The organism is Hyphomicrobiales bacterium, assembly GCA_016125495.1.
Taxonomy (GTDB): domain Bacteria; phylum Pseudomonadota; class Alphaproteobacteria; order Rhizobiales; family RI-29; genus RI-29.
Genome location: WGLQ01000023.1, coordinates 1 through 57,671 on the forward strand (window position 1 = coordinate 1; position 57,671 = coordinate 57,671).

At 66.5% G+C, this 57,671-nt stretch carries 44 protein-coding genes and 1 tRNA gene (1 of these 45 running past the window's edge); 21 read left to right on the plus strand and 24 right to left on the minus strand.

The window, feature by feature from the left end; genetic code table 11:
- Positions 1 to 283: 283 nt before the first annotated feature.
- Together GC150_14885 and GC150_14890 are read left to right on the plus strand one after the other, a co-directional pair.
- Positions 284 to 1,204, plus strand: a complete 921-nt coding sequence (locus GC150_14885) for an EamA family transporter (protein ID MBI1386189.1) — start codon at positions 284 to 286, stop codon at positions 1,202 to 1,204.
- A gap of 321 nt (positions 1,205 to 1,525) precedes the next feature.
- Complete coding sequence (locus tag GC150_14890; GenBank protein MBI1386190.1) at positions 1,526 to 3,664, plus strand: molybdopterin-dependent oxidoreductase; 2,139 nt, start codon at positions 1,526 to 1,528, stop codon at positions 3,662 to 3,664.
- Between the two features lie 415 nt (positions 3,665 to 4,079).
- Here the strand turns inward: GC150_14890 and GC150_14895 are convergent, their stop codons facing one another.
- The 5 genes from GC150_14895 to GC150_14915 form a co-directional block, all read right to left on the minus strand.
- Complete coding sequence (locus GC150_14895; GenBank protein ID MBI1386191.1) at positions 4,080 to 5,018, minus strand: hypothetical protein; 939 nt, start codon at positions 5,016 to 5,018, stop codon at positions 4,080 to 4,082.
- Positions 5,019 to 5,122: 104 nt separating this feature from the next.
- Complete coding sequence (locus tag GC150_14900) at positions 5,123 to 6,238, minus strand: dimethylsulfoniopropionate demethylase (protein MBI1386192.1); 1,116 nt, start codon at positions 6,236 to 6,238, stop codon at positions 5,123 to 5,125.
- A 24-nt stretch (positions 6,239 to 6,262) separates the two neighbouring features.
- The gene (locus tag GC150_14905) at positions 6,263 to 6,613 is read right to left on the minus strand and encodes a 5-hydroxyisourate hydrolase (GenBank protein ID MBI1386193.1); all 351 of its coding nucleotides are present in this window, start codon (positions 6,611 to 6,613) and stop codon (positions 6,263 to 6,265) included.
- A 9-nt stretch (positions 6,614 to 6,622) separates the two neighbouring features.
- Entirely contained in the window at positions 6,623 to 8,368 is a 1,746-nt protein-coding gene (locus GC150_14910; GenBank protein ID MBI1386194.1) for a thiamine pyrophosphate-binding protein, read from the minus strand.
- Complete coding sequence (locus tag GC150_14915) at positions 8,365 to 9,477, minus strand: alpha-hydroxy-acid oxidizing protein (protein ID MBI1386195.1); 1,113 nt, start codon at positions 9,475 to 9,477, stop codon at positions 8,365 to 8,367. Before GC150_14915 ends, GC150_14910 begins: the two co-directional genes overlap by 4 nt.
- A gap of 125 nt (positions 9,478 to 9,602) precedes the next feature.
- Between GC150_14915 and GC150_14920 the strand changes: the two genes are divergently transcribed.
- On the plus strand, positions 9,603 to 10,700 hold the full coding sequence (locus GC150_14920; protein MBI1386196.1) for a hypothetical protein: 1,098 nt from the start codon (positions 9,603 to 9,605) through the stop codon (positions 10,698 to 10,700).
- Between the two features lie 30 nt (positions 10,701 to 10,730).
- Here the strand turns inward: GC150_14920 and GC150_14925 are convergent, their stop codons facing one another.
- Both GC150_14925 and GC150_14930 read right to left on the minus strand, forming a co-directional pair.
- On the minus strand, positions 10,731 to 12,329 hold the full coding sequence (locus tag GC150_14925) for a peptide ABC transporter substrate-binding protein (protein ID MBI1386197.1): 1,599 nt from the start codon (positions 12,327 to 12,329) through the stop codon (positions 10,731 to 10,733).
- Positions 12,330 to 12,419: 90 nt separating this feature from the next.
- Positions 12,420 to 13,349 (minus strand): LysR family transcriptional regulator, encoded by a 930-nt coding sequence (locus GC150_14930; protein ID MBI1386198.1) that lies wholly within the window; start codon positions 13,347 to 13,349, stop codon positions 12,420 to 12,422.
- Here GC150_14930 and GC150_14935 point away from each other — a divergent pair.
- Positions 13,228 to 14,640: a DUF971 domain-containing protein gene (locus GC150_14935; protein ID MBI1386199.1), complete on the plus strand. Its 1,413-nt coding sequence runs from the start codon at positions 13,228 to 13,230 to the stop codon at positions 14,638 to 14,640. The two genes, GC150_14930 and GC150_14935, sit on opposite strands and share 122 nt — an antisense overlap.
- Before the next feature lie 9 nt (positions 14,641 to 14,649).
- Positions 14,650 to 15,408 carry an SDR family oxidoreductase gene (locus GC150_14940; protein ID MBI1386200.1) on the plus strand — a complete coding sequence of 253 codons (759 nt, stop codon included), beginning with the start codon at positions 14,650 to 14,652 and terminating at the stop codon, positions 15,406 to 15,408.
- Positions 15,409 to 15,717: 309 nt separating this feature from the next.
- On the opposite strand, the gene GC150_14945 is transcribed toward GC150_14940, so the two are convergent.
- The 3 genes from GC150_14945 to GC150_14955 are packed head-to-tail and all read right to left on the minus strand — an operon-like array spanning position 15,718 to position 19,206.
- A complete protein-coding gene (locus GC150_14945) occupies positions 15,718 to 17,178 on the minus strand; it encodes an aldehyde dehydrogenase family protein (protein ID MBI1386201.1) in 1,461 nt (486 codons plus the stop codon).
- Positions 17,171 to 18,286, minus strand: coding sequence for a Rieske 2Fe-2S domain-containing protein (locus GC150_14950; protein ID MBI1386202.1), 1,116 nt, complete (start codon positions 18,284 to 18,286; stop codon positions 17,171 to 17,173). Before GC150_14950 ends, GC150_14945 begins: the two co-directional genes overlap by 8 nt.
- Positions 18,283 to 19,206, minus strand: coding sequence for an SIS domain-containing protein (locus GC150_14955; protein MBI1386203.1), 924 nt, complete (start codon positions 19,204 to 19,206; stop codon positions 18,283 to 18,285). The genes GC150_14950 and GC150_14955 overlap by 4 nt, the downstream gene beginning before the upstream one ends.
- Positions 19,207 to 19,271: 65 nt before the next feature.
- On the opposite strand from GC150_14955, the gene GC150_14960 reads away from it, so the two are divergent.
- The 6 genes from GC150_14960 to GC150_14985 all read left to right on the plus strand — a co-directional run bounded on the left by GC150_14960 (position 19,272) and on the right by GC150_14985 (position 27,361).
- A complete protein-coding gene (locus tag GC150_14960) occupies positions 19,272 to 21,710 on the plus strand; it encodes an FAD-dependent oxidoreductase (protein ID MBI1386204.1) in 2,439 nt (812 codons plus the stop codon).
- 37 nt (positions 21,711 to 21,747) lie between these two features.
- Positions 21,748 to 22,812 carry a zinc-binding dehydrogenase gene (locus GC150_14965; protein MBI1386205.1) on the plus strand — a complete coding sequence of 355 codons (1,065 nt, stop codon included), beginning with the start codon at positions 21,748 to 21,750 and terminating at the stop codon, positions 22,810 to 22,812.
- A 27-nt stretch (positions 22,813 to 22,839) separates the two neighbouring features.
- Complete coding sequence (locus GC150_14970; protein MBI1386206.1) at positions 22,840 to 23,952, plus strand: mandelate racemase; 1,113 nt, start codon at positions 22,840 to 22,842, stop codon at positions 23,950 to 23,952.
- The gene (locus GC150_14975) at positions 23,949 to 25,055 is read left to right on the plus strand and encodes a mandelate racemase (GenBank protein ID MBI1386207.1); all 1,107 of its coding nucleotides are present in this window, start codon (positions 23,949 to 23,951) and stop codon (positions 25,053 to 25,055) included. The genes GC150_14970 and GC150_14975 overlap by 4 nt, the downstream gene beginning before the upstream one ends.
- Positions 25,052 to 26,158, plus strand: coding sequence for a mandelate racemase (locus tag GC150_14980; protein MBI1386208.1), 1,107 nt, complete (start codon positions 25,052 to 25,054; stop codon positions 26,156 to 26,158). The genes GC150_14975 and GC150_14980 overlap by 4 nt, the downstream gene beginning before the upstream one ends.
- 105 nt (positions 26,159 to 26,263) lie before the next feature.
- Positions 26,264 to 27,361: a hypothetical protein gene (locus GC150_14985; GenBank protein ID MBI1386209.1), complete on the plus strand. Its 1,098-nt coding sequence runs from the start codon at positions 26,264 to 26,266 to the stop codon at positions 27,359 to 27,361.
- Between the two features lie 556 nt (positions 27,362 to 27,917).
- Here GC150_14985 and GC150_14990 read toward each other — a convergent pair.
- A tRNA-Lys gene (locus GC150_14990) sits at positions 27,918 to 27,993 on the minus strand.
- 373 nt (positions 27,994 to 28,366) lie between these two features.
- Here GC150_14990 and GC150_14995 point away from each other — a divergent pair.
- From GC150_14995 to GC150_15010, 4 genes are all read left to right on the plus strand, one after another.
- Positions 28,367 to 30,550 carry a transglycosylase SLT domain-containing protein gene (locus GC150_14995; GenBank protein ID MBI1386210.1) on the plus strand — a complete coding sequence of 728 codons (2,184 nt, stop codon included), beginning with the start codon at positions 28,367 to 28,369 and terminating at the stop codon, positions 30,548 to 30,550.
- 77 nt (positions 30,551 to 30,627) lie between these two features.
- Positions 30,628 to 31,545, plus strand: a complete 918-nt coding sequence (locus tag GC150_15000) for an alpha/beta fold hydrolase (GenBank protein MBI1386211.1) — start codon at positions 30,628 to 30,630, stop codon at positions 31,543 to 31,545.
- A 228-nt stretch (positions 31,546 to 31,773) separates the two neighbouring features.
- Positions 31,774 to 32,694 (plus strand): sodium-dependent bicarbonate transport family permease, encoded by a 921-nt coding sequence (locus GC150_15005; protein MBI1386212.1) that lies wholly within the window; start codon positions 31,774 to 31,776, stop codon positions 32,692 to 32,694.
- A 9-nt stretch (positions 32,695 to 32,703) separates the two neighbouring features.
- Positions 32,704 to 33,015, plus strand: coding sequence for a transcriptional regulator (locus tag GC150_15010; protein ID MBI1386213.1), 312 nt, complete (start codon positions 32,704 to 32,706; stop codon positions 33,013 to 33,015).
- Here GC150_15010 and GC150_15015 read toward each other — a convergent pair.
- On the minus strand, positions 32,972 to 33,628 hold the full coding sequence (locus GC150_15015) for a carbonic anhydrase (GenBank protein ID MBI1386214.1): 657 nt from the start codon (positions 33,626 to 33,628) through the stop codon (positions 32,972 to 32,974). The genes GC150_15010 and GC150_15015 overlap by 44 nt on opposite strands.
- Before the next feature lie 192 nt (positions 33,629 to 33,820).
- Here GC150_15015 and hisD point away from each other — a divergent pair, with 192 nt between their 5' ends.
- Positions 33,821 to 35,140, plus strand: a complete 1,320-nt coding sequence (gene hisD / locus GC150_15020; protein MBI1386215.1) for a histidinol dehydrogenase — start codon at positions 33,821 to 33,823, stop codon at positions 35,138 to 35,140.
- A gap of 77 nt (positions 35,141 to 35,217) precedes the next feature.
- Here hisD and GC150_15025 read toward each other — a convergent pair whose 3' ends face one another.
- From GC150_15025 to GC150_15070, 10 genes are all read right to left on the minus strand, one after another.
- Positions 35,218 to 37,863, minus strand: a complete 2,646-nt coding sequence (locus GC150_15025; protein MBI1386216.1) for an AAA family ATPase — start codon at positions 37,861 to 37,863, stop codon at positions 35,218 to 35,220.
- Complete coding sequence (locus GC150_15030) at positions 37,860 to 39,038, minus strand: DNA repair exonuclease (GenBank protein MBI1386217.1); 1,179 nt, start codon at positions 39,036 to 39,038, stop codon at positions 37,860 to 37,862. Before GC150_15030 ends, GC150_15025 begins: the two co-directional genes overlap by 4 nt.
- Before the next feature lie 292 nt (positions 39,039 to 39,330).
- Positions 39,331 to 40,095, minus strand: coding sequence for an ATP-binding cassette domain-containing protein (locus tag GC150_15035; GenBank protein ID MBI1386218.1), 765 nt, complete (start codon positions 40,093 to 40,095; stop codon positions 39,331 to 39,333).
- 10 nt (positions 40,096 to 40,105) lie between these two features.
- Positions 40,106 to 41,452 carry an ABC transporter permease subunit gene (locus tag GC150_15040; protein MBI1386219.1) on the minus strand — a complete coding sequence of 449 codons (1,347 nt, stop codon included), beginning with the start codon at positions 41,450 to 41,452 and terminating at the stop codon, positions 40,106 to 40,108.
- 19 nt (positions 41,453 to 41,471) lie between these two features.
- A complete protein-coding gene (locus GC150_15045; GenBank protein MBI1386220.1) occupies positions 41,472 to 42,701 on the minus strand; it encodes an ABC transporter permease subunit in 1,230 nt (409 codons plus the stop codon).
- A 245-nt stretch (positions 42,702 to 42,946) separates the two neighbouring features.
- Complete coding sequence (locus tag GC150_15050) at positions 42,947 to 43,963, minus strand: transporter substrate-binding domain-containing protein (GenBank protein MBI1386221.1); 1,017 nt, start codon at positions 43,961 to 43,963, stop codon at positions 42,947 to 42,949.
- A 210-nt stretch (positions 43,964 to 44,173) separates the two neighbouring features.
- On the minus strand, positions 44,174 to 44,761 hold the full coding sequence (locus GC150_15055; GenBank protein ID MBI1386222.1) for a GNAT family N-acetyltransferase: 588 nt from the start codon (positions 44,759 to 44,761) through the stop codon (positions 44,174 to 44,176).
- A gap of 542 nt (positions 44,762 to 45,303) precedes the next feature.
- Positions 45,304 to 46,044, minus strand: a complete 741-nt coding sequence (locus GC150_15060) for an SDR family NAD(P)-dependent oxidoreductase (protein MBI1386223.1) — start codon at positions 46,042 to 46,044, stop codon at positions 45,304 to 45,306.
- Positions 46,045 to 46,155: 111 nt separating this feature from the next.
- The gene (locus GC150_15065; protein ID MBI1386224.1) at positions 46,156 to 46,587 is read right to left on the minus strand and encodes a helix-turn-helix domain-containing protein; all 432 of its coding nucleotides are present in this window, start codon (positions 46,585 to 46,587) and stop codon (positions 46,156 to 46,158) included.
- 257 nt (positions 46,588 to 46,844) lie between these two features.
- Entirely contained in the window at positions 46,845 to 47,441 is a 597-nt protein-coding gene (locus tag GC150_15070) for a DUF1989 domain-containing protein (GenBank protein MBI1386225.1), read from the minus strand.
- 239 nt (positions 47,442 to 47,680) lie between these two features.
- Between GC150_15070 and GC150_15075 the strand changes: the two genes are divergently transcribed.
- Positions 47,681 to 48,337, plus strand: a complete 657-nt coding sequence (locus GC150_15075) for a methyltransferase domain-containing protein (GenBank protein ID MBI1386226.1) — start codon at positions 47,681 to 47,683, stop codon at positions 48,335 to 48,337.
- A 191-nt stretch (positions 48,338 to 48,528) separates the two neighbouring features.
- Positions 48,529 to 49,890, plus strand: a complete 1,362-nt coding sequence (locus tag GC150_15080; protein ID MBI1386227.1) for a hypothetical protein — start codon at positions 48,529 to 48,531, stop codon at positions 49,888 to 49,890.
- 88 nt (positions 49,891 to 49,978) lie between these two features.
- Here GC150_15080 and recA read toward each other — a convergent pair whose 3' ends face one another.
- Entirely contained in the window at positions 49,979 to 51,112 is a 1,134-nt protein-coding gene (gene recA, locus GC150_15085) for a recombinase RecA (GenBank protein ID MBI1386228.1), read from the minus strand.
- Between the two features lie 362 nt (positions 51,113 to 51,474).
- On the opposite strand from recA, the gene GC150_15090 reads away from it, so the two are divergent.
- Positions 51,475 to 51,663 carry a hypothetical protein gene (locus GC150_15090; protein ID MBI1386229.1) on the plus strand — a complete coding sequence of 63 codons (189 nt, stop codon included), beginning with the start codon at positions 51,475 to 51,477 and terminating at the stop codon, positions 51,661 to 51,663.
- A gap of 76 nt (positions 51,664 to 51,739) precedes the next feature.
- On the opposite strand, the gene GC150_15095 is transcribed toward GC150_15090, so the two are convergent.
- Positions 51,740 to 54,007: a response regulator gene (locus GC150_15095; protein MBI1386230.1), complete on the minus strand. Its 2,268-nt coding sequence runs from the start codon at positions 54,005 to 54,007 to the stop codon at positions 51,740 to 51,742.
- 956 nt (positions 54,008 to 54,963) lie between these two features.
- Here GC150_15095 and GC150_15100 point away from each other — a divergent pair.
- Positions 54,964 to 55,329, plus strand: a complete 366-nt coding sequence (locus GC150_15100) for a hypothetical protein (protein ID MBI1386231.1) — start codon at positions 54,964 to 54,966, stop codon at positions 55,327 to 55,329.
- Between the two features lie 83 nt (positions 55,330 to 55,412).
- On the plus strand, positions 55,413 to 57,671 hold the 5' portion of the coding sequence (locus tag GC150_15105; protein MBI1386232.1) for a DUF3772 domain-containing protein. It continues 207 nt past the right edge of the window; the window shows 2,259 of its 2,466 coding nt (coding positions 1-2,259); the start codon lies at positions 55,413 to 55,415; the stop codon falls past the right edge of the window.

The window sequence follows — 57,671 nt, forward strand, 5'->3', positions numbered from 1 at the left end:
GGCGGTGCGCCGGTGACCTCCGACTGGGCCGAGAAAATCGACGCCGACGGCTATGCCGCCGATGCCGCCCACGCGGTCTCGCTCGCCAAACAGCTCGTCGACGACCTCGCCGAGGAGATGGACGGCGCGCGAAGAAACTGAATACCCGTTCGGCGTCGCGCACGGCGCGACCGATAATGGAGCACCTCCGACTGGCCGGCATTGTTTCCTGGGCAATCCGGCCACTTTTTTTCTCTGATCGGGCTCATCGCCCGCCCGGGCCGGAGCGGAGTACGAGACCGCAATGTCGAGCCTCGGGCAGCGCAGCAGGGAATTCTGGGCGAGCATCGGCATCATCGTTGCCGGTGCCATGTGGGGGCTGTTCTGGATACCCCTGCGCGCGATCTCCGAAATCGGGTTGACGGACGCCTGGCCGGGCGCCGTCGTGGCGTTGGGCACCATGATCGTCCTGCTGCCCTATGTCATGCTGCGCCGGCACTCCATGCTGCGGCAATGGCGTCAGATCGCGCTTGCCGGAATGGTGACGGTTTCGGCCTTCAGCCTCTATGCCAGCGGCCTCCTGCTCACCGACGTCGTGCGGGGAATTCTTCTCTTCTACATCACGCCGGTCTGGGGCACGCTGCTCGGCATCCTCTTTCTGGGGGAGCGCCTGACGCTGAGCCGCATCGCCGCCCTCACCTGCGGCCTCGGAGGCCTCGCCGTCATACTCGGCGACACGGGTGGCTGGCCGTGGCCGCGCAACATCGGGGACTGGCTGGCTCTCGCCTCAGGCTTCACCTGGGCTTGTGGCTCGCTGCTGCTTTTCCGCCTCGGCACGATCGGCGTGGCGGGACAGATGCTCGCCTTCGTGACCGGCTCGCTGATCGTCTCGATCGCGACGATCCTGATCCTCGGCGAGACCTACGGGCCCCGACCGGCACCGGCCGCCCTCGGGTCCGGTCTCCTCTGGGGGATCGCCGCGGCGCTCTACTTCGTGCCGATGCTCTTTCTGACCATCTGGCCGACCACGGTCGTGCCGCCAGCCCGCATCGGTATCCTGATGATGAGCGACGTCGTCGTCGGCGTGGTGAGCGCCGCACTCCTTTCGGGCGAACCTTTCACCATGCGCGAAGCGATCGGCGCGGCGCTCATCATGCTGGCCTCGCTGATCGAAATCCGCTCGCGCCAGCAGATCACACCCCTTTCCCCTGCCGAAGCGAAATGAGCCCGCGCCTGTCATCGACCATTACAGACCAACCCTTTTGGGTGGGGTATGAATATATTGACTTTGGAAATCGTGCATGCACTCGCTTACCGGCATTCGGATCAGTCGTCCGATTGAACGCAATGGGATCGATGGAAGAAAGGGAAATGCGCAAGCTCGCGACGGGCCGTGCCATCCGCCGGGCCGTACTCGCAGCAACTCTTCTGGCCAGCCTCACATATATTGGTTCCGCCCTTGCCGCGCCACTCGCCGGCGCCGACGCCGGAGTGCAGGTCGACCACTGACAATCAACGGGAAAGACAAGCAACGGGAGAGAACGCAATGACCGCCCACGACAAGTCGCTCGCTGAACGGATCGCGGAAATCAAAGGCGCAACGGTCGTCAAGAGCTTCTGCTACACGTGCCCCTGGCAGTGCCCGACAGAGGTCTATGTCCGCGACGGGCGCATCGTCTATCACAAGGGCAACGAGGCCGCCCCGAACAACATCGGCACGCGCTGCGCCAAGGGCATGGCGAGCTGGTGGGTGACGCAGGACCCCGACCGCCTCAAGTTCCCGATGCTGCGCACCAGCCCCAAGGGCAGCGCGCCGCAGTTCAAGCGCATCTCGTGGGACGAAGCCTACAAATTCATCGCCGGCAAGCTGAAGGCGATCCGTGAGGCGCACGGTCCGGAGGCCGTCGCCTACATGACGCACCACGATCCGAATTCCGGCTTCATGACGGCGCTTCTGTGCGATCTCTACGGTACGCCGAACGTCTCCGTCGGGCATGCCATGGGCTGCGAGGGTGACCGCCGGCACGCCTGCCTCACGACCTTCGGACACATCTTCCCGATGCACGATTTCGGTCCCTCGAAATACGTGATGATCTGGGGCATGAACAACCTCGGCGCCAACCAGGGCCTATCGGAAAGCCGTGCACTGCTGCAGGCCAAGAAGAAGGGCGCCCGCCTCGTGGTGGTCGATCCCGCCTTCACGGAAACCGCGCAGAAGGCGGACGAATGGGTGCCCATCCGCCCGGGCACCGACGCCGCCCTCGCCCTTGCGATGGCCCACGTGATCGTCAGCGAAAATCTCCATGACAAGCCGTTCGTCGACAAATATTGCGAAGGCTTCGGAGGCTATCGCGACCATCTCCTCGCCAAGGGTTACACCCCCGCCTGGGCGGCCGAGATCACCGGCATTCCCGCCGAGACCATCGCGCGCCTCGCCCGCGAGTTCGCCGGCACCAAACCGGCGATCGCCTGCACCTTCAAGGGCGCCGGCTACTACACCAACGGCAACGACGGCTCGCGCGCGATATTCCTCCTCGACGCGATCACCGGACAGGTCGACAATCCCGGCAACATCCACCTCAAGGATTGGGCGCCGATCGGCCCCGCCGTCGCCATTCCCGAGGAGGCCAAGACGAAGCCGTCGAAGCCGCCGCTGGCGCACGCCATGGGATATCCGCTCGCGCCGCTCACCGGATATCCCGTCTATCCGGAAATCCCGAACACGCGCCTGCCCGAAGCCATCCTCGAGGGCAAGCCCTATCCGATCCGCGGCGTTTTCGTCCACGCTTCGAACCCGATCATGAGCGATCCGAACCGCGAGCGCATGCAAGCCGCTTTCCGTGGCCTCGATCTCGCCGTCGCCATGGAACTCTACATGTCCGAGACAGCCGAGGAGTGTGACATCGTGCTCCCGGAAACCTCCTTCTACGAGCACGCCGAAATTCGCCAGGGCATGTGGATGGGCGCCGAAGCGATCCTCTGCCAACCAGCCGTCGAGCGCGTCGGGGAAGCAAAGCCGACTTACGAGATCGTCCAGGGCATCGCACGGGAGATGGGCTGGGGCGAGCACTTCACATACGAGACCTGGGAGGACTGGGCGCGCCCGATGGTCGCCGGCCTTCCGATCACTCTGGAGGAGTTGAAGGAGCGCGGCTTCTGGGCCGGCGACATCCGCTACGGGCGCTACAAGGAAGGTTTGCCGACCCCCTCGGGCAAGATCGAGATCCGATCCGGCGCCTATGAGAGCTGCGGCCTCAATCCTTACCCCGAATGGCGCGAGCGCAGCGTGGTGCCGGACGAGGATTACCCTCTCCAGCTGACCCACTCCAAGCTCTCCATGCACTGCAACATCGTCACCCAGAACAACCCCTATCTCATGGAGATTTGCGGCGAGAACTGGGTGGAGATCAATTCGCAGGATGCCGCCCGCTTCGGCATCTCGGACGGCCAGTTGGTCTGGCTCGAGAGCCCGAAGGACAAGATCAGGATCACGGCCAAGGTCGTCGAAGGCGTCGTGCCGGGCTGCGTTTCCGTCCGCCACGGCCACGGGTTCGGTCATTGGGCCATGGGCGCGGTCGCGAAAGGCAAGGGCGCCCACTCGAACAATCTGATGGATTCTCACCAGAACCCGGTGACGGGAACGAACTCCTACAACGAGTGCAAGGTGCGCGTCAGGCGGGCCTGAAGACCAGAGGGATTGAACTCCCGGTCTGATCGCGCGACCTCGGCGTCCTTGTCCGAGATCGCGCGAGCCCAGCCCCCGCTCGGCGCGACAGGCTCCGTGCCCATTCGACAGACCACGTGCCGACGTGCCGGGGATGGACAGAACCGAAATGCGAATGGAGAGAGAGCCGGGGCGGAGAACCCCGTCCGGCATCACGCCATCATGCAGCCGACATCGGCGCCTTTCCCGACGGACAATCGGCGCTGAACCTGGCTGCGACCCGGATAGCCCACGTCGCCGGCAGCGAATGGTCGACCAGGAGGTATCTGTCGATGGACCTCTTGAAGGATCACCAATCCACCAACGCCACCGCCTGAGCCCGGGCCGGACGCCGATCAGCCAATTCCAAAGTGCGAAAAATTCTGAACACTACCTCTCAAGCACGTTCCTCGAGCGCTGCGATCGCAATACCCGCCTCGCCACGCACAGAGTAGAGGAGCCAGATCCGGCCGTCCTCCTCGAATATCGCAGGGTCACGGAGCTGGTTGGCGTCGTCCATCATGGCGCCGCGAAAGGATGGTGCGCGAGGCAGTCGCGCGCCTTCCCACTCCATCGCAGGTCTCAGTACCTCGTGCGGTCCCGTTGCCCGCCAGTCGTGCCAATCTCCGGCCAGATCAACCGTCGAGCAGAGAATGCGCTCCGGCGCGTCGCCGACCTTCGTCCAGAACACGTGCAACCGGTCGCCCCGATGCAGGAGAGCTGCATGTCGCTGCAAAGGCTCGTCGAAGAGGTCGGGCCCGCGTTCGAAACCACCGAGGCCGTCAGCGGAGCGAAAGATGATGCCGGGCATGACGAGGGCATAGTGGAAGCCGCCGTGCCGGAAGACGCGGAAATAAGAGGGACCGAGCACGTCCGGCCGCGCCTTGAAGGTCAGACCATCATGCGAGAGTGCAACTCGAGTGACCTGACGGCCGTAGCTTTCGAGCCCATGGTAATACATGCGGATGCAGCCTGCGGCGTGGTCCACGTGCACGTCGGGCGAGGCGATGTGAGGAAGCGTCGCATCGTCGATAGGATCAGGAACACCGGGCGTGCCTGGCGGCGCGATGCCTTCCCACTGCTGCACATCTGAGTGAACAGCGGGATCGGCAGGCGGGATTGCGGCGTCGGTCAGGAAGCCCGAATCCGAGAGTTCCAGGACCCCCGGCCGGTGGATGGACCACGGCCCTTCCAACGCATCGGCGAAGGCGAGGCGGATGTAGCTGCCCTTGTGATGGGCAAAGTAGAGGTAGTACCGGCCCAGCGGATCGCGCACCCAGTCGGGTACGCGGATCAGGGAGGGCCCCTGGATATTGCCGCCCATCCGCTCGTCCATACCCGGACGGATGATGGGGTTGCCGACGAGGCGGCTCGCGGTGAACAAGCTCCGTCCTCCTTGCAGCTTCGTGCACGCCTCCACCGATGGAGGACCATGATCGGTCATTCGAACGGTAAAGCGGATACGACCCCATCCCTGCGCACGCCGTCAATGCTCTCGATGGTCACGCGCGTGCCAGGAGCCCAGGCGCCTTTCTCGATCATCGAGAGCCCGACGTTGCGCTGCAGCCGCGGCGACCAGCCAGCCGATGTGATCCGGCCGACCTCGGTCGCACCCACGAGGACCGGCCAGGGCTTGCCGCAGGGCGGGCAGGGACCACCGTCGAACAGGACGCCTCGGATCTGCCTTTCGATGCCGCGCCTTGCGATCGCCTCGAGCGCCTCGCGCCCGATGTAGTCGATCGAGCCGTCGAGCGTGCAATACCGCGCCATGCCGCATTCGAGCGGGTTGTTCGCGCGCGTGAACTCGTTGCCGTAGGAGAGGAGGCCGGCCTCGATCCGGTCGGGCAGATTGGGGCAACCGGGCGTCATCTCGAAGCGCCGGCCGGCTTGCCAGATCGTATCCCAGAGCAGGGGGCCGAGGGCGCTGTCGTCGAGGAAGATCTCGAAACCGCCGGGCCGCGAGTAGCCCGTGCGCGCGACGAGTTGGCGCGTTCCGCGAAAGTCCACATGGCCGAAGCGGAAGTAGCGGATCTGGCGAACATGCTCGCCAAAGATGCTGGCCATGAGGTCCTCGGCCTTGGGTCCCTGCACGGCAAGCGGCGAGACATCCGGCTCGTCGACCGAGACGTCGAGGCGGGCGCCGATGGCAAGACCCTTTGCCCAGAGCAACACGTCGGAATCGGCGATCGAAAGCCAGAAGCGATCCTCGGCGAGCTTCAAGAGAACGGGGTCGTTGACCATCCCGGCCGTCTCATCGATGAGCGGCACATAGAGGCACTGCCCGATCCTGGCGCGCCGCAGATCACGCGGTGTCATCCACTGCACGAGGCGGGCGGCATCCGGCCCGGTGATCTCGACCTGACGCTGGCAGGAGACGTCCCAGATCTGCACGTGCTCGCGCAGGTGCAGGAAATCCTCCTCGACCGTCGGCCCGAAAGCCTTGGGCAGCAGCATGTGGTTGACGACCGAGAAGCCGCGCACGCCGTGCTGCTCGACCTTGTCGGTGTAGGGCGTGCGGCGGATGCGCCGCGACATGTTGAGGCCGGAGGTGGACATGGTGCCGCGTTGTCCTTCGAGGGCTCAGCTCGACCACCAGGCCGAGCAGCTGTTGGGGGAGAGAATGATCGGGAGGTGATAATGACAGGCGGGATCGGGCATGACGAAGCGGAGCACGATCTCGCGCATGATGCGGTGGCCGGGCACCTGGCGATGATCGAAGTAGCGGCCTGATGCAAAGACCAGTTCGTAGGTCGAGGACTCGTGCCCGGATGGAATCTCGACCTCGACCGAGAGCCGGCCACCGGCATCGGTTTCGCGCTCGAACAAAGCTGTCCGCGCTCCCGATGAATCGAGCCTGAAGAGCCGGACACCGACACCGCCGGCATGCGTGCCGTTGCTGCCGTCGAGGGTGTGAGTGGTGAGCGTCGCCATCGCCGCCTCCTATTCGATCGAAGCCTTGTCGCGCTTGCTGGTCGTCGCCAGTACGATCGGGCTGATGACGCCCTTGGCCTTCACATTGACGCAGGCCGTCTTGCCACTCGCCATGGCGCGCGCGAGCGCGGGTGCCAGTTCCTCGCGTCGCTCGACGAGTTCACCGTGGCCACCGAGGCCCTCGAACATCTTGTGGAACGGGATGTCGCGGAAGTCGGTCGCAAAGTGCTTACCGCTCGCGAACAGCCGCTCCTGCTGCTGCGAAATGCAATCGAGCCCGCCATTGTTGTCGATCACGACGGTGATCGGCAGGTCCTCCTGGAATGCCGCCTCGATCGAGAGGCCGCCCGAAAGGAAGGCACCGTCTCCGCTGATGAGCACGACATTCGCGTCTCGATGCGTGTTCTTTGCCGCGAGCGCGAGCGAGACGCCGACGCCGAGCAGGCTGAAACTGCCGGGATGCAGGATGCCGGCGAGCCGTTGGCCCCGCGCGCCCGCGAGGTTGACCGCGATCTCGGACCAGAAATGCGTGTTGCCGCCGTCGAAGACGAGCCAGTCGCTCGCGCCCATGGCGGCCTGCACGTCGAGGGAGAGCTGCAGGGGATGAATTTTTCCGCCGGTCCGCGCCGCTTCGTCGGTGTCGCGCTTCAAGTCGGCGAGCGTCTCATCCACCCACGTGTCGCGCCAGGCACGGTTCGTCTCGATCCAGGAGCGGGGCAGCGTCCAGGCGCCCGCCGCCGCAAGACCCATCAGGGCATCGAGAAAAGCTCCCGGGTCGGAAAGCAGGACATGGTCGGCTGCCCGGTTCATCTCCAGCTCCTCGTGCGAGCCATTGACGCAGACGAGCTCGGTCGAGGCGGGGAAAAGCGGTGGATTGCCGAAGCTCATCTGATTGTCCAGCCGCCCGCCGACCATGATCGCAACGTCGGCAATCTCGAGCGCCTGCCTGGATGGCTGGTACTGGTGGATGTCGGCGAGGCCCATGTAGGCGTCACTCTCCTCACCGAGCAGCTTTTGATGATAGGGCACGTTGAAGACGGGGATGCCGAGCAGGCGACCGGCCGCCTCGAGCTTGGCTTCGGCGCCCGACCACCAGACCCCATGCCCACCGATCAGGATCGGTCGCCGAGCCGCGGCGATCCGCTCCAGCAGTGGTGCCAGCACCGCCGGATCGGGCCAAGCCCGCGGCGGCGGTGATGCGCGGCGGATGAACGGACGTTCCTCGCGCCCCGCATCCTCGTCGTAGGAGGAAAACATGATGTCGACCGGCACGCTCAGATGCACAGGTCCCGGATAGCCGCTGGTTGCGATCTTCCAGGCCCGGTCGACGAACTCCCCGATCCGCTCGCCATCTGTGACACTGCTGCTGTGCTTGGTGAGGGGGTTGGCGATCGAAACGTCGTCGATCTCCTTGAAGCCGCCGGCACCGCGCCGCTTCAGGGTGCTCGATCCGGTGATGAAGATGACGGGCGAGCGCTCGCCCCAGGCTTCCATCATGGCGGGCACGGCATTGGCGAAACCCTCCGGTCCGACGAGGCAGACGGCGGGCTTGCGCGTAATGCGCGTGTGGGCGTCGGCCAAGTGCCCCGCGACCTGCTCGTGCGGGCAGTTGATCACCCGCATCTGACATTCCATGAAGCCCTCCAGCGCGGGATTGCAGAAGCCGCCCGCCAGCGTGAAGACGTGCTCGACGCCCTTCTCCTGGAGGGCGCGGGCGAGCAGATGGCCGCCACGGATTCGTCGCTTGCCGGTCATGGGTTGGGAACCTCCGCTTGAGGGGGGGACAAATCTAGCCGCGATGAGGCGGGCGCACGCTCGGCGAGCACCTCCGCGTCGATGTCGGAGACGCTCACTCGCCCGATCTGGGCGAGCGTTATGGCAATTTCTTCCGCCAGCATGTCGAGGAAGGCGCAAAGGCCACCGGCGCCGCCCGCAGCTATGGCAAAGAGGAATGGCCGGCCCAGCATGGCGATATTGGCGCCGCAGGCGAGCGCCTTGACGATATCCTCACCGCAGCGGATGCCACCATCCACGAGGAGAGGATAATCACGGCCGACGGCAGCGCGGATCGCCGGCAGCACGGCGATGGAGGACGGAGCGCTATCGAGCTGGCGGCCGCCGTGGTTGGAGACCCAAACCGCATCGGCCCCTGCGTTCCTGATCCGCCTTGCATCCTCGACGGCCATGACACCCTTGACGATGAGCATGCCCCTCCAGCGTGCGCGCAACCGGTCGAGGAACTCCCAGTTGGCACCGGTACGGCTCGCATTGCGGTCGAAGCCGTTGGCTCCGGACGCGGGGAAATTCGCGGGCCGCGGTATGCCCGCCGCGATCGTCGCGAGCGTCCAGCGTGGGTGGAGCGCGAGGTCGAGCGCCTGGCCGGGCCCGATCCGGAAGGGCAACCCGAAGCCGTTGCGCACGTCGCGAGGGCGACGCGCGACCCGGGGAACGTCGACCGTGAAAACGAGGGTCCGATAGCCGGCGACAGCGGCGCGGTCCGCAAGCGCGAGCCCCTCCTCGGCGCTCGCGCTGACATAGAGCTGGAACCAGGCCCGCTCGCCGGCGATGCGACGGCTCTCTTCGAGCGGGGTCGATGCCGCGGTCGACAGGCAGTGCGCAATGCCGCGCCCGCCGGCCTCCGCGGCGAGCAGACGGTCCGCTCCCGGCCAGGCGAGATCGCAAAGGCCCATCGGCGCGATGCCGAGCGGCAGGCGCCAGTCGCTGCCGAGAAAGTGCGTCGAAAGGGTTGGCCGATCCGTGCTCGTGAGCACGCGAGGCTGGAGCCTGAGGCGCACGAGGTCGCTGCGGTTGAAAGAAGCAGCCGTCTCCGTCCCGGCGGCACCGTCGATGAAATCGAACACCATGCGTGGCAGACGTCGCCTCGCAGCGTTACGGAGATCGTCGAAAAATGGGATGGCACCGCTCACCGGATGCCCCCATGATGCAGACTGGACTCAAAACGCGATCGTGCGAACCGGGTGATTGTCCAATGAACGGCGAGCAAGCCCTCGAGCTGGTGCGGACCTATGCCGGCATGGGCCCGCATCGCACCGGCTCGCCCGGCGGGACCGCGGCCCTGACCTGGCTCGGGGGGCTCATGGCGGAACGAGGCGCGCGCGTCGAGTTGGCCTCGTTCGACTACCCGCACTTCGAGGGAACAGCGAGCGTCGTGCTCGCCGGCCAGCCGATCGAGGCGATGCCGCTCTGGTTTTCGGCGACCGGCACGTTCGAGATCGTGAAACCTCTGACCGGTGAAATCGACGCCCATGCCGACGAGCATGTCATCTCCGACGCAATCGCCGCACTCGTGGAGCAAGCGAGGTCGAGCGGCCATGATGGCCTGATCCTGGCCACCCGCTGTCCGAGCGAGGCGCTCTGCGCCATCAACCGATCGACCAGCGACCGGATCGATTGGCCCGTCGCCCTCGTCGCAGGAGGCGAGGCTAACAGGTTGCGGTCGGCGAATCCGATCGCCCGATTTACCACGCAGTCCCGCGCGGCCACGGCCTCCAACCTCATCGCTCACTTTCCTGGCCCGAAAGGCCGTCGCCCGGTGATCGTGACAACTCCGCTCTCGGGGTGGTTCCATTGCGCCGGCGAGCGCGGCACGGGAATTGCCGTTGCAGCTCATCTGGCTGAGCTCCTCTCTCGTGAGCATAGGGTTCTCTTCCTCGGCGCGACTGGGCACGAACTGGGCTTCCTGGGCGGCCACCAGCTCGCCGCGATGCTCACGGAAGAGCCAGCGTCCGTCATTCACATCGGCTCCTGCATCGCCAATCTGGAGAGCGATCTGGTCTCGATCTGCTCGGCGAGTAGCGGCACGCATGCCGCGATCGCGGCAACGCTCCATGAACTGGACGTCGAGGTGGGTTCGCCCGATTGGCCCCGCGACCCGGCGTGTTGGATCGGTGAATCGAAATGCTGGGCGGAGCGCGGCTGCCCGATGCTCTCGATCGCCGGCATCGCACCGCACTTCCACACGCCCGGCGACCTGCCCGAAGCCGTGACCACACCCGAGCTTCTTCAGCGCGCGCTCACGACCATCGGGGCGGCCGCGCGCCTCATTGCCCGGGAGGAGGGAGCATGAGGCGCGCACGGACCCCGGTCTGCCGTCAGCTCACGCGAACCACCAGCGCTCGATGAAGCGCATGCCATCGAGGTCCCAGTTGGCGGCGAGCTTCTCGCCATGGGCGATTTTCGTCGAAGTCGCGAAGACGTAGCTCGCGAACATGGGCAAAACGACGCCACCTTCGTTGCTGACGATCCTCTGCATCTCGACATAAAGCTCCCGCCGCTTGGCTTCGTCGAGCATCGAGCGTGCTTCCTTGAGGAGCCGGTTGAAGCGTTCGTGCGACCAGAAGGTATCGTTCCATGCGGCACCTTCCGAGTAGACCGTCGTGAACATCCAGTCCTCTGTCGGACGACCGCCCCAGTAGACTGCCGACCAGGGCTTTTTCATCCAGACCTTGGACCAATAGCCGTCATCGGCCTCGCGCAGAACGTCGAGGTTGATGCCTGCTCTGGCAGCTTTCTCCTTGTAGAGGATGCCAGCATCCACCGCCCCCGCGAAGGCGGCATTCGCCACCGAGAGCTGCACATCGAGCTGTTCCATCCCGGCCTTCTTCAGGTGGTACTTCGCCCGGTCGGGGTCGTAGCTGCGCTGCGGCAGCTCGGCTTCGCTGGCGTGGAAACGGTTGGAAGTCGCGATCGGGTGGTCATTGCCGAGCTTGCCGTAGCCGAACAGCACCTTGTCGAGGATTTCCTGTCGGTCGATGCCCAGCTTCAGGGCCATGCGGACGTCGTTGTTGTCGAATGGCGCGACCGTCGTATTCATGGCGAACGTGTAGTGCTGCGTGCCCGTCGTCTGCTCGATGCGAACCGCCGGATTGGCCTTCAGCAGGTGCACGGTCTTGAGGTCCACGCGGTCCGCGACATCGACCGCGCCGGTGGAAAGGGCGTTGACCCGCGCCGCGACGTCCGCGATCGTCAGCATTTCGACCTCGTCGAACCAGGCGCGATCCGGCTTGAAATAATTGGGATTGCGCTTCAGCAGGGCGCGCACACCCGGCTCCCAATTCTCGACGATGTAACCGCCGGTGCCGATGCCGGAGTTGAAATCGGGCTTGCCGTCCTTGGCCTGGTAGATCGCCAGGTGATAGCCCGACATGAGGAAGGGGAAGTCGGCGTTGCCGTCCTCCAGCGTGACGACGACCGTATCCTTGCCATCGGCCTTGATGTCGGTGATCGGCTTGACGATGGCTTTGGCCGCCGATTTCGAATCCGGCGCCCGGTGGTAGTTGAGCGAGGCGATCACATCCTCCGCATCGAGAGACTTGCCGTTATGGAAGGTGACGCCATTGCGGAGCTTGAAGGTCCAGACCTTTGCGTCGGGAGACGACGACCAGGACTCGGCGAGTTCGCCAGCGAGCGAGCCATCGGGCTCGATCACGGTCAGCATGTTGGCAAGCGAGTTGATGAAGCCCTGCACGAAGAAGTTGGTGTAGGTCGAGGGATCATAATTATCCGTGGTCGAGCCGTGACCGTGGCCAGACCGGAGCCGGCCGCCGCGCTTTGGCGTCGAAGCGAGCGCGGCCGAGAACATGCTGTTGGCCGAGGCTGCGGTGATGCCGGCTGCGAGTGCGAGCTGGACGAAGTCCCTTCGGCTCATGCGACCTGCGGCAGCAAGACGCTTCATGTCGAACAGGCGCATGTTCATTCCTCCCTCAATTCGTGATCCGGTTGACCGGGTTCCGACCCGGTCGAGCTTAGGGGATGACGAGCAATAGGGGAAATAGAATTAATTCGCCTATTTATTCGGTGACGCTATGGACCGTAACTTGGTCGCGAGTTCCGCGATCAGCTCGTTGGCGAGTTCTCGGGCGGTGAGGGACAAGGTATCGGGACCGCGGGCGATGATGACGAGCGGTGTTGCCACCTTCTGTTTGACCCGGCGGATCACGATCCCGCCGAGCGCGACCGCGGCCGCTGCCGAGTAGGGATCGACGACGGCCAGCTTGCCCGTCGCACGTGCGAGCGCCGCGACAGCGGGTGTCGAGGGCGACGTGAGGGTCGGATTGAAGCCAGCGAATTCGGCATCCGCGAGCGGCCCGCCAACCAGGCTGCGGTTGACCGCGTCGTACATGACGAACTCGTTCGGGGCTATGCTGGTGAGGTCGAGCGGTTCGGAGTTGCGTGCCTCGGGATGGTATTCCGGAACGATGCAGACGTGCCGAAGCATCATTTCGTGGATCACGAAGAGCTGCTCGGGCAGCCGGCGTGGGCTGATCACGGCAAGGTCGATCTGCTGCAGAGAGACCGCCTCGATGAGCGCCGGCGTGTTGCGCACTCTCACCTCGATCCTGAGGTCTGGCCGCATGGCATGCACGCGCGCCACAGCCTCGGGCATGACCCTATAGGTCAGGGCCGGGATGATGCCGAGCGTAACCTCTCCTGCCGTGGTCTCGCGGATCGAGGCTGCAACCTCCTTCAGCCGATCGATGCCGATGAACATGCTCTCGACGGCGGAGTTGAGCCGGCGTGCCTCGATGGTCGCGATGATGCCGCGCCCGTTGCGCGCAAAGAGCTGAAAGCCCACCGAGCGCTCGAGGTCCCCGATGAGGCGGCTGACACTCGGTTGGGAGATGTTGAGCAGGCGGGCGGCTCCGCTGATCGAGCCGGCGCGCATCGCAGCCCGGAATGCCTCGAGCTGGCGAGCATTCATGGCATCTCCTGACATTCGCCGAGTCTATGGATCGACGAAATCATTCTATTTGTCGTATGGCGGATCCCTGTCAATCCTGCCTCATGGAACTTCGCTGGAGGTTGCAATGGTTGGGAGTTCGACGATTTCGCGAGATGCCTGGACCCTTCGATCGGTCGAACCGGGCCCCGAGGGGCTGTCGGTTGAGTATGCCAACGGCCGGCGATCGCTGTTCCACTCGATCTGGCTCCGCGACAACTGCCGGTGCGACGCCTGCGGCATGCCCGAGACCGGTCGACGCACGCTGAGGCTGACCGGCCTCGATCTCTCCGTCGTTGCCACCAGGGCGGTCATCGGTCGCGACGATACGCTCGAGATCGACTGGTCGGACGGTCACCGGAGCCGGTTCACCGGCGAGTGGCTGAAGACCCATGCCTACGACGATGCCGCGCGGCGCGAGCGCGCCTTCAGGCCACGCATCTGGGACGACGCCGTTCGCAAGAGCCCACCCGTGATGAGCTTTCCGGAGGTCGCCGGTGACGATCGACTTTATCTTCGGATGCTACAGACGGTGCGCGACCTCGGCCTCTGCTTTCTGCGCGGCGCGCCTGCCGAGGCCGGCCGCCTCGAGCCATTCGCGCGCCGGATCGGCCCCATCCAGGAGAGTAATTTCGGCCGCATCCAGGATCTCGTGGTCGACGAGACGAAACAGAGCGTCGCCAATCGGACGATCGCGCTGAAGCCACATACGGACGAGCCCTATCGGGCATCGCCACCGGGCATTCTTCTCTTTCACTGCATTGCGACCGACGTGACGGGCGCCGGGTCCTCGACCTTCATGGACGGCTTCGAGCTGGCTGAGATCCTTCGCGCCGAGGACCCGGAGGGATTTGCCGCACTCACTCGCAACCGCATGGCCTTCCGTCGGCATTTCGCAGGCGACGTCGACATCATCACCGAGTTCCCGGCGCTCTCGGTCGATGAATTCGGAAACCTGATGGGAGTGCGCATCAATGACCGGGTGGCCGCCCCGCTCGCCATCCGGCCGGACGAGGTGGCCGCCCATTATCGCGGCATGAAGCGCCTTCTCGAACTCGCCGAGGATCCGGCTCGCATGCTTCTGCTCACACTTCGACCCGGGGACGTTGCCGTCTTCGACAATCATCGCATGCTGCACGGGCGCACCGAGCTCACCATGAAGGGCAAACGCTGGCTGCAATGGCTGCAGGTCGAGCGCGGCGACTTCCACTCGACGCTGAGGGTTCTCGCCGACAGACTCGGCGAAACCCGCGATGCCAAGCCACTGCTGCGCGGCGCCTATGGCTGAGGGGCGATAATGACCGCGCTCGTCGTGACCGGCGCGAGCCGGGGAATCGGGGCGGAGATCGCGAGGCGGGCCGCGGCTACCGGCCGACCGGTCGCCCTCAACTACAACCGTTCCCGCGCCGAGGCCGAGGAGGTCGTTACGAGCATCAGGACAGCCGGCGGCCGGGCGCTCGCGGTTGCAGCCGATGTCTCTGATCCCGAGCAGGTCGAGGCCATGTTCGCCCACATCGACCGCGATCTCGGACCCATCACGGGCCTCGTCAACAACGCGGGCGTCAACGGCTCATCCGGCCGGGTCGAGGCGCTCGATCCGAAGGCAACCGCACGCCTCCTGTCGGTCAACGTTCTCGGCCCATTCCTTTGCGCCGGAGCCGCAATCCGTCGCATGGCGAGGCGCCATGGTGGGCAGGGCGGTGTGATCGTCAACATCTCCTCGGCTGCTGCCCGCCACGGCGGCCCGGGCTCCTATGTGGACTATGCCGCGTCCAAGGGGGCACTCGACACATTCACGATCGGCCTCGCACGCGAGCAGGCGAGCGAGGGCATCCGTGTCAATGGCCTGAGGCCCGGCGCCACAATGACCGAACTCAGCCGCGAATGGATGCGCTCCCACCCCGATTGGGAGAGCTGGGTCATCGGACAAGTGCCGCTCGGGCGCCCGGCTCGTATGGAGGAGATCGCGCGCGCCGCGCTCTTCCTTCTCTCGGAGGATGCCTCCTACATCACTGGAGCCATCCTCGATGCCTCGGGCGGCTGGGTCAGTCCTTAGCGGCACGTGCCTGCTCGCCGCGGACAACCACCGGCCACCGGGGCAATGCGGCCCCCCGAACCACGACGCCGGGGTGCCGGAGCGCCAGGTGAATGACCAGTCCGCTCTATAGCGCAGTTCTTGGCAAAGGATCGGGCGAGACAGGTTCCTCGTTCCAGCCGTCGGCTCCTCGGAGCCTCGTATCGCTTGGCTCGGAGCACTGCCCGCAAATCCACAGCGCATCACCGCGCGGAAACAAACTCTCGAGGCAATGACCTTGCGGGAGCGGGTCTTGGACGCGGTGGCGGTGGTCTCGAAGTCGAGACGGCGTCAATTGCGCGGGCGAATGGCGAATGCGACGTTCTTGGTCTGCACGTAGTTCCAGAGCGCTTCACGGCCCTTCTCTCGGCCGTAGCCGGACTTCCCAAAGCCGCCGAAAGGCGTTTCGACGCCGCCCGCATACCACTCGTTGACGAAGACCTGGCCCGCGCGCAGATCGCGAGCGGTACGTGTCGCGCGACCGAGGTCGCGCGTGAAGACGCCGGCGACGAGCCCGTAGTCGGTTCCGTTGGCGATCGCGATCGCTTCCTGCTCGGTTCTGAAAGGCATGACGGCGACCACCGGTCCAAAAACCTCCTCGCGTGCGATCGTCATGTCTGGAGTGACGTCCGTCAGAACGGTCGGCTCGAAGAAGGCGCCGGGCCGGTTCAATTTGCGTCCGCCAGCCGCGGTCCGGGCACCATCGGCGAGCGCCTTGGCGACCATTGCCTCGGTACGGTCGCGTTGGGCCTCGCTCACCATCGAGCCCATGTTGGCACCACAAGCGGGTCGCTCGAGCCCTGGCCCGACCGAAAGTCCTTTCGCGATTGCGGCCGCACGCTCCACGAGTTCGGCGAGCCGGCTCTCATGCACGAGCACGCGCGACATCGCCGAGCAGACCTGGCCCGCGTTGAAGAAGATGCCCCACCTGAGGTCGCTCTCGAAGGCTTCGAGGTCGGCGTCATCGTAGACGATCGCGGCCGACTTGCCGCCGAGTTCGAGCACGCAGGGAACGACGTTGCCCGCCGCCGCCCGTGCGATCGAAATCCCGGTTGCGACCGAGCCGGTAAAGACGATCTGGTTCACGCCCGGATGGCCGGCGAGCGCGGCGCCCGCCTCCTGTCCGAGCCCGCAGATCACATTGACCGCGCCCGCAGGAAGGCCGGCCGCCTCGGCCGCCTCCGCGATGAAGCCGATGGCGAGGGGCGTCAGTTCGGGCGACTTGACGACGACGGCGTTGCCCGTCGCGAGCGCGGCCGACAGGGATCGCGCCGTCATCTCGATCGGATAATTCCAGGGAATGATCTGCGCCGAGACGCCGTAGGGCTCGTGCACCGTAAAATCGAGGTAGCCGCGACCGAGCGGGATCGAGCGACCCTCGACGGTCTCGGCCTGATTGCCGTAATACTCGAAATAGCGCGCAGCCCCTTCGACCTCGAGGCGCGCCTCCCAGAGCGGCTTGCCCTGCTCGCGTGTCAGTACCTCGGCGATCTCGTCGATCCGCTCGAGGAGATGGCGCCCGATCGCCTGGACCATGCGCCCGCGCTCGACCGGACGCAGTCCCGAGAGCGCTCCGGAGCGGTGCAACTCGCGGGCGGCGGCCACGGCCCGTTCGACGTCGCGCGCGTCCGCCATGGCCTGCTCGGCCAGCCTCTCGCCGCTCGAAGGATCGCTGACCGCGAGCCGCCCGCCGCCGCCGTCCACCCAGGCGCCAGCGATGTAGTTTTGCCAGTAGGGCCTGATGTCAGCCATCGACGGCCTCCCGCATCCATTGCTGAAGCTTCGAGATGGAGTGCTCGGAATTGAGACCGCACGCGGGATCGAGCACCAGAGGGCCCGGTCGATAGCCGCGCGATTTCAATCCCCGATGGACGCTCTCGACCAGCCTTATGTCCTCTTCGACGGTCGTTGCCCGGTCCTGCCGCGCGAGCCGGTGCACGACCTCGTCGTCGGCTCCATCGATGCTGTACCAGCCGCGCCAGACGGTGCAGTTGTCGACGTCGTGCGCCCGCCAGTGGTAGGTGTTGAGGACGTTTCCGGGATAGACCTGGAACGACAACATCGGCCAGAGGAAAAAGCTGCGGTACTCGCCCGCGTGCGGTACGGACAGATCGACCGGATAGGTCATTGCCTCCATCGACTGGCACTCGGTGGTGTGGCGCAGGACGTAGCCGTCGCCGAGCGGCTGGATGTCGTAGCTCTCAGGCCGGATCACGCCGGTTGCGAACGTCGGGTGGTTGATCGTGCAGTGGTAGCACTCGGAGTAGTTCTCCACCGAGACCTTCCAATTGCAGCGCTCGGGGATTTCGACCCACTGGAGGGGCGCCAGGCGGGCGATTTGGGGAACATATTCCGCAAGCTCCTGGCGCACGCCAGGATACCATTCGTCCATCGGCAGGGCATCGGGATCGAGGTTGACGAAAACGAAACCGTGGAAGATCTCGGTTCGCACCTCGGTGAGGCACACCGCCTTGCGGTCGAAACCCGGAACCGCACCGATGTTGGGCCCGCCGCGCAGCTCGCCGGTCAATTCATAGGTCCAGGCGTGGTAGGGACAGACGACGAGCCGAGTTGTACCGTCGCCTTCGAGCAGCCGGTGCGCGCGGTGCTGGCAGACGTTGTAGAACGTGCGCAGCGTCCCGTCCCGCCCGCGAATGGAAAAAAGGTCCTCGCCCGCGATCGAGAAGGAAAAGTAATCCCCGGCGCCGCGTGCCTGGCTCTCGTGGCCCGCGAACTGCCAAGTGCGCGAGAGGAGGCCGAGGCGTTCCCTCTCGAAGATCGTGGGGTCGGTATAGTACCGGGCCTCCAGCGAGTGGAGCGGGCCGGTCCTCGGCGCGATCGGCTGGGACGTCAGGGTCATCCCTCGTCCTCCTCATCATCGTTCACGTAGATGCCGAGGGCATGGCGTTTCGCATGGAAGGAATCGATGCTGGCGACGACCTCGTCGCCGGCTTCCGCGATGACGAATGCGGTGAGCAGTTCGAAAAAGGCCGTCAGGGCGACCGTCGAGGTGAAGAATTGCGGTGTCTCGGTCGCCACGATGAAGCGGTGCTGCGCATCGGCCATGATCGGACAGGCCGGGCTGTCGGAGATGGCGACGAGCGGCACCCGCTGCTGGCGCGCGATCGTCACGGCATCGACGACCTCACGCCGGTAGGGCCGGAAGGTCATTGCGATGAGAAGGTCGCGATGGTCGGCCCTGGCGAGGCCGTCGATCGGCAGCGTTCCGCCGTTCGGCAGCGCCCTGACCCCATCGATCGCCATGCCGGCAAGGTAAGCGAAGTTCTGCGCGACCGGATTTGCGACCCCGACCCCGAGCACATAGGTCCGCCGGGCCGCCACGATCGCGCGCGCGGCTCCAGCGATCCTCGCGTGATCCGTCGCGGCAAAGAAGCCTTCGAGATTGTCGATCGAGCTGGATGCCGTCTCGGCATAGAGGCTGCCCAGTTCGCCGCGCCGCGAGATGGACTGTAGCCATCGGGCCCGGTCGGGATAGGTCTCGCGGCCGCAGCGGATCTCGGCGCGGAAGACCTCACGCATCGCTTCGAAGCTCGGAAAGCCGGCGACATGTGCGAGGCGCACGAGGGTGTTCGGCTTGACCCCGGCGCGCATCGCGAGTTGGCGGATGGAGCTGATCCCGATCTCGTTGGGATGCTCGAGCACGAACGCGGCCGCTTTCGCCAGCTCCGGCGTCATGCCTTGGCGCTGTGCCTGCAGGCTGGCGAGCAGCTCCTGGCTACGGAGTGCGCTCGCGACATTTGGTACGTTTGTTCGATTCATGATTGACCACATAACAAACGTTCCATAATCCGGTCCAGGAGAATCGCTCGAGGAGGGTGTCGCGCATGGTTCCCGAACAGGCCCGGGTCGTCGTCATCGGTGGTGGCATCATGGGCTGCGGGCTTGCCTACCACCTCGCCCACGAGGGCTGGCGCGATGTCGTCCTCCTCGAAAAAGGGGAACTGACGAGCGGCTCGACGTGGCATGCGGCCGGCCAGATAACGCATTCGACCTCGAGCTTCGCCCTCGGGAAATGCGTCGGCTACAACATCGATCTCTACTCGAAAATCCTCGAAGCCGAGACCGGCCAGAGCGTGACGTGGCACGGCTGCGGCTCGCTCAGGCTCGCATACACGGACGACGAACTCGATTGGCTGCACCAGACGATCTCGGTCGGTCGCGGTCTCGGATTCGCGATGGAAATCGTCGGACCCGAGCGCATCCGCGCGCTGCACCCCTTCTACAACCTCCAAGGCGTCAAGGCGGCGCTCCACACCCCGGACGATGGTCACGTCGATCCGGCTGGCGCGGCCTTCGCGCTCGCCAAGGGGGCGCGGCAGCTCGGCGCCCGGGTGATCCGCCAGTGCCGCGTGACGGGGGTCGCCCGGACGGCAGGAGGGGAATGGCTGGTCGAGACCGAAGCCGGCACCATCCGCTGCGAGCACATCGTCAACGCCGCCGGCACCTATGCCCGCCAGATCGCCCTCTGGTCCGGCTACGACCTGCCGACCACCTCGATGACACACCACTATCTCATCACCGAAACGGTGCCCGAGTTCCGCGATCTCGAGCGCGAACTGCCCGTCGTGCGCGACGACCGGCTCGTGTCGGGTTACGTACGGATGGAGCAGAAGTCGGGGCTCATCGGCATCTACGAGAAGGCCAACCCCAACACGGTCTGGGACGAGCATTGCCCGTGGGAGGCCGAGAACGAACTCTTCGAGCCCGACTACGACCGCATCATGCCGTGGCTCGAGAATGCCATGGGGCGGATGCCCGTCCTCGCATCGCTCGGCATCAAGCGGGCGGTGCACGGTGCCATCAGCCATCCCCCGGATGGCAATCCCCTGATCGGCCCCGCCCCAAATCTTGCCAACTACTGGTGCTGCTGCGGCACACAGATCGGTATCGGCTGGGGCCCCGGCCTGACGCGCGAGCTGGCGCGCTGGATGGTGCATGGGGCGGGCGACATCAACATGCGCGAGTTCGACCCGCGCCGTTTCGGTCCCTACGCGACCAAGGCGTGGCAGATCGTCAAGGCCAAGGAGGATTATCTCCTGCGCCACGAGGTGCCCTTCCCCCACTTCAACCGTCTCGCGGGCCGGCCCGTCAAGACCTCGCCGATGTATGCCGATCTCATTGCCGAGGGGGCGGTCTGCGAGGAAGTTCACGGCTGGGAACGGCCGCGTTGGTTCGCGCCCGAGGGCACTGAGGCGCGCGACATCTACGGCTTTCGCCGCACCCGCCTGCACGAGATCGTGCGGGCCGAGGTGCGCGCCGTGCGCGAGCGTGCCGGGATCATGGACATTTCCGCTTTCACGAAGGTCGAGGTGGCAGGCCCCGGCGCCGCCGCCTTCCTCGACCGCCTCGTGGCGAACCGGCTGCCCGGCAAGCCTGGGCGCATCACGCTGACGCATTTTCTCAACGATCACGGACGCATCGAACTCGAGGCGACGGTGGCACGCCTCGCCAGCGATCGGTATTATGTCGTCTCGGCGGCCTTTTTCGAGCAGCGGCTCATGGACCTGCTTCAAGCAGCGGAGCCGGCTGGCGACGTCGTCATCACCAACCGCTCGCTGGAGTGGGCGGCCCTTGCATTGAACGGACCGGCCTCGCGCGACATTCTCTCCACGGTCACCGACGCCGACCTCACGAATGCCGCCTTTCCCTGGCTCACGGCCCGCGAGATCACCATCGCCGGTCGGAGCGTCTGGGCATTGCGCATGTCCTATGCGGGTGAACTCGGCTGGGAGCTGCATGGCGAGCGCGATGCGATCCACGAGGCGTTCCGCGCGATCAAGTCGGCCGGGCGCCCGCACGGTCTCGCCAACTACGGCTCCTTCGCGATGAACTCCATGCGGATGGAAAAGGCATTCAAGGGTGCCGTTGAACTGACCAACGAGGTCACGCTGCCCGAGGCGGACGTGATGCGCTTCGTCACCCTCGACAAGGAGTTCCGTGGAAGGGCGGCGACGGCCGCGGCGACGGCAGCACCGCTGCGCTGGGTCTGTGCATACCTCGAGATCGACGGCGATGGGCGCTCGGACGGCAACGGCGGCGAGGCGGTGCTGGCCGCAGGCAGGCAGGTCGGCACGATTTCCTCCGTCGCCTGGGGGCACGGTGTCGACCGCCTGCTGGCCTTTGCCTATGTGCGCCCCGAACATGCGGCGCCGGGAACCCCGCTGGAGGTCGTCGTCATGGGTGAGGCTCGACCCGCGCGGGTGCTCGGCGCGCCTGCTTACGATCCATCCGGCGCCCGACCGCGCGCGAACACAAGAGGATAGCGGCATGAGCAAGGGGACGGATGCGCATCCTCGAACCATGCGCGCCATGGTGACGATCGGCCACGGCGGCTTCGACAAGCTGGTCTGGCACGAGGCCTGGCCGCGCCCGGAGCCGAGGCAGGGTGAAGTCCTGATCCGTGTCGGAGCCTGCGGCCTCAACAACACCGACATCAATACGCGCACGGGATGGTATTCCAAGGCCGTAAAGGGCGGGACCTGCGGCGAGGGCGCAGAGCGCAACGCCGGCGACGACCCGAGCTGGGGTGGTGCGACGATAAGCTTCCCCCGCATCCAGGGCGCCGACGTCTGCGGCGAGATCGTCGCGGTCGGCGCAGGTGTCGATGCCTCGCGCATCGGCGAGCGGATCATCACGGACAACTGGCTGCGCGATCCTGCCGATCCGCACGACAAAGGAAAGGCCGGCTATTTCGGCTCCGAACGGGATGGGGGATTCGCCGAATACTGCACGATCCCAGCCGCCAATGCGCTGCCCGTGCGCTCGTCGCTCAGCGATGCCGAATTGGCGACGTTCTCGTGTTCCTATTCCACCGCCGAAGGCATGCTGACTCGGGCCGCGGTAACGTCGGCAGACTCGGTGCTGGTGCCCGGTGCCTCGGGCGGCGTCGGAGGCGCGCTCGTGCAGCTCGCCAAGCATCGCGGTGCCCGTGTCATTGCGATGGCTTCCGAAGCCAAGCACAGCGAAGTCCAGGCGCTGGCCCCGGATCGGCTTTTGTCCCGTGCCCCGGACGACCTGCGCGCGGCACTCGGCGGCGAGCGCATCACTGTCGTTGCGGACGTGGTCGGCGGGCCGACCTGGGCGGGCCTCATCGACGTGCTCGAGCGCGGTGGTCGCTATGTCACCGCCGGCGCGATCGCCGGACCCATCGTGCCGCTCGACCTGCGCACACTTTATCTCCGCGATTTGACCTTCTTCGGCTCGACCGTGATCGATCCTGGCGTGATGCCGCGCCTCGTCCAGCTCATCGAGACCGGTGCCGTCCGTCCGATGCTGGCTGCAACCTATCCCCTCCGAGAACTCACGCAGGCACAGCGGGCCTTCACCGCAAAGACGCATTCCGGAAACATCGTCGTCATCCCCTAGAATGCATTTTTTCAAGGACCCTGCGAAATGAAGATCACTCGGGTTCGCGTCTTCAGAACCGACCTGCCCTATGTCGGAGGCGCCTACGTCTGGGGGGCGGGAAATGCGATCACCGTGGCACGTGCAAGCGTCGTGGTAATCGACACGGATTCCGGCCTCCAGGGCTGCGGCGAGTTTACACCGTGCGGGGACAATTACATGGTCGCCCACTCGGAGGGCGTCGAGGCGGCCGCTCGCATCCTTGCCCCTGTCCTGCTCGGTGTGGACCCCCGCCAGGTCGCGCGTATCGAGCGGCTCATGGATGCCACCATCCAGGGACACGGCTATGCCAAGGCTCCGTTCGACGCGGCTTGCTGGGACATTCTCGGCCAATCGCTCGGCGCGCCGGTCTGGCTCTTGCTCGGCGGCAAGCTCACCGACGGGGCGCCCATGTACCGGGTGGCGCCACAGAAGGAGACCAAGGAGACGATCGCGGAGATGAACGACTACCGCGCCCAGGGGTATCGCCAGTTCCAGATCAAGGTCGGTGGCGACTGGGCGAGCGATATCGAACGCATCCGCTCAACGGTTGCGCTCCTCGAGCCGGGCGAAAGGGCGCTCGCTGACGCGAACCAGGGCTGGCGTGTCGATAACGCGATCCGCGTCGCCCGCGCCACGCGCGATCTCGATTTCATCCTCGAGCAACCGTGCCACAGCTACGAGGAGTGCCAGCAGGTGCGGCGGGTCGCCGAGCAGCCGCTGAAGCTCGATGAATGCGTGACAGGAATGGCGGCGGCACAGCGCATCGTCGCCGATCGCGGCGCGGAGATCTGCTGCCTCAAAATCTCGAACCTCGGTGGTCTCTCCAAGGCGCGACGCGTCCGTGACTTCCTCGTCGACAATCGCATCCCCGTCGTTGCCGAGGATACCTGGGGTGGCGAGATCACGTCGGCGACCTTGGCGCATTTCGCAGCATCGACACCGCCGGAATACCTCCAGAACACGACGGACCTCATGAACTACAACACCCGTTCGACCGGGATCGGCGGCCCATCGGCAAAGGAGGGCAAGCTCTATGCCACCGACACGCCCGGGCTCGGCGTGAGACCGGATTTCGAGAGCCTCGGTGGCGCCGTTGCGAGCTATGGAGAACCGAATTGAGGATCACGAGGATCAGCGTCTATCGCATCGACCTGCCGCTCGAGCACCCCTACTGGCTCTCGGCCGGCCGCCTCAAGTTCGAGGTCCTCGATGCCACGTTCGTCAAGCTCGAGACCGACGAGGGGCTGGTCGGTTGGGGGGAGGGCACGCCCTGGGGCCACACGTATCTGCCGGCGCATGGACCAGGCATTCGCGCCGGCATAGGGACCATGGCCCCGTTCGTCCTCGGCCTCGATCCGCGCCGGGTCCTCGATGTCGAGCGCGCGATGGACCTCGCGCTGCCGGGGCACCTCTATGCCAAGGCGCCCATCGACATGGCCTGCTGGGACATCGCCGGCCAGGCGGCGGGCCTGCCGATCGCCGACCTTATGGGCGGCGGTTCGCGCACGCCGAGGCCGATTGCCTCCTCGGTCGGGGCCAAGACCATCGAGGAGACGCGCGAGGTGATCGAGCGCTACCGGGCGCGCGGCTACGTCACCCACTCGATCAAGATCGGCGGAAACGTCGGCCGCGACATCGCCCGGGTCCGCGACGTCGAGAGCATCCGCCAGCCCGGCGAGATCATGCTCTACGACGCCAACCGCGGCTGGAGCCGGGCGCAGGCGCTCAAGGTTATGCGCGCGACCGACGACCTCGACGTCACCTTCGAGCAGCCCTGCGAAACGCTCGACGATATCGCCGCCATTTCCGGCAAGCATGCCGCTCCCGTCTCGGTCGACGAGAGCCTCGTGACCCTCCAGGATGCCACGCGCATCGCCCGCGACGGGATCGCGGAGCTTTTCGGCATCAAGCTCAACCGCGTCGGCGGGCTCACGAAGGCGGCGCGGATGCGTGACGTCGCCCTTGCGCACGGCATCGAGATGTTCGTGATGGCGACGGGTGGCACCGTGCTTGCCGACACCGAGGCGCTCCATCTCGCCGCGACCATCCCCGACGAGAGCTGCCGGGCGGTCTGGGCCTGCCAGGACATGCTCACGGTCGATGTCGCCGGCGGCCGCGGGCCGCGGAACACGTCTGGCCACCTTGAACTCCCCGAAACCCCGGGCCTCGGGGTCCATCCGGACGAGGAGGTGCTCGGGGAACCGGAGGCGGTTTACGCATGAAGATCACGAAGCTCTCGATCTGGCATGTGCCGCTGACCAGCCACGTCGCCTACCACATGGCAGGCGGCAAGACATGCGACACGGTGACGTCCGCCATCCTCAGGTTGGACACGGATGCCGGGGTGTCGGGCTGGGGCGAGGTCTGCCCCATTCCACGCTATCTGCCCGCCTATGCCGAGGGAGTGGCCCCGGCGCTCTCCCATCTGGCGCCCGTCGTGCTCGGTGCGGACCCGGTCGGCCCCGAAGCCCTCATGAGCGAGGTCGATGCGGCCCTTCAGGGGCACGTCTATGCGAAATCCATCCTCGACATGGCGCTCTGGGACATCACCGCACGAGCCGCTGGTCTGCCGCTTTATCGCCTTCTCGGGGGCCGTCAGGTCGCCGACATGCCGCTCTATCATTCCATCACGTGCGTTGCTCCCGATGACATGGCGCGGATGGCCCGCGAGGCGCTGCGGGAGGGCATAGGGCAGTTCCAGGTCAAGCTTGGTGCCGACAACGACTGGCAGGCCGATGTCGCCCGCTTGCGGCTCGTGCGCGAGGCGGTCGGCGACGGGCCGCTGGTCTATGGGGACTGGAACTGCGGAGCAACGCGCCTCGAGGCAACGCGCGTCGGTCGCGCCGTCGCCGATCTCGACATCATGATGGAGCAACCCTGCCCGACGCTCGAGGATTGTGCGGCTGTACGGGCGGCAACCGGGCTTGCCATGAAGATCGACGAACTCGCCCACGATACCGCCTCGCTCCTTGCGGCTCACCGTCTCGGCTGCATGGATGCCGTTGCGATCAAGCTCTCGAAGTTCGGTGGCATCTCGGCGTCGCGGCGCGCGCGCGATCTCTGCCTCCACCTCGGTGCCAGGATGTGCATCGAGGACACCTGGGGCTCGGACGTTACGACCGCCGCATTGCTGCATCTGGCTGCAGCGACACCGGCCCGAGCGCTCCTCAATACCTGCGACCTTTCGGGCTACGTTGCCCCGCGCCTCGATCCCTCGGCACCCGTTCGCCGGGCGGGCCGCATTGCGCCGCCCGAGGGGCCGGGCCTTGGTGTGACGCCGGACCTCGAGCAACTCGGTCCGCCCGTCGCCGACTATGCTATTTGAGGCAGCACAGTCCGACTGGCCGCCCGCCCTTCCACCGGGCCCCAGTGCGGACTCGAGACGATACGCAGACGGATCGGATGTATTCTTGGTCGAGGAATTGAAACCATGCGGATCGAAAAGATAACGGTCTGGAGTCATCCTCTCGAGCTGAAGGTTCCGTTCGGAATCTCAGGCGGACGCTCCCTTGACCGACTGGACACGACCCTGGTCGAGATGACGACCGACCAAGGGATCACCGGCTGGGGCGAGAGCTGTCCCTGGGGCGCCGATTACCTGCCCGCTTTTCCCGAGGCGGTTCGAGCCGGCATTCTGCTCGCTGCGCCTGGGATCATCGGGCTCGACCCGCGCGACGCCCTGGCGATCGGCGACGTCGTCTCCAGGCGGCTGCGCGGCCAGCCTTCGATCGCGACCGCGCTCGATATGGCCGCAGCCGACATCGCGGCTCGCGCTGCCGGTGTTCCATTGTGGCGGTATCTCGGAGGTCGCCTGACGCGCGAACTGGTCTCGTCTGGCGGAATCGGCCAGACCCCGGGGCCGGAAGCCGAGGCACGCATCGGCCAGCATCGTGCGAATGGGGTAAAGCAGATGTCGGCCAAAGCGAACGGGCGCGCCGAGGAGGATATCGCATTCATTCGTTTCGTTCAGGAACGCCTCGAGCCGGGCGAGTTCATGAAGCTCGACGTCAATGGCGGTTGGACGCTCTACGATGCGATGCGGGTGGCCGAGGTTCTCGATCACCGGATCCTGATCGAACAGCCGTGTGCGAGCTACGAGGACTGCCGTAACTTCGTCCGCCTATCCGGCCGCCCAGTGTACCTGGACGAGACAGTCGCGGGCGCGCAAGACATCCTGCGCGCGAGTGCCGATGGGGTTCTGGCGGGTGTCAATCTCAAGCTCGGGCGGCTGGGTGGACCGACGCCGACGCGTCTGCTGCGGGACCTTTGTGCGAGCCTTTCCCTCCCGATGTTCGTCCAGGATACCGGGGGCTCCCAGGTTGCTCTCGCCGCCACGTGCCACATGGCGTCGGGCGTTCCCACCGACCTCTTGATCAGTGTCTGGGACTGCGCAGTGATCCTGCGCGACCCCCTCGGGTCAGGTGGCGTCGACCGGCGGCCCGACTGCCTTGTTGCCGGCGACGAGCCAGGTCTCGGCGTCACCGTCGATCGCGAGCGCCTCGGCATACCGTTCGCCGTGATATCCTAGCCCTTGAGCTGGAATCGAGGCCGGTGGCAGGCTCGTCCGGGTGCAGGTCTTGCTTCGCCGACGTTTGCGCCTTGCTGCACGTCGGCTGACCAAGCGTCTGCGAAATGAGAGAGGCTGTGCGACCGCGGGGCTGCCACCGCCACTTTTTTCCGTCGGGCGCCTGCAACAAAGCCGCAAGGGCCAGCAAGTCGGCGATGCGCAGCGAGCGGCGTTGCTCGCGGCCGGCCTCCGGTCGATCTGGGCGACGACTTATGGTTGATGTCGAAGGTGTTGGAGAAACGCCGGTCGGGACAAGACGGTCCTCTCGTGGATGAGGCGGCGCTCGGCTTACAGCGAGAGGCCGACATCGTCGTCTCGAATGCGGACCCGATGCCCCTCATTGAAGCCATGCTGGCGGGCGGCGCGCTCAACTCCCGCCGCTCGCGCCTGGCGTGATCGCGCTGGTGATCGGTTCCGGGGCCATGAGATTTAGTCTCACGTGAGCCGTGAGACGTGAGACCAGTCTCACGGCTGCCCTGCTGTTCTTCAAATTATTGACTTAACTTATTGAAATCATTGGTGGGTGATGAAGGGCTCGAACCTTCGACCCGCTGATTAAGAGTCAGCTGCTCTACCATCTGAGCTAATCACCCGAGCGCCCGAGGCGTCAGAGAGCCGCATATAGCCGCTGGTGGCGGCGACGTCCAGAGTGCAGGCGCGGTGATTGTTGCCCTTTGGCGCATTGTGCGTGCCCCACCACCGCGCCGGCGTTCTTTGCTCTCGTCCCGGTCGGGCCGGGACGGCCGACGGGCGACCGGCGCGCGCCTCGCCAAGTGGTGCGGACCCGTTGGCGAAGTGCGCTCGGGCGTGCGGGCAGATCGATCCTGCATCGAGGTGTGCCGGTCGCCGAGACACGAAATCGCCGGATTCGGCATGAACCACGGGCTGCGGTGCCGCACGCCATCGATCACAGTCCACGCGCGCGGGCGTTCGAGATTCGAATCGACGCAAGGAGCCCGGCCCCCCATGCGAGCCACTCGAGCAGGGCACGCGCTGAGACGGTTGGCGATCGCCGCGCTCGTGGCCATGGTCGTTGCCGCCGCTCTCCTGGTCGCGAGCCCGGCCCTGCGCGAACACGTCGTCGAGGGGATCGAACGGGCGGGCGAACTGGCAGGTGTGCACATTCGGACACCGAATCTCGAGGAGCGCCTCGCCAGTGCGCCCGACGCGGTCGCCACCTACGACGCCGCCGTCGCTCCTCTCCTGCGGGCCTCGCAAAGCGCGGCCGCGCTCGAAGCCCTGCGTGACGCGCTCGATGCGGCACGGCGCGGTGAGTTGATCAAGGCCCGCGAACTCGACGATCCGCTCGCACGCCAGCTCGCAACCTGGCTCGCACTCCGTCAGTCGTCAGGCAACGCGGGGTTCGAGGAGCTGGACCGATTCATCGCCGCGAACCCCGGCTGGCCGACCGGACGTCTCGCCGATCTCGCCGAAGCACGCCTGCTCACTGCCGCGCCACCGGCCGAGGCGGTCATGCGCCACTTCGCCGCCGCCCCACCACGCTCGCTCGCCGGCCACGTCATTCTCGCGCGCGCTGCACTCGAGGCCGGTGACCGCGAACTGGCGCTGACGCACGCCCGCCGAGCCTTGCTCGATCCCGCCCTCGGCGCGCAGCTCGAGGCCAGCCTGCTCGATGCTTTCGGCGGCCTCCTCGCGCCAGCCGACCTCGCCCTACGCGTCGATATCCACCTGATGGAGGCGGCCCGTTCGCGGGCCTCGCGCAAGAGGCATACGGCCGCTGCCGGGCGGCTCATCGCGCTGCTGCCCGAAGACTCGCGCGCGCCTTTCAACGCCCGTATCGCCCGTCTCGAGGGCGCAAAGGACGCGGAAGGCCTCGTTGCCGCGCTCGGCGACGAGGCCCGCGCGACGCCCGGTTTCGCCTTCGAGGAGGCACTGCGGCTGCGCCGCGCCGAAAAGAAGCCTGAGGCATGGCGTGTCCTTGCCGCCGCCGTTGCGACAGGCGCCCCGCTCGCGAATGGCGAACGCTGGTGGCGTGAGCTACGGATCAACGCATTCGAAGCGCTGCAGGCGGGCGACATCGCGACCGCCTACGCGCTCGCCGACGTCGAGGTCGAGTTGCCGATCGAATCGAAGCTCGACCAGCACGTCACGGCCGGCTGGATCGCGCTCCGCCTACTCGCCGATCCGAGCCGCGCGGAGCCGCACTTCAGAGCCCTCGGAGCCGCCGCCAACGGCCCGGCGTCGCGCTCGGAATCGGCCTATTGGCTGGCCCGGCTCCACGAAGCGCGCGGCGAAGGCGAACCGGCACTCGAGCAGGCGCGTCGCGCGGCCCGCGAGTTCTCCACATTCTATGGCCAGATGGCGCTCGAGCGCCTGTCGCCGCAGGAGCGGCGCGCCAACCTGCCGCTTCGCGAGGCGCTGACGCGCTCGGCGGTCGACCGGTTCCGGGCGAGCGAACCGGTGCGCGCGGTCGCTCTCGCCTCGGCCGCCGGGCGAGCCGACGTCGCGCGGCTGCTGCTGACCGACATCAGGGGGGCATCCGAGGATGGTCCCGAACTCGCGCTGCTCGCGCATCTCGCAACGCGGCTCGGCGACATCCAGATGGGCGTGCGGATCGCCAAGAAGGGGCTCTTTCACGGGCACAAGGTCGTGTACTGGGCCTATCCGGTCGATCGCCTTCCGGATTATGAGCCGCTGCGCGCACCACCCGAGGAGGCGATCCTCTATGCGATCGCCCGCCAGGAAAGCGAATTCAACACCGAGATCGAATCGACGGCCGGCGCCAAGGGCCTCCTCCAGGTGATGCCGGCAACCGCTCGCCACGTCTGCCGCCAGCACGCGATCGCTTGCCCGATCGACCAGCTGCGGAGCGACCCGGCGTTCAACCTGCGGTTGGCCAGCGCCTACCTCTCCGAGCTGATCGAGGGCTTCGACGGCTCCTACATCCTGGCGATCGCCGGCTATAATGCGGGACCCGGCCGGGCTCGCGGCTGGATCAGGGAGAACGGCGACCCGCGCAAGGCGGGCATCGATCCGATCGATTGGATCGAGCGCATCAGCTACCTCGAGACCCGTGAATACGTGAAGAAGGTGATGGCCAACCTCCAGATCTACCGCGCGCTGCTCGGCGATCCGGGGCGCGACGGACGCATCGCCGACGACCTCGCGCGCGCCCGCAGCGCAAGCTGAGGAAGCCGCCCCCTTGCGCCGCTGCCGCCGTCGTGGTTCCTCTCAGCGATGATTGGCGCTGCAGGAAGGCCGCGACGATGAATGACGGCTGGCACGACATCTTCTTTACGGTCCGCGACGGCCTTCGACTGCACGCCCGCCATTATCCGGCCCACGCCAGCCCGCGCCGTCCGCTCGTCTGTCTGCCGGGGCTGACGCGCAACGCCCGCGATTTTCATCGCATCGCGGAGCGTCTCAGCGATCCCAACCGGCACAGGCGCGCCGTCTATGCGCTCGACTATCGCGGCCGCGGCCTTTCGGACCACGACCCGGATTGGAAGAATTATTCACCCTATATCGAGGCGCTCGACGTTCTCGATTTCCTTTCCATGCAGCGCCTGCACGACGTTGCCATCCTCGGCACTTCGCGCGGTGGCATCATCGCAATGATCATCGCCACGCTGCGCCCGACGGCGATCGGGGCGGCCATTCTCAACGACATCGGCCCTGTGATCGAGCGCGACGGTCTCGCGCGCATCATCGGCTACGTCGGCAAGGTGCCGGTGCCGGAGACCTGGCAGGAGGCGCGCGATCTCGTCAGGGAAATGAACCGCCGGGATTTTCCGTCTCTTTCGAACGACGACTGGATGGCCGTCGCCCGCCAGATGTTCAACGACGACAACGGCGCGCCGGCATCGAGCTACGACCGGGCCCTCTCGCGGGCCTTCAGCAACCTCGATCTCGAGGGGCCGATCCCGCAAATGTGGCCGCAGTTCCGGGCGCTGGCGCGCAACCCGGTGCTCGCCATTCGTGGCGCCAACTCCGACATCCTCAGCGAGGCAACCCTCGAGCGCATGGTTGCCGAAGCTCCAGACCTTCGTGCGCACCGCGTGGCCGGCGAAGGGCATGCGCCGCTCCTTCGTGATGCTCCCACCATCACCGCGATCGAGGAGTTCCTGTTCAAGACCGACGAGCGGCGCCTCGGCCACCTCCCGAGCGCGACGGTTGCCGCCTGAGGGCTCGGCCGACGGACGAAGTGGCGTGGGCGCCTGGCGCCGCCTCGTTCGCGCGTGATCTTGCGCATTGCCCTTGCCCCCTTTGACGTCGTGCGTCAGGGGTATTGCGCATTGCCGACTTGCCAGCCGTTCGAAGGTCCCTCAAGTCCTGATTGCCAATGCACGTGGGGAGGCGTCGAGATCGTGCCATCGATCCTGGATACTGCGGTCGCCAATCTGACCTCGCCCATGATCCTGTTCTTTGCGCTCGGCCTCGTGGCTGCGCTCGTGCGCTCCGATCTCTCCATCCCCGAGGCGATCGCCAAGGGCATGTCGCTCTATCTGATGCTGGCGATCGGCTTCAAGGGTGGGGCGGCCGTCGCCGAGCAGGGCACGGATGGCCATCTTTTGCTGGCGCTGCTCGCCGGCATCGTGCTCAGCGCGCTGGTGCCGCTGATCGGCTTTCGGCTCCTTCTCGCCACCTCGAGCCTCTCACGCTTCGATGCCGCCGCGATCGCGGCGCACTACGGTTCGATCTCGATCGTGACATTCCTGGCCGCGACGCAGGTTCTCGATGCCGCCGGGATCGCCTACGAGGGCTTCATGGTTGCGGTCGCCGCCGCCATGGAAACGCCGGCCATCATCATGGCGCTCTATCTCGCCAAGGGCGGGGCCGGCGCGTTCGACCGCACGACCTTGCGCGAGGTTGCCCTCAACGGTTCGATCGTCCTCCTCGTCGGGGCGTTCATCATCGGTTGGATCAGTGGCCCGGCAGGCCTCGAGACGATCGCGCCGTTCATCGTCGATCCGTTCCGTGGCGTGCTGTGCCTCTTCCTGCTGGACATGGGTGTCATCGCCGGGCGTGGACTGGCGGAGGGGCGGCGGAACCTCACGTGGCCCGTCTTGGCCTTCGGCATCTACATGCCGCTGATCGGTGCCTGCTTCGGCATTCTCGCGGCCAAGATCATCCACCTCTCGCCGGGTGGCACCATCCTGCTTGCGACACTGACCGCCAGCGCCTCCTACATCGCGGTGCCGTCCGCGATGCGCCTCGCACTACCGGAAGCGCGGCCCGCACTCTATCTTCCAATGGCGCTCGGCGTGACCTTCCCCTTCAATCTCGCCGTCGGCATACCGATCTACATCGCGGCGGTTCAACTGCTCGGCTAGGCTTGTATGATCAAGACCCACATCAAGAAGCGCATCGAGATCACGATCGAAGCGCCCCTCGTCTCACGCGTCCTCGCCATTCTCGACCAGCAGAAGGCCACGGGCTACACGGTCGTTCCGGCCATGGCCGGGCGTGGCGACCATGGCCGGTGGGATCGCGACGGGTTGATCGGACGGGCCGGATCGATGGTCATGGTGATCAGCATCGTCGACGAAAAGCTGGTCGAACCGATCCTGACGCCGCTCTTTGCATTGTTGTCGCGTCAGATCGGGATCGTCACGGTGTGTGACGTACAAGTGGTGCGACCGGAACACTTCTGAACGCCGGATCGGCATCCTCGATGCCGAAAGCCGAACAGGAGAGGTTCCTCAACACGCCGTCGGCCAAGCTGTAGACGAGGCCGTGCACCTGCAATTCGCGCCCCGCCTCCCACGCCCTCTCGACGATCGGCGAGTTGACCACGTGGTGAACCTGCATGCGCACATTGAGTTCGCAGAGCAGGTCGATGCGCTCTCTTTCGGTTCCGCACGCCTCGACGGCCGTGCGATGCAGCCGCGCGAGGTCACGGATCGGTTCGAGCCAGTGATTGACGAGACCCGGGGCGTTGCCTTTGAGCGCCGCCCTGACGCCGCCACAGCCGTGATGACCGCAGACGATGATCTGGCGCACCTGCAGCACTTCGACGGCGTATTGCAGAACCGACATGCAGTTGAGATCGGCGGCGTAAACGACATTGGCGACGTTGCGGTGGACGAAAACCTCCCCCGGCTCGAGACCAGTGATCGTGTTGGCCGGCACCCGGCTGTCCGAACAGCCGATCCAGAGGTATTCCGGCGTCTGCAGGCTCTGGAGCCTCGCGAAGTAGTCCGGATCCTCGGTTCGCCGTTCGAGCGCCCACTTTGCATTCTGCGCCAGAATACTGACGATCGACATGATCGAACCCTCCCCCTCGAACCGCGATGGCGGCCCCGGACCGATCGCATCCGCATCGACTTCGCCCACCCTGGACGACCGGACCGACGCCGCGCCACACCCTTGCCGATGCGCAATGGCACCGCTTGCCAAGCTGCACAAGATAGCAGCAACTAGGCGCGAGCAGGTTCTCACAGCCGAGGCAAGCCCCCCATGAGCACAACTTACCTCAAGAAGGCCGAACGCACGGCGGCAACCGGCCAGGATGACGTCCGCGATGCGGTTGCGGCCATGCTCTCGGAAATCGAGCGGGGGGGCGATGAAGCCGCCCGCGCCTATGCGGGAAAGCTCGATGGCTGGACAGGCGACATCGTCGTTTCGCCCGAGCAGCGCCGGCTCGCCGCAGCCGCCGTTCCGGAGCAACTCAAATCCGATATCGCCTTTGCACACGACCGCGTCCGCCGCTTCGCCGAAGCCCAGCGCGCCGCGCTATCGGATGTCGAAGTCGAACTCTCGCCCGGCCTTTTCGCGGGACACCGCAACGTCCCCATGTCGGTCGCCGGCTGCTACGTCCCCGGCGGACGGTACGCGCACGTCGCGTCGGCCATCATGAGTGTGACGACGGCGAAGGTAGCGGGCGTGCCGCTGGTGATCGCCTGCTCACCGCCGAAACCGGGCGTCGGCATCCATCCGGCGATCCTCTATGCGCTCGACAGGTGCGGGGCCGATACCATCCTCAGCCTCGGTGGCGTGCAGGGCATCGCCGCTCTCGCCTTCGGCCTCTTCGGCACGCGGCCGGCGGACATCCTCGTCGGCCCCGGCAACCAGTATGTCGCCGAGGCCAAGCGACTGCTCTATGGGCGCGTCGGTATCGACATGTTCGCCGGGCCGACGGAAATCCTGGTCATCGCCGACGACAGCGCCGATCCCGAAATCGTCGCAACCGACCTCGTCAGCCAGGCCGAGCACGGCTACAATTCACCGGCTTGGCTCATCACGCTCGATCGCGTCCTCGGCGAGCGGGTGCTGGGGCGCGTGCCGCAATTGATCGCCGATCTGCCGGAACCGAACCGGTCGAACGCGGATGCGGCGTGGCGCGACTATGGCGAGATCGTGCTGGCGGGCGACCGGTCCGAGGCCACCGCCCTCGCCGACGCCTATGCCGCCGAGCACCTCGAAGTGCACGCGCGCGATCTCGATTGGTGGCTCACTTCGCTCACGAATTACGGCTCTCTCTTTCTCGGCGAGGAGACGACGGTCGCGTTCGGAGACAAGACGTCGGGTCCCAACCATATCCTGCCGACCAAGGGGGCGGCGCGCTACACTGGTGGTCTCTCGGTCGGTAAGTTCATGAAGACACTGACCTGGCAGCGCATGACCCGCGAGGCGAACCGGCAGATCGCACCGGTCTCGGCCCGCATTTCGCGGCTCGAAGGAATGGAAGCCCACGCAAGGTCCTCCGACGTGCGGCTGGCACGATGGTTCCCGGGCGAACGGTTCTCGCTCCAGGCGAGCGACGAGGGGGGCTCCTGACGACGCCGAGGCACGATCGGGGCGCGTGTCGCTGTTACGGGTGATCGCCAAGCCACACCCCGAGTCGGGATCGCGCCTCATGCTCCGGCGCCGCGAGCCGGTTCGCCGGCAACGAGGGAGAGACGATTTCCGCCGAGATCATCGAAGGCGCGCTGGCGACAGGTCAGCACGATCACCTGATGATGCTGGCCGGCCAATTCCAGGGCGGCAAAGGCGCGCGCGATCCGCTCGTCATCCGAATAGACCAGCGCATCGTCGAGGATGAGTGGCAATTCGTGCCCCTCGTCGGCGAGCAGGCGGGCGACCGCGAGGCGGGCGAGGATTGCGATCTGCTCCTGGGTGCCGTCGCTCAGATCGCCAACCGACTCTCGAACACCGGCTCGCGCCAAGGTCGCTGGAGCGAGCCGGTCGTCGAGCCCGAGCCCCGCGCCGGGCAGCACGTGCTCGAGGTAGGGTGCGACGCGTGCCAGCAAGGGCCTCTCGAAACGCTCGCGCGAGGCCGCGGCGACGGCGTCGAGGGTATCGCGCAGCAGCCGGTGGGCCGCCACCTCGGCTTCGAGCGCGGCAAGGCGGTCGCGCGCGCGGGCGTGCTCGACCTCGGTTTCCTCCAGGCGCCGCATCACGTCGGCCTGGCGGTCCCGTTCGAGTTCGGCATCGAGAACCCGCATGTCGCCAGCGATGGCGGCGATCTCCGCCTCGGCCACCTCGAAGGCCTCTCGCGCTTCGGTCTCGCGGGTCACGAGGGCCCGGACGGCGACGTCATCGGGGCAGTCCTGACGGAGCGCCGCGAGATCGAGCGCGCTCTCGCGGGCCCGCTCCCGGGCCGCCATCGCCGCCGCTTCGAGCCCTGCCAGTTCGGTCTCGCGCTGGTCGAGCGGCGGCAGTACGGCGTCGACTTCCTCCGACTCCTTGCGCGCTGAAGCGAGGTTGGCACGCACCTCGGCCAGACGCTCACCGCCGGCGCGCCATTCATCCTCGGCGAGGCGCAACGCGCGCTCGGCCGCCTGCCAGGCCTCACGACAGCCCTCGAGCGCCGCTTGGAGTTCGCCACGCTGGCGGCTCGCGAACTCCTGCACAGGTACGGCGGTCAACCGCTCCGCGAGCGTTGCCACCTCGTTCTCGAGCGCCCCGGTCCCGTCGGGGGCCAGCCCCGCCAACCGCGCGCGCAACACGTCGATGCGGTGCGCGAGGTCATGCGCCTCGATGGCCCGGGCCCGTGCGCCCGCCGCATCGCTCACGCCGATCTCGACAAGGAGGGCACCGAGCACCTGGCGATGGGCCGCAAGGTCCGCCTCGAGATCGGCGTCGTCCTCGTCGCCACGGCCGGGGGCAACGAGGATGCGGCCGATGCCGGAGATGGTGATCTCGGTCTCGCTCGTCACGGCGAAGGATTCGTCGCGCCGAACGGCGCGCCCGTCGATCGTGACACCGGCGACAGCTGCGCTGCTCAGATCGAGTGTCACCCGTGCCGCGCGCGCCCTCGTACGCGCTTCACGGGTGGTCTCGAGCGCCGCGATATCGGCGACCTCCGCCTCGAGGCGGGTCAGGAGCCGCGGATCGATGGCCGCCGAGCTCCGCCGCCGATCGAGGTCCGCGATCTCGTCGTTCAAAAGGTGCGCCTCCTCGAGACGGCGCCGGGCCCTTTCGAGTTCGCTCTCTGCATCGAAACGTTCGAGATCCTGGCGTGCCCGCTCGCCCGCCTCGCGGTGGGCGTCGCGCGATGCGCGAATATGTTCGCTGCGCCTTGCGAGTTCGTCGTGGCGGGATGCGAGAACCTCCTCCTCGCCCAACAGGCGGCGCAGCGTCAGGTCCAGCTCATCGCGCCGGCGCGTGCTGCGCGCCAGCTCATCGAACGCCCGCTCTGCGCCGGCAAGCGCCAGCCCGTCGCGCTCGGCGAGTGCGCGTGCAACGGCGAGGCGCCGCTGGGCGGCCTCGCCGGTTTCACGGGCGCGCTGCGCCGCGTCAAGCGCGTTCTCGCGCCGCGCCCGCGCCTCCGGCCGCTCCAGCGCGGCCAATCGCTGGCCGAGTTCGCTCAACCGCGCGAGCCGCCCGTCCGCGGCCCGCGCCAGCGCGGCGACCTCCTCGAGCTGCGCCCTCGCGCGCTGCTCAGCCTCCCGGGCCAGGTGCCAGGGACCGTGCTTGGCCGGCCCCCGCGTCGTTTCGTGTTGCGCCAGCCAAGCGGCGACCCGCGCCTGGATCGCCCGGGTCCGGGCACCACCGGCGGCGGCCTCGACGCCGCGTTCGATCACGGCCGCGAGCATGCCGCGTTCGTCCGGACCGAGCACGAACTCGCCGAGCGCCGCCCCCTGTTCGACCCAGAGCCGATCGAGCCAGCCGCGTTCGCCGATCTCGGCCTCGATGAGGCCGGTGAGGACACCGTCGACATCGGCCCCCTCGGCGATCATGCGCCCATCGCCGAGATCGGTAATCGCCGCCTGACGGCCGCGCTCGCGATAGGTCTTGGCGATGCGCAGCAGGCGTGTGCCGAACTCGACGTCCGCTTCGATCACCGGAGCGCCCGCCCCGTTCCGGCGCAATCGCTGGACCTGCCGCGCGGTGGAGCCTGCCGGGGTGGTCAGCAGCAGCTTCAGAGCCCGCAGAATCGTGGACTTGCCGAGTTCATTCGGCCCTGCGAGCACGTTCACCCCATCGGCGATTCCCTCCACCGCGACCGGTCCGGCGAAACAGCCCGTATCACGCAATCGCAAGGCCCTGATCCTCATGGGCGATCGACCTCCCGCGCGAGGGAAAAGAGCAGCTCCAGCGCCCGCCCGGCGGCCGGCACACCGCCATTGGCCTGGTCGCGCAGGTGCTGAACGGCCCGCGCCAATTCGCCTTCCGCCTCGAGGTCCGCCAGCTCCTCCTCGCTCGGCCGGCCAACGAGCCCATCCAGTTTGGCCTCGACGTGGAGCGTCAAGGCCTCGAGCCGGGCGAGCCAGGCCTCGACCTCCCCCCGTTCCGCGAGCGAGACCGAGCCGGCAAGGCGCAACCGAAGCACTAGCCGACGAAGGTCGTCACCCTGTCGCCGCACCTCCTCCTCGATCGCCGACAAGGCGTCGCTCGCCGCCCGGCCACCGAGCTCGTCGGCCCGCTCGAGCCAGACGAAGTGCCCGGTGCGGTGGGCCGTGACCTGTGGCGTCGCGCCGCGCCCGGCGATGGCGACTTCGAGCACGTGGCCAGGGGCGTTGTCGCGGAAGCGGTCCGGCTCGGGACTGCCCGAATACCAGCAGCGCGCACCGATCCGTGTCATCCCGTGCCAGTCGCCGAGCGCCAGATAGTCGAGCCCGGCCCGCGCGGCGCGATCGGCGGCGATCGGAACCTGGCTCTCGCCGTCCGAGCCGAAGGACTGGACCGAGCCGTGTGCGAGGTCGATGCGCAGTGCTCCCTCCGGTGTCGGCGCGTCGTCCATCCAGGCCGTCGGGTCGATGCTGGTGGCGCGCGCCTTGAGGGTCGCGGGCAGGAGATAAATGCCGGGTTCGATCTCGACCGGGTCGTGGCCCTCGTACAGGCGCACGTTCGCCGGCGCGGCGAGACGGCGGACCCGCGACCAGACGCCCCCCACCCGCACGGGGTCGTGGTTGCCGCCGATCAGATGCCAGATCACGCCCTTGGCCGTGGCGAGCCGCTCGAGCACCCGGCGCAAGTGCGCATCCGCCAGTGTCTCGCTGTCGAAGACGTCACCGGCAACGAGCACATGCCTCGCTTCGCGCTCCGCAGCGAGGCCGGCGATGCGATCGATCGCATCGAACCTTGCTTGATCGAGCAGAACACGGGCCCGCTCGCCGAAACGCGCGAACGGCTTGCCGATCTGCCAGTCGGCGGTGTGGATGAAGCGCAAGCCGCGCAAGGCGCCCCCCTTCGTATCGCGCACTTGGCGCCATCGCACCGGCGCGGCCATTCGCCGCGAACGTTCCCTTTATGTTTTTGAACAAATAGCGAACGAGCGAACCTTTGTCCAGCGCGTTCGTTCAGGGATACGTGCGGTCTAGCGCTTGGCTGGCCGATCGCCAGCCGCGCTCGAGCGCTCCCCATCGACCGGGATTCGGGCGGCAATGGGATGGGCTCCCGACAATCGGCTCAATCGCCCACACGGAGCGTGCGGGTTGCACCCGGCGCGACACACTGGTGCCCGACCGGGTCCTGGCCGGGTGGGCAGCGACGGGTGGAGCGAACGTCGCACCCGATGGTGCTCAGTGGAGAATCTGACTGAGGAAGAGCTTGGTGCGCTCGTGGCGCGGGTTGGAGAAGAACGCGTTCGGCTCGTTCTGCTCGACGATCTGGCCCTCGTCCATGAAGATGACGCGGTCGGCGACCTGGCGGGCGAAGCCCATCTCGTGAGTGACACAGAGCATGGTCATGCCTTCCTCGGCGAGCGAGACCATAACCTCGAGGACCTCCTTGACCATCTCGGGGTCGAGCGCGGAGGTCGGCTCGTCGAACAGCATGATGCGCGGGCTCATGCAGAGCGAGCGGGCGATCGCGACGCGCTGCTGTTGGCCGCCCGAGAGCTGACCCGGATACTTGTGGTCCTGCTCGGGAGTTTTCACCCGCTTCAGGTAGTGCATCGCGATTTCCTCGGCCTTGGCCTTGGGCATCTTGCGCACCCAGATCGGCGCGAGCGTGCAGTTCTGGAGGATCGTCAGGTGGGGAAAGAGATTGAAATGCTGGAACACCATGCCGACCTCGCGGCGGATTTCGTCGATCTTCTTGAGGTCGTTCGTCAGCTCGATGCCGTCGACGATGATCTTGCCCTTCTGGTGCTCCTCGAGACGGTTGATGCAGCGGATCAGCGTCGACTTGCCCGAGCCCGAAGGACCGCAAATGACGATCCGCTCCTTGGGCGCGACATCGAGATTGATGTCGCGCAGGACGTGGAAGTCCCCGAACCACTTGTTCATGTTCGCGATGCGGATGATCGGCTCGCCGCTCGCAGCCCGTTCTGGTGCATTCGACATGAAAGGGACCCTATCGCTTGTGGCCGGTGTGGAGCGTTCGCTCGATGTAATAGGAGTATTGCGACATTGAAAAGCAGAACGCCCAGAAGATGATCGCGGCGAAGAGGTAGCCGGTGTGGCTCTGAACGGTCGAGGCCCAACTCGCGTCGGTGAAGGAGAGCTGGATGATGCCGAGCAGATCGAAGAGCCCGATGATGAGGACGAGCGTGGTGTCCTTGAAGAGGGCGATGAACGAGTTCACGATGCCCGGAATGACGTGCTTGAGGGCCTGCGGCAGCACGATGAGCCCCATCATCTGCCAATAGCTGAGACCGACGGCCTGCGCCCCCTCGTACTGGCCCTTGGGGATCGCCTGGAGGCCGCCGCGCACCACCTCGGCCATGTAGGCGGAAGAAAACAGTGCGACGCCGACGAGGGCCCGGAGCAGCTTGTTGACGGTCACCCCTTCCGGCAGGAACAGGGGGAACATGACGCTCGACATGAACAGCACGGTGATGAGCGGAACGCCGCGCCAGAATTCGATGAAGCCGACGCAGAACGTCTTGATGATCGGCATGTCGGAGCGCCGGCCGAGCGCGAGCAGAATGCCCAGCGGCAACGAGGCGACGATACCCGTTATCGCGATGACCAGCGTGACGAGCAAGCCGCCCCAGAGTGCCGTCTCGACCTGCTCCAGCCCGAAGTCGATCCCGGCGACCACGACGGCAAGGCCGATGATGGCGAGAATTGCCGCGACCACGATCGTCGGGACCAGCATGGCGAGCCCCGCCACCCTGCCGAACGCCAGCAACAAACCGGCGATGACGGCGATCATGATCGACCAGTCACCGACGAAGCCCATGACGCCGCCGAGCCCCATGAGGTCGCCGAACATGCCGCCGATTCGCAGGTTGCCGCCGGTCAGCAGAACGAAAGCGACCAGAGGGTAGACCCCGAGGAGGAGAATGGCATTCAGCCGCTTGAACGGCACGAACGGGATCAGGAAGGGAATGAGCAGCGCGAGACCGGAGTAAAAGACGATGTCCACGCGCCAGCGCTCGTCTCCCGGATAGCGACCATAGATGTATTGCCCGAGCTTGGCCTGGACCATCGGCCAGCAGGCGCCGTGCCCGTTCTCGCGGCAATCGGCATTCGTTCCCGACCAGACGGCGTCGATGATGCCGAACTGGATGATCGGCCAGACGAGCGCGTAGGTGAGGTAAATCCCGACCAGGGTAAGGATGGTATTGGAGATGCTGGAAAAGAGATTCTTGCGCGCCCAGGCCAGAAAGCCGCGCTCGAGAACGGGCGGCGCGGTCGGCGGAACGAACGCGTCGCGGACGTAGGGTTGTGCGATGCCGACGCCGAGCTTGCTCATGGTGATCGCCCTCCCCCGCCTAGCGCTCGACCAGCGCGATGCGCGCGTTGTACCAGTTCATCACGATCGAGATGGAGATCGAAAGCGTCAGATAGACCCCCATGGTCATGAGGATGATTTCGACCGCCTGGCCCGTCTGGTTGAGAGTCGTGCCGGCGAACACGGAGACGAGATCGGGGTAGGCAATCGCCGTGGCGAGGGAGGAATTCTTCGTCAGGTTCAGATACTGGTTGGTCATCGGTGGAATGATGACGCGCATGGCCTGCGGGATGACGACGAGGCGCAGCGTCGGTCCCCGGCGCAATCCGAGCGAGAAAGATGCCTCCGTCTGTCCGTGGTTCACCGCCTGAATGCCGGCCCGCACGATCTCGGCGATGTAGGCGGCGGTGTAGGTCGAGAGCGCGAGCAGCAGAGAGATGAATTCGGGAATGACGTTGATGCCGACGTCCTGCGTGAAGCCGCGCCGCAGCACGGGGCCCGTCTCGACGAACACCGGGTATTCCAGCGAGGCGGGCCGGCCGGTGGCAAGGAATGTGATGGCCGGAAGGGCGATGATGAGACCAAGCGCGGTCAAGCCGACCGGGAACTGCTGGCCGGTCGCCTCCTGGCGCTTCCTCGACCAGTTGGCCACGAGCATGGAGAGGACGAGCGCGACGCCGAGCGCGGTCGCCGTCATCCAGAAGCCCGGCTCGCTGACGAGCTGCGGCATGAAGACGCCCTTGACGTTCAGGAAGGCGAATCCAGGAATGAGCGTGATCGGTTCGTCGCGCGGCTGCGGCAGACTGCGCAGAACCGCGAAATACCAGATGAAGATGTGCAGCAGCAGCGGGATGTTGCGCATGATCTCGACATAGGCGAGCGCGATGCGCGAGATCACCCAGTTACTGGAGAGCCGCGCGACGCCGACCACGAAGCCGAGGGCCGTGGCGAGAAGGATGCCGAGCGCGGAGATCAGAATGGTGTTGAGCAGGCCGACGATGAAGGTGCGGCCGTAGCTGCTCTCCTCGGTGTAATCGACCAGTGTCTGGATGATGCCGAAGCCGGCGGTGCGGTCCAGAAAGCCGAAACCCGACGCGATCTGCTGCTTTTCGAGGTTGGCGGAGGTGTTGCGGACGATCTCGTAACCACCCCAGACGACCAGGAGGAGCAGAACGACCTGCGCGACGATCGAGCGAAAGCGCGGATCGTAAAACAGTGATGCCTTGGCCGGCGCATCGTCGTCGATGCGGCTGTCGTCTCTCGCGGCCATCATCCCTCCCCAGGTGATTGGCTATGTCGTTCGGGCCTGACCGTCGCGGCGTTGTTCGCCGTTGTAGCACGGTTGGCCCCGGAAAAGCGGCCGCGCCGCGCTCCGATCGTCCCGTCCGCCCGCATTCCTGTCGGCTATGGTGTCCGTCTCACCGTCCGGGACAAGGGCCTCACGACCGCCGCGCCCCGGACGGTGCCAAACCTAAGACCACGCCGACGATTTGTCGGCGTGGTCTCGAATGTTGGTTAGCGGATCGGCGGAGCGTACTGCAGGCCGCCCTGCGACCACAGCGCGTTCGAGCCGCGAGCGAGGCCGAGCGGCGTGTTGGGGCCGACGGTGGCCTCGTAGACTTCGCCGTAGTTTCCGACCTGCTTGATGATGTTGTAGGCCCAGTCGTTCGAGAGGCCGATGGCCGTGCCGAACTCGCCCTCGGTGCCGAGGACGCGCTTGATCGACGGATCGTCGCTCGCCTTCATCTCGTCGACGTTGGCTTTCGTGATGCCCATCTCCTCGGCGTTCACCATCGCGTAGTGGGTCCACTTCACGACATTGAACCACTGGTCGTCACCCTGGCGAACGACCGGCCCGAGCGGCTCCTTGGAGATGATTTCCGGCAGAACCATGTGCTCGTCCGGAGCGGTCAGCTTGAGGCGCTGCGCGGCGAGGCCCGAACGGTCGGTGGTGTAGACGTCACAACGTCCGGCGTCGTAGGCCTGCACGACCTCGTCGGCCTTCTCGAAGGCGACGACCTTGTACTCCAGCTTGTTGGCGCGGAAATAGTCGGCGACGTTCAGCTCCGTCGTCGTGCCGGTGTTGGTGCAGACGGCGGCGCCGGCAAGCTCCAGAGCGCTCTTCACGCCGAGGCTCTTCCTGACCATGAAGCCCTGGCCGTCGTAGTAGTTGACGCCAGCGAAGTTGAGGCCGAGCGCGGTGTCGCGGCTCATCGTCCAGGTCGTGTTGCGCGAGAGCAGATCAACTTCACCCGACTGCAGCGCGGTGAAGCGCTCTTTGGCCGACAGCGGCGTGAACTTGACCTTGGAGGCGTCGCCGAAAACCGCCGCCGCGACGGCGCGGCAGAGATCGACGTCGATGCCGGTCCAGTTCCCCTTGTCGTCGGTGTTGGAGAAGCCCGGCAGACCCTGGCTCACGCCACACTGCACGTGGCCCTTGGCGCGCACGTCGTCCAGAGTGCCCGCAGCGGCCACACCGGCGAAACCTGTCGCCACCACGGCGCCCAATGCCACCTTGGCAAATACCTTCATGCTTATCGACCCTCCATTAGGTTCCTTCCGTCGAACGTCACCGCCCCGTAGGCCGAGGTCTGACGATCGACACTTCAGTAGGATGGCGCCCCAACGGGGCGCGCCACCCCCTAGAACGGGTATAACCAGGGCGTCAACCAAGAACAATGACGCCAAAATGCGACACGCGATGCGCGCTTGCAACAAGCAGCCACCGCGGCATCGCCGAATTCAACGCAACTCGCGGATGAGGCAGACGAGGGTCCGGCCACCGACATCGGCTGTTGCCGCATCCGCGAATCCCACGCGCCGATAGAAGGCGACATTGCGCGCCTTTTCGGCGGTCACCACGTGCACGCCGGCGGCGCCTTCGGCGCGCGCCAGATCGAGGAACGCGCGGACCAGTCGCCCGCCGATCCCGTGCGAGCGCCATTCGGGGGCGATGTTGATGTGGAGATGGGCGGGGGCCCGTTCGGTCACGGCCGCGAAGTGGCGATGATAGCCCTGCTCGTCCAGGATCGGATCGGCCTCGGGTGGCCGGAGGACTCCAACGAGATAACCGACGGCGGTCCTGCCCGCTGCCCCGTCGGCGTCTCCGGAGCCGTCTCCATCGACCGCCACGAAACAGGACTGGGGAAATCGATCCAGGTACGTCGTCAGCCAGCGCCGCTCGAAAGCCCGCCGCTCGGCTGGCGAGGGAAATTCCCCGCCTCCCCGAGAGAGATGAAAAATTTCGAGGAGACGACGGCGCACGATGGATTCATCCCCGGCATCCGGCAATGGGAGGATGACAATACCATCGACGCTCGGACGCATCATTCGCTCTCCACGCGCTGGCGCGTCGGCGACCACCGAGGGGCCAAACGCAACGGGAGCCTCTGCCGCGATGCGGACGGTGTCAAGCGCCAAGGGCGCACGTCCCTCGCGGAGACGCGCGCCCTCTCTGCGTTCGTGCCCGTCATGCCCGAACGCCAAGGCGGGCGGGCATGACGGCTCGATGTGGGGCGAATGCTCAGCGGCTGGTCGGCGCGGTGAAAATCTGCTGCGCCCAACCCGGCTGGCCGGCGAAGTGGTGGCTGCCCTTGCCGTACGATCCAGCCTCCGCGCTGGCCGCGGCCAGCATCATGGAGAGTGCAACCGCTGTCATGGAAAGAATGCGCGTCATGTCCGTCTCCTAACTTTCGTTGATCCTCCCGAGCACTCGGATCGCGCTCGGCTGGACCAGAGATGGAGACGGATTTCGAACTGCAAAGAGGGGCTCACGCCAACGTGGCAAGTCGAGAGCGCGCCCGTGATCGGGCGTGATCGAACGAAATTCACGGGCCAACGGATGCCGGCGTGACCGGCAGGCACGAGCCCGATTACTTGTTGCGCGTCGGCATGACGACGAGTTGGGAAATGTTCACGTGAGGCGGCGCGGCAAGAGCATAGAGGATCGTCTCGGCGACATCCTCGGGGGCCAGCCGGCCCGGCGCCTTGGAATAAAACTCTGCTGCCACGGCCTCGTCCCCATGATGGCGCGCGGCAGCAAAACCGGTCTCGACGAGCCCGGGCAAAATCTCCGTAACCCGAAGGTCCTCGGTCCGATAGTCCAGGCGCAGTTCCTCGGTGAAGGCGCGAACCGCGTACTTCGAGGGAACATATCCGCTGCCACCCGCGTAGGGCCGCAGACCGACGATCGATCCGATGGTGACGATATGCCCATTGCCGCTGGCCCGCAGGCCGTCGATGAAGGCGCGCACGAACCGGATCGTCCCATTGACGTTCGTCTCGACAATGCCGGCGAGCGCCTCGGCGTCGCATTCATGGAAAGGCTGCCGGCCGCCGACGTCGTGGCCGGCCGCAGCGATGACCGTATCGACCACCGGCCAACCGGCCGGAAGCCGCCGCGTGAGGCTCGCAACGCTTTCTGGATCGGCGACGTCGAGATCGAGCAGCGCGGCACGCCCCTGGCGATCCCGGCAAATGTCCTCGGCCTTGGCCAGCGAACGACCACAGACCGCGACCCGCGCCCCGGCATCGAGCAACAGGCGGGCCGTGGCCTTGCCGATCCCCGAGGTCGCACCGGAAATCACCACCGTGCGTTCTGCAAGCCGGCTCATCACTCCTCCGTTCGATAAAGGGGCATTCCACGAAACCACCCGACGCCCCTTCGTCGTCGCCCATGGCCGGCCCGTCAAGTGCCGCGCCTTGCGAGGCGGTGCTCGCGAGCGCTACTGCAGACGACTGAGGAGCCGGTCGATCTGCCTGCCGATCGCTGCCGTCTGATCGCGCAGGCTTTCGAGACTCGCCTGGAATTGACGGGGGTCGGCGAGCGCGCCGTCGGGAAGCGGTCCATCTCCGTGCCCGCTGATCAGCCAGACCGGGCTCACACCGAGCAGACCGGCGAGCATGACGAGGCGATTGGCGCGGGGCTCGCTGCGGTCGCTCTCCCAGGCACTCATGGTCGCCGAGCGAACGCCGAGGCGGCGCGCAACCTGGGCCTGCGAGAGGCCGCTCGCGAGGCGGGCGCGCTCGATGCGCCCACCGAGCGTATCCTCCCAGTCCGGCTGATCATGCTCGTCGGCTCGTCCGTCGAAATCGCCACCATGCGACAAGGCACGAAGGCGAGTCTCCGCCCCGAGGCGGTCCTGTTCGTTCGACATTTTCAACTCCTCGCTGTTTCGCCGTGGTGCGAATGGCGTCACGCCGCAAAGACGTGATCTCCCCTCATCCAACGGACGCTCGAAAGCGCCTGGTTCGCGGGGGTCCCCGGCTCACTACGCAAGTAACGAAACCTGCCCCCAATTCGGCAGGGGGCGGGGCGGGCGAACAATGGCACGCCACGCTCGGCGCGCTGCTCACCGCTTTCGGGCTTCGCTCTGCATCGACGCCCCACGTTCTAAACGATCGGGTCGGGAATTCAACCGACCTCGACCAGAACGGGCTTGATCAGCCCATCCGGCCCGTTCGTTCGCGCAATGTCCATCGGGCAGGCCGAGAACACCACGACGAGATCGCGCTCGGCGCGCAAAGTGACGCTGTCACCGACCCGCACCCCCGGCGGCTCGATCGAAATGCGGCCGCCGGCGCCGACCACGACGTTCTGGAAGATGTTGAACGGAGCGGGCAATTCGGGCGGGACGCGACCGATCGCGGCGAGCGCCTCGAGCAGGTTGGCGGCGCAGCTGCGGTGCGGCCCGACGTGGCCGAGCAGTTCGTAGCGGCGATCGTCGCAGGCCGACATCAGGTAGTCGTGGGTGCCCGGCGAGGTGTCCTCGACAATGGTGAGGAACGGGTGGCGACGATTCGAGTAGAGCGTATCACCACACTCGATCCAGAGCTTTTCGATGCACGAGCGTGTGTGCTCGCCCGAAAGGAACTCGCCCGCGTCCCGGGCATCGAATGCCCAGCAATCGACGACCTGGGAGCCCTCGATGTCGACGACGCGAACGCTCTCGCCGGTCGCCACTTCGAATGCCCGCCCCTCGCCCGCCGGAATGATCGTCTTTCTGCCCACGGTCCTTCTCCCACAGTGTTCCGGCGCCCCGAGCGCCGCCGAACGCCATTTGCGCCCAAAGCAGGCCACTTGCACAGCCCTCGGCGAAGGGGCAAGACGGGCGGGTCGAGACGTCCCGCGAACCGGCCCGACGGTCGGATGGCGCAGTGGCGGCTCGACTTCGCGCGGTGCGGCGCAATGCGCGCCAGCGGATTGGACGGGGCTGGACGCGGCCCATCGCTCGCACCGCGCGCCCGGCAATGATGGAGGCACGTGTGGTCGGCAATTCGCAGCTCATCGAGCATTACCGGCAGGCTCATGCTTCGCGGGTGTATGGGACGTCCTCTGTCAAGTATCTGCGCTATCTGCGGCCGGAGATCGGCATCCTGCGGCCCCGTTCGGTGCTGGACTACGGATGCGGTCAGAGCCGGTTCGTCGACATGCTCGAAATCGGCTACCCGCTCGAGGTGTTGCGCTACGATCCAGCCATACCGCAATACGCCACTCCACCGGCCCAACCGGCGGACCTCTTGATCAACATCGATGTCCTCGAGCACATCGAGGAACACGATCTCGACGCGGTGCTCGCGCACATGCGCAGCCTCTGCCGCCATGCGATCATCATCGTCGACACCAAGGCCTCGAATCACATGCTCGCGGACGGGCGCAACGCGCACGTCTCGCTGCACCCGCACGCCTGGTGGCAGGCGCGGATCGAAAAGCACTTCGGTCCGGTGCGCCGCATCGCGACGCCCCGCTCGTCACGCGCGGGTTTCGCCACATGGCAACTCGCCCCCCGCCAGCGCCTCGCGCGTCTCGTTGCACGGGCGCGCGAAACCGGCGCCTATTGTGCGCGGCGCGCCGTCGGGCGGCACAAAACGGCTTGGAAAGACAGCACGACGCACAACGTCGATTGAGCATTCCGGAGAGCGGGCGTGACACAGAGGATGGCGGCGCGAACGCCAACCGCGGGCGCAGTGGCCGCAAGGGCGGGGTCGGTGAGTCGCCTGATCGGCAAGCGTATCGGCGCAAACGGCAAGCCGCGGGCCGGTCGGCGAACGTGGTCAGACATCGCGATCGGACGGCGCCACCCCGCGAGCCGCACGGCGTGACGACGACCCAACGCGGGCATGGCGGCGGTGCCCATCCGGCGCCGCTCTCGAGCGTCGTCATCGCGGTGCTCTGGGCGACGCAGACGTTCGCCATTTTCTACGACTCCGCCGTCCTGCAGATGCTTTCCGCTTGGCTCTTTTCGGCCTATCTCGTTGCTGGCCTCGTCCGGGGTAGCCGAGAGACCCGCTTCGTCTGGCTGATCGCGGCGATCGTCGGGAGCCTGACGCTGACGCGCCTCACTGGCGAGCGCATCTACGAGGCGGTCGTCTTTGCGATGCTCTTCACCGCCTGGTTGCCGGTTCTCCAGGCGGCACGCATCGTCGCGCGAACGGCGTCCGGGGTCATCGAGAGCCGGCGACGCATCGCCGAACTGCCGGACGGACGACGTGAACCGGGCTTCCTTTTCGGCGCCTTCGGCTTCGGCGGCTTTCTCAACACCGGCACCTATGCGTTGCTCTCGACGCTGACCCCGAGCGATGCGACGCCGACGACCCGCAGACGCTATGCGGAGGCCTGCCTCAGGGGGGTCAATCTCACGATCCCGTGGTCTCCCTTCTTTCTGGCCATGGCCTTCGTGCAGAGCTACCTGCCGGCCGTGCCTCTCTGGCAGGTGATCCTCACCGGGTTGCCGATTTCAATCACCGGCCTCGCCATCTCGCTCTGGCTCCATGGCGCCGTCGGTGAGCGCGGCGCGCGGGGGACGCTGCTCGGACGTGGCGGTTTGCTGGCGGCCTGCCTCCACTGCCTCGCGCCACTCGTGCCGATCCTCGTGGTTTGCGGCGGTGGTGTGGTCCTGGTTGCCGCGGCGACGGGCCTCGGCACGCTCGCAACGGTCATCGTCACGCTGCCCGTGGTGATCGCAGCGCAACTTGCCGTCACCGGGACCGACCCGCGGCCGCTCGCGGGAGAACTCACCCGCAAACTGCCCGATCTCCAGGGCGAAATCACCCTCATCAGCGCCGGCATGATCCTCGGCGTCCTGCTGCGCGACGAGCCGAATCTTTCCGCCTACGTCGCACCGTTGCTGGGCGGCAGCGTGCCGCTTTGGCTGACGCCGGGCCTCGTGACGCTCGCCATGATCCTGCTCGGCATCGCCAACATCCACCCGATCATCACCGGCGCGGCGATCCTCGGGGCCATCGTGCCGGCAGCCTCGCACGCCTCGGAGATCGCCCTCTTCCATGCGGTGCTGCTTGGCTGGAGCATGTCGACGATCGTCTCACTCTCGGCGCTCTCGCTGATCATCGCGGCGAGCATGTTCCAGGTGCGCGCACTCTCGCTGGTCCTGGCCGGAAACCTGCGCTTCATACTGCTCTTCGTGCCGGTCGTGTCTTTCTACCTCGGCTGGATGGCGTGACGGTGGGGAGGCAGTTCCCGGGCGACCGGCCGAGCAGCGCGGATTGCTGCCCCGCTCGGGTCGCCGCCCGGGTGATCCGCCATCACCCTCAGCTACCGCGCCCGGCGCGCTTGGGACGCGGACCGTCCTCGATCGGCGCATCGTCGGGAAGGTGGGCGGCCGGATCGTCGGCCTCGGCCTCGCCCTGCGTGATCGCCTTGACGATGAGCCCCGCGCTCTGGCGCACGTCACGTTCGATCGCCGCCGCGATGGCCGGGTTTTCCTTGAGGAAGGCTTTGGCGTTCTCACGCCCCTGGCCGATCTTCTGACCCTCGTAGGCGAGCCAGGCGCCCGACTTCTCGACGACGCCGGCCTTGACGCCGAGATCGATCAACTCGCCGGTGCGCGAGATCCCTTCGCCGTACATGACGTCGAACTCGACCTGGCGGAACGGCGGGGCGACCTTGTTCTTGACCACCTTGACGCGTGTCTGGTTGCCGACGGCCTCCTCGCGATCCTTGATCGAGCCGATGCGCCGGATGTCGAGGCGGACCGAGGCATAGAATTTCAGGGCGTTGCCGCCGGTCGTCGTCTCGGGGCTGCCGAACATGACGCCGATCTTCATGCGGATCTGGTTGATGAAGATGACCATCGTGCGCGACTTGGAGATCGAGCCGGTGAGCTTGCGCAGGGCCTGGCTCATCAGGCGCGCCTGCAGGCCGGGCAGACTGTCGCCCATCTCGCCTTCGAGTTCGGCCTTCGGGGTGAGCGCCGCCACCGAATCCACAACCAGCACATCGATCGCCCCGGAGCGGACCAGGGTGTCGGTGATCTCGAGCGCCTGCTCACCGGTATCGGGCTGGGAGACCAGAAGCTCGTCGACGTTGACGCCCAGCTTGCGCGCATAGACCGGATCGAGCGCGTGCTCGGCATCGACGAAGGCACAAATCCCGCCGGTCTTTTGAGCTTCCGCGATACAGTGCAGCGCCAGGGTCGTCTTGCCCGACGATTCCGGACCGTAAATCTCGATGATGCGACCGCGCGGCAGCCCGCCGATGCCAAGCGCGATATCGAGACCGAGGGACCCGGTCGGAATCGCCTCGACATCGATCGAGTGGTTGGCGCCGAGCTTCATGATCGAGCCCTTGCCGAAGTGCTTCTCGATCTGTGAGAGCGCTGCTTCCAGCGCCTTCTGCTTGTCCATCTGCTCCCCCTCGACCACTCGAAGCTGTGGCTTGCTCATCTGTCGATCCCTTATCCCACGCCCTGCCTACCGCAGCAAACGGGGTTAATGTACACTTTTTGTTCGCACTTGGCAAATCTCCCCTATGCAACGGATATTAAAGCGTTTTCCAGTTCGTGTTCGGGAAGCGTTCACACGATGGGACGGCACTGAAGGGGGGCGCTTTGCTTCGGCGATTCGCCGTCGGCGGCAGGGACGTGCCAGGTCGAGTTGCAGATTCCGCATGCCTGCTCTGCCGCGCGCCATCACGCTGCCATATTGCACCGCAGCGAAAGAACGCGCATCTGCTGCGGCGCGCGGCTGCGCCGGTCATGCGACCGGACGGAATCGAAGGCGCCGCGCGGGTCCGTCTCCGGTGTAAAATGTCCAGGCAGGTCTATACGATGGCCACCCTCTCGGGTGCCGCCGTCATCCTTTCGCTCGTGGCCATGCTGTCGCTGGCCAAGCCGGTGCGCATCGTGGCTCCGCAGGATCTCTCCCCGCCAGCCGCTCCGCTGGCGCCAGCTCTCGCGCCGAAGACGCCGCAGGGATTTGCGTCGGTCGTCCAATAACGCCCCGGCGCGATCGAGCGGGCCACCGCCAAGAGGCCGGACGTGATCGTGATCTTCCCGATCGCGACGTCCGCGCTCACTTCTCGAGCACCTCCTTGACGGTCGTCACCAGATCCTTGAGCTGGAACGGTTTCGGCAGGAAGCTGAACTCGTCGCGCTCGTCGAGGCTCTTCAAGGCATCCTCGGCATAGCCGGAGATGAAAATGAACTTGAGGTCCGGGTTGGTGCTGCGCAGGCGTTTCAGCAGTGTCGGGCCGTCCATCTCCGGCATCATGATGTCGCTGACGACGAGATCGACCATCCCCTCGGCATCGTCCATGCGCTGAAGGGCCTCGGCGCCGGTCCCTGCCTCGATGACCTTGTAGCCCTGGCGTGTGAGGGCGCGGGCCGCGAAACGGCGCACCGCCTCCTCGTCCTCGACAAGCAGCACCGTGCCAGTGCCGGTCAGATCGCGCGGACGGCCACGCTGGCCGGAACGTGCCGGTGCCTCGTCGATCTGCTCGGCACCGAGATGCCGGGGCAGGTAGATGCGGAACGTCGTGCCCTCTCCGGGCTTGGTGTCGCAGAAGATATAGCCGCCGGTCTGTTTGATGATGCCGTAGACCGTGGCAAGGCCGAGCCCGGTGCCCTTGCCGATTTCCTTGGTGGAGAAGAACGGCTCGAAAATCTTTTCCTTGATCTCGGCCGACATGCCGCAACCCGTGTCACTCACCTCGCAGGCGACGTACTCGCCGGGAACGAAACTGTCGTCGGTCACCTGGCGGGAGGCTTCCTGGGAAAGGTTGTAGGTGCGGATCGTCAGGCAGCCGCCGTCGGGCATCGCGTCACGCGCATTGACCGCGAGATTCATGATGACCTGCTCGAATTGCGTCTGGTCGGCCTTGACGTACCAGAGGTCGCGGCCATGGCTGACGCGCAGCTCGATCTTTTCCTCCAGGATGCGGCTCAGCCACATCGACCAGTCGGAGATGATGTCGGTCAGCGAGAGGACGCGCGGGCGCAGCGTCTGTTGGCGCGAGAAGGCGAGCAACTGGCGCACGATGCCGGCGGCGCGGCTCGCGTTCTGCTTGATCGCCATGATGTCCTTGTGGGCGGGATCGGACGGCGGGTGGCTCGAGAGAAGGAAATCGCTGGAGAGGATGATGGTGGTCAGCACGTTGTTGAAATCGTGCGCCATGCCGCCGGCGAGTTGGCCGACGGCCTGCATCTTCTGGCTCTGGGCGAAACGCACCTCGAGCTCGCGCTGCTTGGAGAGATCGATGGCATAGACGATCGCCATCTCGCCCTTGTGGGCCGCGGGATCGCTCAGCGGGCTGACATAGAGACGGCCGACCTGACGTGTCTCCTCACCGAACGCGATCTCGACGGGGCCGGATGCACCCTCGCCCGAGATCGCCCGCGCGAGCGCCTGGCGCACCTGCTCTCGGCAGTCGGTCTCGAGCCGATCGAGCAGACTCGAGGGCGAACGCGTCCCATCCGATCCACCGAACATCCGCTCGAAGGCGGCGTTGCCGCGCGCCACCACGCCGTCCGCTCCGACCTTGGCGATCGCGATCGGTGCGGTCTCCAGGATGTGGTCGTAGGCCGTGCGATCGAGGGCGAGCGGAGCGCCGGCCGGCTCGGTGACCGCGGCGGGCTCACTGGCGATGCGCCGGCGCGTTTCCGGCGAAGGCATGACGAGAAGGAGACCGGAGGTTGCGGTGGAGCCCGGCAGGAGAAGCGCCTTGATCTTGGCGGAGGCGGGTTGCTGAGCGGCACCCCGCGTCCCGCTCCGAGCCACATCGCCGCCTGGAACGAGCGGCGCCGAGGCGGTGTTTCCGCCGGCGACGAGCAGCTCGACGACCGTGCCGCCGGCGATGATCTCGCCGACCGGAATGCCGGCCGTGATACCGGCGCGGATCCGCTCCAGCCGATCCTTGTTGGAGGCGACCAGAAGCGCGTCGAGCCGGCCGAGCGCCTCGCGCGCCTGTTCCCCGCGCCGCCGGCCCTGGCTACCTGCCTTGCCGCTGGAAGCTTGAGCGAGCCGCGTCAGCTCGCCGGTGATGATGTCGACCGAGAAAGCCGGCCCCGGCCAGGTCTGGGCAACCTGCTCCGCCTCGCCACCCCCCGCGTGCGCGAGTGCTTCGATGTCGGCGTGAACCTGCTCGGTCACGTCCTGGATGCGCCACTCGGTGAAGCCCTTGCCGGCACCGCGCCCGCCGGCGACGGGGTGGGTTGCCGAAAGCCGGAGCCACACGGTGCCGGGCTGGCCGGCGCCGACGACACGACCGTTCACGTCCGGAGCGAAGCACTCGACCTCGTCCTCGACGTTGACACCCTGGGCGGCGGCCCGGAACAACTCCATCACCGCCTCGGGATCGATGGCGCGGCCGGTGATCGCGATCTCGAGGTCGCGCTCACTGGTGAACGCCACCCCGGGAAAGAGACGGGCCAGCGCGGCGTTCGAGAACCGCGAAAAGCCCTCCTGGTCGAGCAACAGGATGCCGGACGGATTGGCATCGAAGTGGGCGGCGACCTCGCGCTCCTCGTCACTGGAGAAACGTGCCAGACCGACCGCGAAACTGAATATCGCGAAGACGCCGAATACGGCGAGCAACCCGAGCAGGGCGAGGACCACAGGCTCGCCGGTGTCGCGAACGAGCACGGAAAGCGCCGCGAGCGCGGTGGCAACGCCGACCGCGATCAGGATTAGAATGCCTGCCCACCCCTCACGCGAGCCGGCAGGATTCTGTGCCGCCACGACCGAACCACCTGCTTCGACTGAGAAAACCTGGCGGGAGGATAGCTGATTCGAACCGCTAACGGCGGCCCGGGGGTGGTTCTGGATACGCTCGACGAAAGACACCACGCAACGTCCCTGGAAATCATGATGGTCGGCACATTGACGCCGGTCGACCTTGGGCACGGGTCGCCGGGACGCACTGCGCGCCTGGCTTTGGCGCTGCGACGTCCCGTTCGCGATACGCCGATCTACGCGCCATTAGGGTTAAACTTGCGTGAAAGACGGTATATATGGGCCGGTACGGGACGCGATTCGTCGAGCCGCCCGCGGTCTCGACAGTCGGTCAGAAGGCCGATCGCAGCGCACGCGCGTGCGCGCGGTCGGTGGGTCCGCAGGTGCGGGAGCCGATGCGGCGCCCGAGGGGGGCTGCCATCGGGAACCGCGTTTCCACATCGTCACACCCGCGATCGCGTTCGGGTCGGGACGATATCCAAGGTGTGATAGTCTGCTTTGATGTCGCCGCATTGCATTGCCAGTGACCGCGGCGCCGACACGCGGCGCAACCGGAGAACGCTCCCATGCTCGAGACCATCCTCGTCTTCGTCGTCATCATCGCTCTGGGACTGGTCGCGGCTTGGTTCCTGCGAGGCTACCTGACGGGCAACACGGCCTCGCCCTCGATGTTCGGTGGAGGCCGCGAGAGGCGGCTCGGCGTCGTGGAGACCGCCAACGTGGACGGGCGCCGCAAGCTCGTGCTGCTTCATCGTGACGGGGTCGAGCACCTGATCATGACGGGCGGACCGATCGACGTGATCATCGAGACCGGCATCGGCGGCCGTCGTGGCGCCTATGAACGCCAGCACGGTCCGAATGGCGAGATCGGCGAGCCGCAAGGCTTCGGTCGGGCACGCGTTGCGGCGAGTTCGCGCCCGATCGAACCTTGAGATCGCCCGGTTCGGTCCACTCCAACCTCACACGCCGCGCCCCGCGGTCGGGCCGGCGGTATCGGTGCGCTCGAGGTGACCGGATGAACCATCTCGTTCGCGCGATCATCGCCCTGGTGGCGGTCGTCCTCACTGTTGCCGCGGGCGACGGTCCCTTTGCTTGGTCCAGTCCGACCACCGCGCCCGGCCTCGTGCGCCAGGCCGCTGCCGCTGATGTTTCGATGGCCAGCGTCGAAGCGGCCGAAGCGGCAGTGCAGCGCTGGCAGGGGCTGCTCGAAACCACCTCCAAGACCCTCGATCGCGTCGCCGGTGGCGATGCCCCAATCCCCGAATTCCGTGACGAGCTGACCGGCGTGCGTTGGGAAGCCAGGGATCTTGCCGCCAGTCTGGCGCCGAGCCTCGTGGAACTGCGGGCGCAGCTCGAACGCCTCGGTCCGGCGCCGGAGGCGGGCGGCACGCCGGAATCACCGAGCGTCGCCGAATCTCGTGCCGGCCTCGAGCGTGAAGTGAGCCGGATCGATGGCCTCGTGCGTTCGGCCGAACTCATCGCCACACGATCGGAAAGTCTCATCTCGCGCCTCGAGAACCTGCGCCGCCAGCGCTTCACCAGGGCCGTGCTCGAGCAGACCGCGAGCCCGCTGCTGCCCGAACTCTGGCGCGGCGCCTGGCAACAACAGCTCGCGAGCCTCGACAGCCTCGCGACCATCGCGCGAGCCTGGTGGAGGCGCGCCGCACCGCAGTGGCGACTCGCACTCCTCTTCGTGGCCGCCATCGCCATCGGGCTGCTCCTGCACCGCGGCCTCGCGCGCGTCGAGCAACAGCGCGATCGTATCGCCGCGAGCGAGCCGGCCTTCATCCGCCGGGCCGACGTCGCCCTGCAGACGGCGTTGGCGCGCGCCATACCATGGCTCGTCCCGCTGCTCGCCATCTACCTCGGCCTCGCCCACATCGATCTGCTGCCGCAGACGACGGCGCCCGTAATCGCGGCGCTCCTCTGGGGCGTTGCGATCGTCGTTTGCGTGCGCGCCCTGTCGAAGTCGCTGGTTGCGCCGCGGCGCCCGCAGTGGCGCGTCTTTCCCCTCCCCGATGACGTTGCACCACGTATCCACCGCCGCGTCGTCGCAATGGCGGGCGTCTATGCCGTCTCGGGAGTGCTGCGCGCGGTGAATGCAGCGACCCTTGCGCCGCTCCAGGTCACGATCGTTCAGGATTTCATTCTCGGCCTGATATTCTCCGCGCTGTTCGCCGCCCTCCTGATCGAGCCGTGGCGGCGCGCGCGTGACGGCGAGGGGCGCGCCTCGCGGCTCTGGCCGGCCTGGCTCAAGATCGTGGTCTGGCTGCTGGTCGCGGTCGTCGTCGCCGCCTCGGCGGCGGGCTACGTCGCCCTCGGCCAGTTCCTCATCGGCCAGGTCATCGTGACCGGGTCGGTGCTGCTCGCCGCCTGGCTCCTTCACCTCGGCATCAGCGAGCTGTCAGCGGACGTCGCCACGAAGGGGCGGCCGGCCTCGCGGCTGCTCGACGAGGTTCTCGAGGCCAGCCCGATCCAGTCGCGCTTTGCCGGTCTCGCGATCTCCGGCCTTCTCAATCTGGTCCTCATCGTGCTGGTTGTGCCGCTGGTGCTGCTGCAGTGGGGGTTTTCATTCGACCGCATCCGGGGCTGGCTCGAGGCGGCCTTCTTCGGCTTCCAGGTCGGGAGCATCAACATCTCGATCGCGCGCATCCTGGTCGCCGTCGCCCTCTTTGCCGGGGTGCTCGTACTCCTCAACCTGCTGCGGCGCTGGCTGGACGAGAACATCCTCGTTCCGCCACAGGTCGAAGCCGGTCTCGCCAATTCCATCCGCACCGGCGTCGGCTATCTCGGATATGCGCTCGCGGCGGCGGCCGGCGTCTCCTACATGGGGCTCGATTTCACCAACCTCGCAATTGTTGCCGGCGCGCTTTCGGTCGGTATCGGTTTCGGTCTGCAGAGCATCGTCAACAATTTCGTCTCCGGACTCATCCTCCTCGTCGAGCGGCCGATCCAGGTCGGGGACTGGGTGGTGGCCGGCGATGCGGAGGGTTATGTCAAGCGTATCAGCGTGCGTTCGACGGAGATCGAAACCTTCGATCGCGCGAGCGTCATCGTGCCGAATTCCGAACTCGTCGCCGGGCGCGTCACCAATTTCACGCACCGCAACAAGATGGGGCGCGTGGTGGTTCGCATCGGTGTCAGCTATGCCGCCGACCCCGAAGAGGTGATGGCGCTCCTCACCGAAATCGGCAGCGCACATCCACTCGTGCTGGTCTGGCCGAAGCCGACGGCGGCGTTCGAGGACTTCGGTGCCAGCTCGCTCGACTTTTCG

Excerpts from the sequence above, each read along its gene's own strand:
- GC150_15045 (MBI1386220.1), bottom strand. The coding sequence starts at position 42,701 with ATGGCCGCGAGAGACGACAGCCGCATCGACGACGATGCGCCGGCCAAG.
- GC150_14885 (MBI1386189.1), top strand. The coding sequence starts at position 284 with ATGTCGAGCCTCGGGCAGCGCAGCAGGGAATTCTGGGCGAGCATCGGC.
- GC150_15060 (MBI1386223.1), bottom strand. The coding sequence starts at position 46,044 with ATGAGCCGGCTTGCAGAACGCACGGTGGTGATTTCCGGTGCGACCTCG.
- GC150_15000 (MBI1386211.1), top strand. The coding sequence starts at position 30,628 with ATGAATGACGGCTGGCACGACATCTTCTTTACGGTCCGCGACGGCCTT.
- GC150_14940 (MBI1386200.1), top strand. The coding sequence starts at position 14,650 with ATGACCGCGCTCGTCGTGACCGGCGCGAGCCGGGGAATCGGGGCGGAG.
- GC150_14980 (MBI1386208.1), top strand. The coding sequence starts at position 25,052 with ATGAAGATCACGAAGCTCTCGATCTGGCATGTGCCGCTGACCAGCCAC.
- GC150_15015 (MBI1386214.1), bottom strand. The coding sequence starts at position 33,628 with ATGTCGATCGTCAGTATTCTGGCGCAGAATGCAAAGTGGGCGCTCGAA.
- GC150_15065 (MBI1386224.1), bottom strand. The coding sequence starts at position 46,587 with ATGTCGAACGAACAGGACCGCCTCGGGGCGGAGACTCGCCTTCGTGCC.
- GC150_14900 (MBI1386192.1), bottom strand. The coding sequence starts at position 6,238 with ATGTCCACCTCCGGCCTCAACATGTCGCGGCGCATCCGCCGCACGCCC.
- GC150_15025 (MBI1386216.1), bottom strand. The coding sequence starts at position 37,863 with ATGAGGATCAGGGCCTTGCGATTGCGTGATACGGGCTGTTTCGCCGGA.
- GC150_15050 (MBI1386221.1), bottom strand. The coding sequence starts at position 43,963 with ATGAAGGTATTTGCCAAGGTGGCATTGGGCGCCGTGGTGGCGACAGGT.
- GC150_14955 (MBI1386203.1), bottom strand. The coding sequence starts at position 19,206 with ATGAATCGAACAAACGTACCAAATGTCGCGAGCGCACTCCGTAGCCAG.
- GC150_15090 (MBI1386229.1), top strand. The coding sequence starts at position 51,475 with ATGTCCAGGCAGGTCTATACGATGGCCACCCTCTCGGGTGCCGCCGTC.
- GC150_15030 (MBI1386217.1), bottom strand. The coding sequence starts at position 39,038 with ATGGCCGCGCCGGTGCGATGGCGCCAAGTGCGCGATACGAAGGGGGGC.
- GC150_14890 (MBI1386190.1), top strand. The coding sequence starts at position 1,526 with ATGACCGCCCACGACAAGTCGCTCGCTGAACGGATCGCGGAAATCAAA.
- GC150_14930 (MBI1386198.1), bottom strand. The coding sequence starts at position 13,349 with ATGTCAGGAGATGCCATGAATGCTCGCCAGCTCGAGGCATTCCGGGCT.
- GC150_15100 (MBI1386231.1), top strand. The coding sequence starts at position 54,964 with ATGCTCGAGACCATCCTCGTCTTCGTCGTCATCATCGCTCTGGGACTG.
- hisD (MBI1386215.1), top strand. The coding sequence starts at position 33,821 with ATGAGCACAACTTACCTCAAGAAGGCCGAACGCACGGCGGCAACCGGC.
- GC150_15005 (MBI1386212.1), top strand. The coding sequence starts at position 31,774 with ATGATCCTGTTCTTTGCGCTCGGCCTCGTGGCTGCGCTCGTGCGCTCC.
- recA (MBI1386228.1), bottom strand. The coding sequence starts at position 51,112 with ATGAGCAAGCCACAGCTTCGAGTGGTCGAGGGGGAGCAGATGGACAAG.
- GC150_14995 (MBI1386210.1), top strand. The coding sequence starts at position 28,367 with ATGCGAGCCACTCGAGCAGGGCACGCGCTGAGACGGTTGGCGATCGCC.
- GC150_15095 (MBI1386230.1), bottom strand. The coding sequence starts at position 54,007 with ATGGAGTTGTTCCGGGCCGCCGCCCAGGGTGTCAACGTCGAGGACGAG.
- GC150_15040 (MBI1386219.1), bottom strand. The coding sequence starts at position 41,452 with ATGAGCAAGCTCGGCGTCGGCATCGCACAACCCTACGTCCGCGACGCG.
- GC150_15035 (MBI1386218.1), bottom strand. The coding sequence starts at position 40,095 with ATGTCGAATGCACCAGAACGGGCTGCGAGCGGCGAGCCGATCATCCGC.
- GC150_14950 (MBI1386202.1), bottom strand. The coding sequence starts at position 18,286 with ATGACCCTGACGTCCCAGCCGATCGCGCCGAGGACCGGCCCGCTCCAC.
- GC150_14960 (MBI1386204.1), top strand. The coding sequence starts at position 19,272 with ATGGTTCCCGAACAGGCCCGGGTCGTCGTCATCGGTGGTGGCATCATG.
- GC150_14920 (MBI1386196.1), top strand. The coding sequence starts at position 9,603 with ATGAACGGCGAGCAAGCCCTCGAGCTGGTGCGGACCTATGCCGGCATG.
- GC150_14905 (MBI1386193.1), bottom strand. The coding sequence starts at position 6,613 with ATGGCGACGCTCACCACTCACACCCTCGACGGCAGCAACGGCACGCAT.
- GC150_14925 (MBI1386197.1), bottom strand. The coding sequence starts at position 12,329 with ATGAACATGCGCCTGTTCGACATGAAGCGTCTTGCTGCCGCAGGTCGC.
- GC150_14945 (MBI1386201.1), bottom strand. The coding sequence starts at position 17,178 with ATGGCTGACATCAGGCCCTACTGGCAAAACTACATCGCTGGCGCCTGG.
- GC150_14935 (MBI1386199.1), top strand. The coding sequence starts at position 13,228 with ATGAGGCGGCTGACACTCGGTTGGGAGATGTTGAGCAGGCGGGCGGCT.
- GC150_15055 (MBI1386222.1), bottom strand. The coding sequence starts at position 44,761 with ATGATGCGTCCGAGCGTCGATGGTATTGTCATCCTCCCATTGCCGGAT.
- GC150_14895 (MBI1386191.1), bottom strand. The coding sequence starts at position 5,018 with ATGGACGAGCGGATGGGCGGCAATATCCAGGGGCCCTCCCTGATCCGC.
- GC150_14910 (MBI1386194.1), bottom strand. The coding sequence starts at position 8,368 with ATGACCGGCAAGCGACGAATCCGTGGCGGCCATCTGCTCGCCCGCGCC.
- GC150_14970 (MBI1386206.1), top strand. The coding sequence starts at position 22,840 with ATGAAGATCACTCGGGTTCGCGTCTTCAGAACCGACCTGCCCTATGTC.
- GC150_15075 (MBI1386226.1), top strand. The coding sequence starts at position 47,681 with ATGATGGAGGCACGTGTGGTCGGCAATTCGCAGCTCATCGAGCATTAC.
- GC150_14915 (MBI1386195.1), bottom strand. The coding sequence starts at position 9,477 with ATGGTGTTCGATTTCATCGACGGTGCCGCCGGGACGGAGACGGCTGCT.
- GC150_14985 (MBI1386209.1), top strand. The coding sequence starts at position 26,264 with ATGCGGATCGAAAAGATAACGGTCTGGAGTCATCCTCTCGAGCTGAAG.
- GC150_14965 (MBI1386205.1), top strand. The coding sequence starts at position 21,748 with ATGCGCGCCATGGTGACGATCGGCCACGGCGGCTTCGACAAGCTGGTC.